Source organism: Phenylobacterium sp., assembly GCF_036963605.1.
GTDB lineage: Bacteria > Pseudomonadota > Alphaproteobacteria > Caulobacterales > Caulobacteraceae > Phenylobacterium.
The window spans coordinates 1-49,794 of sequence record NZ_JBALUY010000012.1 but is presented as its reverse complement, the minus strand read 5'-3'; the positions used below and the strand labels follow the sequence as shown (position 1 = coordinate 49,794).

The following is a 49,794-nucleotide window of genomic DNA, read 5'->3' as shown; positions in this document are numbered from 1 at the left end:
CTAAGCCTTAGGCGTCGGCGGCGACCTTCATCGACACGATCTTGCCCGGGCTGCGCGGCGGCTCGCCCTTCGGCAGGGCGTCGATGTGCTCCATGCCCTCGGTCACTTCACCCCAGACCGTGTACTGGCCGTCCAGGAAACGGGCGTCGTCGAAGCAGATGAAGAACTGGCTGTTGGCCGAATCCGGCACGGCCGTGCGCGCCATGGAGCAGACGCCGCGGACGTGGGGTTCGGGATTGAACTCGGCCTTCAGGTTCGGCTTGTCGGAGCCCCCCGAGCCGGTGCCGGTCGGATCGCCGCCCTGTGCCATGAAGCCCGGAATGACTCGGTGGAAGACGACGCCGTCATAGAAGCCCTCGCGGGCCAGTTCCTTGATACGGGCCACATGGCCGGGCGCCAGGTCGGGGCGCAGGCGGATAGTCACCGGGCCGGCGTCCAGCGTCATGATCAGGGTGTTTTCGGAATCCATCACTTTACCTCAGAAGGAATTTTGAGATTGCAGGCCGAGAAATCGGCCCCGTCTTCGGCGCGCATCTGCGCCACCTGGGCGGCGAACCAGGGACCTGCGGTGTCTACAACGCGCAGAGCCGGCCGTTCGGCCTCAGGAATATCAGCGAGCATGCGGGCGCGGACCATCATGTCCTGCGGCGGGGTGACCGGCTCGCCGACCTTCAAGGCGCGCACGGCCTCCAGGCCGGCGATGACGCGGCCAAAGGCGGTGTAGCGCCGCTCCAGCGAGGGATAGGCCTGGCGCATCAGGAAGAACTGGCTGTTGGCGGAGTTTTCTTCCGAGCCCCGGGCCATGCCGGCCACGCCCGGGCAGAACAGCGGCCAGGCGGTGATCTTGTTGTCGGCGGTCATGGCCATCAGCATCGGGCTCTGGGTCATGACCGGCACGACGCCGACAAAGCCAGTCTGGCTGCTACCGGAGTCCGACACGGCCACGAACGGATCGGCCGCCCCGCGGCGGAAGGTGAATTCCGCCGTCATGTCGGGCAGGTCGGAGCCGCCGGCGCCGCTGTCCAGGGGATCACCGGTCTGGGCCATGAACACGTCGATGACCCGGAAGAAGCTGCGGCCGTCATAGAAACCCTGGCGGGTCAGGGTCTTGATCCGCTCCACATGGGTGGGCGCAATCGTCGGCGACAGCTCGACAAAGACCACGCCCTTGTTGGTGTCGATCACCATGACGTCGTCGGGGTTGGGCGTGCGCCAGTCCTGGGCGGCGGGCGCGCCGAGGGGCGGGCTCTCGGCAAGCGGAGCGGCGCGCTGCGCCAAGGCCGGCGTGGCCGCCGTCGCAAATGCGAGGGCGGCGATCAGGGAGATGCGGATCATGGGATCACTCGTAATAGGCCGAAGCCTCGACCGCCAGCCCATCAGGGCCGAAGCGGACCACCTCGACCACCTCGGCGTCGGTGCGAGAGCTGTGGTAGCGGATCGCCACGGACTCCACGCCAGGGAGCACGCTGCGCAGGGTGAATCGGAGATCGGGGATCCGGCCCAGGGCCTCGCCCCAGTAGGCCGCCAGGGCCGCCTTTCCCACCACGCGGCCGGAGGCGTCGCCGGTGATCTTCGCCGCCGCCGGGCTGGTGAAGACGATATCGTCGGCATAGTGCGACAGGATCGCCTCGAGGTCGTGCCGGTTCCAGGCCTCGATCCAGGCCCGGGCGAACGCCTCGACCGTCGGCATCAGCCGCGGACCTTGGCCAGCAGGGCCTCCTTGACCCGCGGACTGACGAACTTGCCCACCTCGCCGCCGAGGGTGGCGATCTCCTTGACCAGGCGCGAGGCGATGGCCTGGTGACGGGGATCGGCCATCAGGAATACGGTCTCGATCTCGCGATCGAGCTGCTGGTTCATGGCCGTCATCTGGAATTCGTATTCGAAGTCGGCCACGGCGCGCAGACCGCGGATGATCATGGTCGCGCCGATCTGCCGGGCGAACTGCAGCGTCAGGCCCTCATAGGGCTGGACATCGATCTCGATGGAGGTGGCCAGGGGCGCGGTCTCGGCCTTGATGATCTCCACCCGCTCTTCGAGGGAGAACATCGGCCCCTTGCCGGCGTTGATGGCCACGCCGATCACCAGCTTGTCCACCAGCTTCACCGCCCGACCCATGATGTCGGAGTGGCCATTGGTGATCGGATCGAACGTGCCCGGATAGAGCCCGATGCGGGTCATACGACGCTTCCCCGTGTTCTAGTTCGTTCGGCTTTCGCCGCCCGGCCCGCCGATTGCAAGACCTAATCGGCGGTGTCTGCGCCCGGATCGTCCCCTGCGTCCTCATCGCCCTCAGCCACGGCGCCCTCGGAGCCCTCAGCGAGGCGCTCCACGGAGACGACGTGCTCGTCGGCGGCGGTGCGGAAGATGGTGACCCCTTGGGTGTTCCGGCCGGCGATGCGGACCTGGCTCACCGGGGTGCGGATCAGCTGCCCCTGGTCGGTGACCAGCAGAAGCTCGTCCCCGTCCTCGACCGGGAAGGAGGCGGTCAGGCGACCACCCCGCTTGGTGAGGTCCTGGGCGATCAGGCCCTGGCCGCCACGACCGGTGCGGCGGAAGTCATAGGCCGAGCTGCGCTTGCCGAAGCCCTCGGACGAGACGGTGAGGATGAACTCCTCGGCCGCGCCGAGCGCGGCGATGCGTTCGACCGGCAGGCTGACATCGGCGCCTTCAATATCCTCGTCCTCGACGACCTCGGGCGCGACGGGCTCGTCAGCCTCGCCGGAGGCGGCTGCACGGATGGCGTTGGCGTGGCGCAGATAGGCGCTGCGTTCGGCAGGCGTAGCGTCCACCGAGCGCAGGATGGCCATGGAGATGACGCTGTCGCCCTCGCCCAGGCGCACGCCGCGCACGCCGGTGGAGTCGCGGCTGGCGAAGACGCGGACCTCGCCCACCGAGAAACGAATGCAGCGACCCGCAGAAGTGGTCAGCAGGACATCCTGGTCAGCCTGGCAGACCGCCACGCCGATGATGGCGTCGCCCTCGTCCAGCTTCATGGCGATCTTGCCGTTGCGGTTGATCTGCACGAAGTCCGACAGCTTGTTGCGCCGGACATTGCCCGAGCGCGTGGCGAACATGACGTCGTACTGATCCCAGCTGCTCTCGTCCTCGGGCAGGGGCAGGATGGTGGTGATCGCCTCGCCCTGCTCGATGGGCAGCAGGTTGACGAACGCCTTGCCGCGGGAGTTCGGCGCGCCGACCGGCAGGCGCCACACCTTCAGTTTGTAAACCTTGCCGCCGGACGAGAAGAACAGCACCGGCGTATGGGTGTTGGCCGAGAACACGCGGGTGACCACGTCCTCGTCCTTCATGGACATGCCCGAACGCCCCTTCCCGCCCCGATGCTGGGTGCGGTAGGTGGCCAGAGGCGTGCGCTTCACATAGCCCGAATGGGTGACGGCGATGACCATGTCTTCGCGGGCGATGAGGTCCTCATCGTCCATGTCGCCGCCGCCCTCGAGGATCTCGGTGCGGCGGGGCACGGCGAAGGCGGTCTTCACCTCGATCAGTTCGTCACGGACGATGCCCATGACCTTTTCCCGCGAGGCGAGAATTTCGAGATAGCCCTGGATGGCGCCGGCCAACTGATTGGCCTCGCCGAAGATTTCGTCGCGGCCGAGCCCGGTGAGGCGCGACAGGGTGAGCGCCAGGATCGCCCGGGACTGCTCCTCGGTCAGGCGGATCTGATTGCCCTCGAGCAGCACGGTGCGCGGGTCGGCGATCAGGTCCACCAGCGGCATCATGTCCCCGGCCGGCCAGGCCCGCGCGGTCAGACGCTCACGCGCCTCGGCCGGGTCCTTGGACGAACGGATGATGTGGATGACCTCGTCGATATTGGCCACGGCGATGGCCAGGCCGACCAGGACGTGGCCGCGATCACGGGCCTTGGAGAGCTCGAACTTGGTCCGCCGGACCACGACCTCTTCGCGGAAATCGACAAAGGCCACGATCAGGTCGCGCAGGTTCATTTCCCGCGGACGGCCCCGATCGAGGGCCAGCATGTTGACAGGGAAGGACGATTGCAGCGGGGTGAAGCGATAGAGCTGGTTCAGGACAACCTCGCCCGAGGCGTCGCGCTTCAGCTCGACCACCACGCGCATGCCGTCGCGGTCGCTTTCGTCGCGCAGGTCGGCCACGCCCTCGATCCGCTTGTCGCGGACCAGTTCGGCGATCCGCTCCACCAGGGCGGCCTTGTTGACCTGATAGGGCAGCGCCGTGATCAGGACGGCTTCGCGATCCTTGCGGATCTCCTCGATCGAGGCCTTGCCGCGGGTGACCACCGAGGCGCGGCCGGTCAGCATGGCTTGGCGCGAAGCGGCGCGACCCATGATCTCGCCACCGGTGGGGAAGTCGGGGCCCGGCACGATATCGGCCAGTTCCTCGAGTCCGATGGTCGGATCGTCCACATAGGCCAGGCAGGCGTCGATCACCTCGCCCAGATTGTGCGGCGGAATATTGGTCGCCATGCCGACGGCGATGCCGCCGGCGCCGTTGACCAGCAGATTGGGGATGCGCGACGGCAGGACGGCCGGCTCATGCTCCGAGCCGTCATAGTTGGGCTTGAAGTCGACCGTGTCCTTGTCGAGGTCGGCCAGGACCGACATGGACGCCTTGGTCAGGCGGCATTCGGTGTAGCGCATGGCCGCCGGCGGATCATTGTCCACCGAGCCGAAATTGCCCTGACCATCGATCAGCAGCAGCCCCATGGAGAACGGCTGGGCCAGCCGCACCAGGGTCATGTAGATCGCCGAGTCCCCGTGCGGGTGATACTTACCCATGACGTCACCGACGACCCGGGCTGACTTCACATAGCTCCGGTCGGGGGTGTGGCCCTGCTCACTCATGGAGAACAGGATGCGGCGGTGAACGGGTTTGAGCCCGTCGCGGGCGTCCGGCAGCGCACGGCTGACAATGACGCTCATGGCATAGTCGAGATACGAGCGCTTCAGCTCGTCCTCGATGGCGATAGGGGCGATGCCCCCGCGCCGGCCATCATCCGGTGGGTTATGAAGATCGTCGGTCAAAGCGGGGAAAAACCGTCAGAATCGGACACAAAACGCGAAGTCAGGTGTTAGCATTCCCGAATGGCTGAGCCAACGGCGGCTCGGCTTCTGTCGTCTCTTGCGTCTGCGGAAGGTCTCCCGATGAAACGCCTCGCCTCCTCCATCGCCCTCCTGGCCCTCAGCGGCATGGCCGCGCACGCCGCCGACATCGGCCAATCGACCAAGGCCGACCTGAAGGGCAATGAAGGCCAGATGATTGGCTCAGCCACGCTGACCGAAGCGCCCAACGGCGTGCTGATGCGGCTGGAAGTCCAGGGCCTGACGCCAGGCTGGCACGGCCTGCACTTCCACGAAAAGGGCGACTGCTCCAAGTCCGACTTCACGTCGGCCGGCGGCCATGTCCATACTGAGGCCAGCATGGTCCACGGTCTGCTTAATCCCGACGCCAACGAGTCCGGCGACCTGCCCAACCTCTATGTCGGCGCCGACGGCAAGGGTGCGACCGAGGTCTTCACCACCTATGTGTCCCTCGACGGTCAGGGCGGTCGCGCCGCCCTGCAGGACGACGATGGTTCGGCCATCGTGATCCACGCGTCGCCGGACGACCACATGACCCAGCCGATCGGCGGGGCCGGCGCCCGGGTGGCCTGCGCCGTCATCGGAAGCTGAGATTCGGCGGCTAACGTGGCGGCCAGGACAGCTTCCGTTCAGGTTCAACCCTTTAGAAGGCGATCTGTACGTCTTTGAGGAAGACTGGAATGAAGCGTTTCGCATCCCCTGTCCTGGCCGCCATCGCCCTGACGACGGCCCTCGCCGGTCCGGCCTCGGCCGCCGAGGCGATCCTGCCGGGCTATTGGGAGAGCACCAATCGGCTGCTCTCCCCCATCCGCACTACGGACGTGGAAAAGCGCTGCATCACGCCGGCCGACGTGGAGAAGTTCATGATGGGGCCGAGCAATCGGCACTATAGCTGCACCTATCCGACGCGCTCGTTCGCTGGCGGCAAGATTCTCCTGAAGGGCACCTGTGTCAGCAAGAAGGGCCGGCAGGTGGCGGTGTCCGGCGAGGGCGCCTTCACCCCCACCAGCTTCAACCTGACCGCCAACATCGCCACCACCTTCGCCGGCATTCCCCTGTCGGGGAAGGCCAGCACCGAGGCGCGGCGGATCAGCGACGTGTGTCCGCCCAAGGACAGCAGCGCTTCGGAATAGTCAGCCCCGTTGTTCGGTGGCCGGGGGCCGGGCATAAGGCCCTGTGCGCTGGCCCCTCCCCCCCTCCCTTCGACGCCTTTCCGGCCGACGCCGGCTGATCGCAGCGCAGCTGCAGGCGCGGCACGCCTGGCGCATGGCGGTGATCGTCATCGTCTCGGTCCTGGCGGGCCTTGCGGCGGCCTATTTCGCGCGCCTTTGCGACTGGGCCATGGAGACGCAAGAAGGCCTCTACGCCGCGCGCCCAGCCTTCGCCGTCATGCTGCTTCCCATGGGGTTCGCCCTGGCGGTGTGGATCACCCGGCGCTTCGCCCCAGAGGCGGCCGGCAGCGGTATTCCCCAGGTGATCGCGGCGGCCGAACAGAGGTGGAGAGGCCGATGGGGCGGCCGTCGGGTCACTCTGCGCACCGCGGCCTGGAAGGTCGTCCTGGCCGTCTGGATGCTGATCTGTGGCGCGTCCATCGGTCGCGAGGGGCCGACGGTGCAGGTGGCGGCAGGCGTCACCCGCACCCTCACCCGCGGCCTGCGCGGTGGGCCAGGGCGTCGCGCCATGATCATCGCTGGCGGCGCAGCCGGGGTCGCAGCCGCCTTCAACACTCCCATTGCAGGGGTGGTGTTCGCCTTTGAAGAGCTGGGCCGCAGCTTCGAGCGGCGCACCCACACCACGGTGATCCTCGTCGTCGTCGTGGCCGGGTTCACTGCCTACGCCCTGCAAGGCGACTACGCCTATTTCGGCGCCCTGGGGCGAGACTCCGACCTGCGCGCCGCCTGGCTGGCCGCGCCGGTGCTCGGCGTGATCGGCGGTCTGACCGGCGGCCTGTTTTCCCGCGCCCTGGCCTGGGTGATCGGCCCCCGGGACAATCCCCTGACAAGGTGGCGGCGCGCCCGTCCGGTGCTGTTCGCCTTTCTCTGCGGGTTGGCGGCGGCCGGCGCGGCGCTGGCCTCGGGCGGCGTCACCTTTGGCGCCGGCTATCTGGAGGCCAGAGCCCTGCTCCACCATGATGGCGCGGGCGGGTTGAACCTCGCCGGCTGGAAGTTCGTAGCCACCCTGGCCGCAGCCATATCCGGCGCGCCGGGCGGCATCTTCGCCCCGTCCCTGGCCATCGGGGCGGGCATGGGCAGCGCGCTGTCTGAGACCTATCTGGCCTTTGCAGGACGCGAGGCGGTGGTTCTGGGCATGGCCGGCTACCTGTCGGGTGTGGTGCAGGCGCCGCTGACCAGCGCGGTGATCCTGATGGAGATGACCCGGGATCCCGGCCTCGTGGCGCCCCTGATGCTGACCTCGCTGCTGGCCCGCTGGGTCTCGGCCTTGATCATGCCGACGCCGATCTACCACGTCCTGGCCGAGGTCTGGCGCCTCACGCCCCGCCAACCCGGCTAACGAAAATGGCCAGCCCCGAGGGGACTGGCCATCACGTCGCGGTCAAGGCCAGGCTTCTGATCAGAAGGGAATCTCGTCGTCCAGATCGGCCGAGAAATCTTCGCGGGGGCCCGAGGGCTGGCTGCGCGGGCCGCTGGACGAGAATCCGCCGCCGGAGCCGCCGCCATCGTCACTGTCGCCGCCGCGACCGTCGAGCATGGTCAGTTCACCGCGGAACTTCTGCAGCACGATCTCGGTGGAATATTTCTCGACGCCGCTCTGGTCGGTCCACTTGCGGGTCTGGATGGCGCCCTCGATGTAAACCTTGGAGCCCTTGCGCAGATAGCTCTCGGCCACCTTCACCAGGTTCTCGTTGAAGATCACCACCCGGTGCCATTCGGTGCGCTCCTTGCGCTCGCCCGAAGACCGGTCGCGCCAGGTCTCCGAGGTGGCGATCCGCAGATTGGCCACCCGGTCGCCGGAGGAGAGCGCGCGCACTTCTGGGTCTGCGCCCAGATTGCCCACCAGAATGACCTTGTTGACGCTGCCCGCCATGTCGATGTCCTTGAAGTCAAAAAGAGATTGGGAAGTGCCGAAGGGAATGGAAGTCAATGCCGACGCCCAGGCTAATCCCCGGGCGCGGCGCGATCAATGAGATGTTCTGCCTGTGTTCTCAGGCATGGTTCTAGGGCGCCGGGGCTCGCGGCATGGCGCCCGGGATCGCCAGGCGGCCGTCGCCGGTGCGGACCAGGGCCAGATACCGATTCTGTTCCATGGAGGGAGAGGTGAAGATGCCCTCGCGCTGCAGGAAGATGAAGTTGCCCTGGTAGGCGCCGACCATGGTGCGGGTCGAACCGCCCATCTGCAGGAACCGCACGCGGATGGCCTCAAGCGCCGCCGCGCAGTTTTCCAGGTCCGGCTGGGTGCCGGGCAGCTTGTTGTATTTGAGCTCGCCGTCCTCGCGGACGACCTGGTAGCAGATCTCGCGATCGCCTGGCGGCAGGGTTCGCTTCTGGCAGGCGGCGAGCGCCAGGGCGCAGGCGCCCAGCAGGGTGACGGTTCTCAACATCGGCAAATCCTACACCGGGTTCGTGACCAGGGCGAGGCGTCAGCCGATCGGATTGATCACGCAGCCCGCGCCCTGATCGGCCAAGGTCCGGAAGCGCCGATTATCGGCTGAAACCTCGACCCGACCCGGCACCAGGCGAAGGGTCTGCTGCATCCAGCGGCCATAGGTGGCCGAGCCCGCCGGCTCGCAGCGGCCCGCGAACAGGGTCTGGACGCAGGATTCGAGGGTCAGGTCGCCCGGCAGCCGGCGCCATTCGGCGCCGGCATAGCGCCAGCACGCGCCGGCCGGGGCCGGCTGGGCCACCTGACTCGGCAGATTGGGCGTCGTGACGCCCTCGACAGGGCCAGGGGGCGGCGCCGCGGCCGTCTCCACCGGCGGCGGCAGCGGCGTAAGGACCGTCCCGGCCTCGTCGGCGGCGGCCAGAGCGCCGGTCTCGTCCACGCCCACGTCCAGCGCGCCCGTGGCCACGCCGTTGCGCTCGGCGCATTCGCTCAGGGTCACCTCACCGACGAACTGCCCGCTGACAAAGCACCGCAGGGGGCGAGTGGGGTCCATACGCCCCTCGTCGAGATCGGTCGTCTCCACCACCAGACCGCCCTGGGAGGCTGGCGGCGCATCCGGCGCCGCATCATCACCCCGCGCCAGCAGCCCGACTGCGATCCCCATTCCGGCCAGGAGGGCGAGCGCGCCGCCCGCCAGGGCCAGCACAATTCGACGGTCGTTCAGGAAATCCATGGGGCCTCGCACGCGGGGGTCCTGCCAGAGATCACATCGAAGCGCCTGGCGCCTCCACGAAATCCGATCAGCGATGCGCCGGCCTCGCCTGCGCAATCCTCAGGGCAAGGCCTCTAGACCGGGCCTGTGACCGTGGCAAGACGAGGCTCACCCGCCGCCGGTCAACCGGTCCAGGGCGGCCTGATAATTGGCGATCTGGGCGGTCATATAGGCGGGCGCCTGGCCAATGGCGGCGGCGGCCTTCTGCTGCGCCAGGACGCTCTGCGGCGTCGCGGCGTCGCGCAGGGCTGTATAGATCTTGCGGATCACACCCTGCGCCTGGGTCAGCTCGGAAATGGCGTGGCGCACCTGTTCGGGCGTGTCGAGATTGAGCTGCGAGTGCAGCCCCAGGCCATAGAAGTCGCCCTTGCCGTCGGCGGAGACGGTCTTGCCATCCTCCACCTTGGTGGCGCGGATCACGCCTTCGGCGAGCCCCAGAACGCCCAGGGCGTCCTGCCCTTCCTTGCCGGGCGTGAGTTCGATCACCGAGCGTTCGTTCAGCGGCTTGATCTGCAGGCGGCGCACGCCGTCGGTGATGGCCGTATCGACCTTGACCTGGAAACCCGTAGCCCGCCGAATCTTGAGCATCAGGCTCTCAAGGGTCTCGTCGACGGCGATGGTCACGGTCTTGGGGCGCCCGCCATTAGCGCTGATGTTGAACTCATCGCCGGCCCGCAGGCCGCTGACGGCCGTCAGATTGGATGAGTCCTTGAAGGTCAGTTGGCCAGACGGCAGGCCCAGGCGATCCAGGACGCTGGCGCCCTGGTCGGCGATGGTGATCGATCCGGGCGTGGCGAAGCCGTCCTTACCGGTAAAGCGCTGCGACCAGACCACGTCGCCGGCCGCCACATCCAGGCGAGCCAGGAATCCGTCGGCCTCACCCTTGGGAACCTGGCCGGGCAGGTCCTCGGCGCCCGCCTGCCCCGTCAGCCAGACCTGGCCGCCGGAAACGGCGAGGCCCGCGGCCTTGTCGTCGCCGGCCCCGCCATAGTAGGCGACGGCGTCGGCGGGATTGGCGGTCAGATCCGCCGAAATCTGCGCGGCGAAGGCGTCCATGCCGCCGGCATGGGCGCGGGTCACCGTTCCGGCGTTCAGGGCGGCGTTGCGGGTCGAGCCGGCGATGACGAGATTGCCGTTGTCGAGCGCCAGCCCGGTAATCGTGCCGCCTTGAAGCTCGCCCAGGTCACGCTGGGCCACCTGCACCGGGGCGCCGCTTGAGATATCAAATCGCCGCACGACGGCGCGGCCATTCTCCATGCTGGCGGTGACCAGGGCGTCGCCATCCACCACCAGGCCGGCGGGCTTGTCGTCAAAGGCCGTACCGAAGGACTGGGTGAACAGCGACACGGGCTCGCCCTTGGCGTTGAGCCCAAAGCCTTGAATGTAGGAATCCGTGCCGCCAAGAGCCGTGGCCCCCGGCATCGATGACTTCGAACGCCCTGAGACATAGACCTCGCCATTGGCGCCGAAGGCGACGTGGGTCGCCTCGTCCTCCTGCCGTGAGCCACGGCGGGCGCTCCAGACTTCCTCGCCCTTGTCGTTGAACACCGTGACGAAGCTGTCGCTCAGCTCGGCCAGGGCGGGCGAATCGCCGGAATTCAGCGGCCCATCCGCAGCGCCGTTCAACTGGCCGGTGACCGAGCCGGCGACAGCCACCTGGCCGTCCGCAGACACCGCCAGGGCCAGGCCCTTGGCGTCTTCCGACGCCCCCAGGACCCGGGTGTAGATCAGCTTGCCGGCCGAATCGTACTTGAGCAGCGCTACGTCGCGCTCGCCCTTGATCGATTGGCCGGAGATGTCGCCGGTCACGTCGGCCAGCACATACACAGAACCGTCAGTCCCGGCCTGGGTGGCGCGCACCGTCTCGATCTTGCCTTCTAGAGGATTGGCGAAGACCCGGCCCTCGACCCAGTGGGCCTCGCCGGACGGCTGCGGGGCCGCGCCCACGGCGCCCGTTTCGGCCTGGAACTTCAGAAGCTGGTTGGTCTGTACGCCATCATTGGTGTCGGCCTTGCCGTCGGGATCGGGATCGCCGACCTTCTGGGTCAGATAGATGGCGGGCGCGGTGGCCGCAGCGGTGAAGGTCACCTGCTCGGTGATGTCGGTCTTGATCTTCATCGCCCATTGATCGGGCGCCGGCTGCAGCTTGATGGTCCGGCCAGCCGAGGTGAAGGTCCGCTCCTCCCCGGGGATGCGCTGTTGAGCAAAGCGCGTAGTAACTCCAGCAGCTTCCAGCTTGGAATTGATGTGATTGATCACATTGGGCAGGGTGCGGGTCTGGGCGCCCATGTCGGACAGATCGATCGCGATATCGATGCTGGTGTTGATCTGTTTGATCGAAATGTTGAACTTCACGTCGCCTTCGAAAGCAGGCACAGCGCTGCTGGCCGTGCCTGACACCAGGGGCGCGGTGATATATTCGCTCTTGCCGCGGGAAATCCCGACCTTGGCCCGGGCGGTGTCGGCGACCTCCGCAAGGCCCAGGCGAACGTCGTCGAACTTCGCGTTGTCCACATAACCGCTGAGCTCGGCCATGCCCTTGGTGAAAGCCGTGACGATCCGGTTGGTGTCGAAGCTGGTGAGGTTCTTGGTGTTCATCTTCTCGGCCAGCGCGGTCAGCGTGCCGAGGCCCTGATAGAGGGCGAAGAGCTTCTTGTAGTCCGAACTGGCGCCCGACAGATCGAGGGTGGCGGCGGACTCATCGATGATCCGCCCGCCCTGCAGGGCGGTCTTGAGCAGGGCCGAGGAATCGATCGGCGTCGCCTGCGTGGACCAGGGTGCGGTGGGGGCGTATTTCTGGGTGAGCGAACTTCCCGACGAGGATGACGAGCTTCCACCGATCGAGCCCAGCTTGGCCTGATAATAGTTCATCAGCAGATTGGAATCGAACCCAATCACGGCGGCCCCTCAACGCAGATCCTATGCCTGCCCAGGCATCATCGGGTCTCAAGCCTTACGGTCAGTTAAGGTGCGTGAAATGAAGACCCGGACCACCTGTGCGCCCCGGGTCTTCACGACGCCCCGTCGAGACTTGAATGTTCAAACCTACTGGAAGAGCGACAGGATGACCTGCGGCGCCTCATTGGCGATCGACAGGGCCTGGGCGCCAAGCTGCTGCTGCACCTGCAGGGCCTGCAGCCGGGCGCTCTCCTTGGCGAGATCGGCGTCGACCAGATTGCCGACCCCGGCGGTGAGCACGTCGGTCAGTTTGTCGACGAACTTGTTGTGGGCTTCGATCTGCTTGGCCTGGGCGCCAAGGCTGCCCAGCGACTGGTTCACATTGGCGATCGAGGCGTCCAGCTGGGTCAGAATACCGCTGGCCAGGGTGCTGGTGGTGATCGAGGCGTTGCCGGCCATCGTGATGATGCCGCCGCCCAGGGACATGTTCTGGGTCGAGAGCGTGATGTAGGCGTTGGCGTCGGCGTTGGCCAGGAAGCGGATCGAGCCGGCCACCGAACCATCCAGGATGTTGGCGCCGTCGAATTCCGAGTTTTCAACCACCTGGGTGATCTGGCGAAGGATCGACTTGAAGTCGGAGTCGAGGGCCGTCCGCGAGGACGAGTCCAGCGACGTGTCCATCGCCGAGACCACCTTCTCCTTCAGCTGCACCAGCAGGTCGGAGACCGACTCGCCTGCGGCCATGGAGACTTCAGAGATGGATTGCGCCCGGTTAAGGCTCATCTTCACCGCGCCGAGGGCCCCGATGTCAGCCCTCTGCCCTTGGGCGATCGACCAGACCGAGGCGTTGTCCTTGGCGTTGCCGATCCGCAGGCCGGTGTTGATCCGGTTCTGAACATTCGACAACTCGTCGTTGGTCTTGTTCAGATTCTGCAGTGCGACCAACGCCGACTTGTTGGTGTGAACGCTGATCGCCATGCTCGGACCTCCTTCATCGTCCGCCACCCGCCTCGCCTCCTGGGCCGAGTCGCGGGTTGCTGTTCGAGATGGAAGCTATGGAATCATGGTGTCTAGATGGTTAACGCCCAAACGCCAGCGGCCGCCCCGGCGCGCCGAGACGGTTGAAAGGACTCATCTTCTCCAGGTCCGGCAGCGCCAGACCCAAGGGTTCAGGCTACGGTGCTCACCAAGTCTCCGACGTCGTAGTCGGGGCGCTCCTTCATCTTGAGCACCTCTTCGCGGGGGATCTGGGAGATCACCTCGCCCGTCCGGCGGTCCACCGTCTTGTAGACATAGGCGCCGGCCTCGTCGTTTTCCTCAATGATCAGACGCACATCCGCCAGATCGGATCTGGGGGCGGGCCTCGGAGCAGCTTCACGCTTTTCGGGCGGCGCCTTTGGCGCGGGCCGTTCGAAGCTGACGCTGTTCGTGGCCGCGACTGCCGCCACTCTGTTTTGCATGTCGCATGTGCCGGGACGTTGGTGTCACCGGCCTCCCTTTTGGAGGACACGGTCGGCGGGGAGGTCGCCCTCCCCGCCCGCCGCGCCTGACCCCGGCGACGCGCGCCGGGGTCAGAACTTCCGTTAGCGGAACAGGCCCAGCAGGGTGGAGCTGGAGCTGTTGGCGATGGACAGGGCCTGAATGCCCAGCTGCTGCTTGGTCTGCAGCGACTGGAGACGGGCGCTTTCCTTGGCCAGGTCGGCGTCGACGAGGTTACCCACACCGGCGTCGATCGTGTCCTGCAGCTTGCCGACGAAGTCGAAGTGCGAGGCCAGGGCCTTGGAGCCCGTACCCAGCTTCGACAGAGCCGAAGACACATTGGCGATCGAGGTGTTGATCGTGGCGATCATCGCTGCGGCGGTGGTCTGGGTGCCGATCGACGAATCGTCGGCCACCGTCACATTGCCGCCGCCGAGCGCCAGGTTCTGGGCGGCCACCGTGATCTTGTTCTGACCGTCCGCGCTGGCGAGCGCCGCCACCGTAGTGGGCGTGGTGCCCGTGATCATGTTGGCGCCGTTGAACTCGGCGTTGTCCACGACCTTGGTCAGCTGGTCGCGCAGGGCCTTGAAGTCATCATTCAGGGCCGTACGGCTGGCGGTGTCGAGGGTGGTGTCGGACGCGGCGAGCGCCTTTTCCTTCATTTGCAGAAGGGTGTCGGAGATGCTCTCGCCAGCCGAAAGGGCGACATCCACGGTCGAGATCGAACGCTGGAGGCTTTCCTTGACGGCGTTAAGGGCGCCCGACTCCGAACGCTGGTTCTGGGCGATGGCCCAGATAGCGCCGTTGTCCTTGGCGCTGGCGACCTTCAGGCCCGTGTTGATCCGGGATTGAACGGTGCTCAGGTCGCTCGAGGTCTTGTTGAGGTTCTGCAGGGCGACCATGGCCCCGACATTGGTGTTAACGCTATTCATGCGCCTTGGTCCTTGTTCTTAAGGAAACCGGCCGTCGTTTTGACCGCCGTGGGCGTTTTGCCCGAACCAAAGGGCAGCAACAGGCGCGCCAAGTCGCGCCGGCCGGAGCCAAGCTCGCAAGTTTCTGGATTCGTTGGGTTATAGGTGCGTTAGGCACGTTTTGGGCCGGCAAAATATGCCGACCGACGAAATGCCCGGAAATATCTGCCTAGCCTCACCCGGCAGAAATCGCCGGGCGAAGCCTGCCCGGTGAAAAGTCTGCCGGGCGGCGACCAAGCGCCGCCCGGCTTCAAGACGTTAACGGAAGAGCGACAGCACCGTGCCCGACGACTGATTGGCGATGGAGAGGGCCTGGATGCCCAGCTGCTGCTTGGTCTGCAGCGACTGGAGCTTGGCGCTTTCCTTGGCCAGGTCCGCATCGACCAGGTTGCCCACACCGGCGTCGATCGAGTCCTGCAGCTTGCCGACGAACTCCAGGTGCGACGAAAGCGCCTTGGAGCCGGTGCCGAGCTTGGACAGGGCGGCCGAGACATTGGCGATCGACGTATTGATCGTCGCGATCATCGCCGAGGCCGTGGTCGTCGTCCCGATCGTGCTGTCCGCAGCGACCGTCACATTGCCGCCGGCAAGCGCCAGGTTCTGAGCGGCCACCGTGATCTTGTTCTGACCGTCAGCGCTGGCGAGAGCCGCCACCGTCGTCGGGGTCGTGGCCTTGATCATGTTGGCGCCGTTGAATTCGGCGTTGTCGACCACTTTGGTGATCTGGTCCCGCAGGGCCTTGAAGTCATCGTTCAGGGCCACGCGGCTGGCGGTGTCGAGGGTCGTATCGGCGGCCGCCAGAGCCTTTTCCTTCATCTGCAGGAGCAGATCGGAGACGCTCTCACCCGCCGAAAGGGCCACATCCACGGTCGAGACCGAGCGGGACAGGGATTCCTTGACGGCGTTCAGGGCGCCGGAGTCGGAACGCTGGTTCTGGGCGATAGCCCAGATCGCGCCGTTGTCCTTCGCGCTGGCGACTTTCAGACCGGTGTTGATGCGGCTCTGGGTGGTGCTGAGATCCGTATTGGTCTTGTTGAGGTTTTGCAGCGCCACCATGGCGCCGACATTGGTGTTGACCGAATTCATCGGCATGGCCTTGTCCTTCCATTCTGGTCGGGTATCCGGCGATTTTTCGCCAGTGAGCCGTTCTTGGCTCGCAGGAACCATCGCAAGCGGCGCGCCAGAACGAGCCCGCCAACGCCGCTTCGGTAAACCCCTGATTCACTGCATTATTTCAGCAATCGAAAACCATGCGGCGGAGGGGCGCGGGGAGGTTTCGCCCCCCGGCGGCAGATTTAGCCGAGTCAAATCTGCCGGGCCGGCAAGTTGCGCTGGGGGCATAAGAAAAGGGCCCAGCGAACGCCGGGCCCTTCAAAAACTCGATTTGAACCTTAGTCGGCCCCGCCGCCTCAGGCGGCCTCGGCCGCCGAGGGCGAGAGCCCCTGCATGATGATCCGGTTGATATCGATCAGGGCCTCGAAGTCGTCTTCCCGGCGGATAACCAGGCTGGTGTGCTTCTGGACCCAGATGCTCAGGGAAATGATCTGGGCGCGCAGGGCCTCAGGCAGCTTGTTGTCGGCATGGGCGCAGTCTTCGCCCAACGCCATCCATAGGCGACGGTTCCAGTCCAGCGCATCGGCGCGGACGCCGAAGGCGTACGGATCGGCCTTGGACGCCTCGATCAAAGCCCGGGTCACCTGCGCAAAGAGACGGTACTCCGCCTCGCGCGGCGACTCAGCTCTCTGCGCCGCCTGTTGGTAGGCTCGAAGGGACATTACCCAGCACCTCGTCTTCGTAATCGATAAGCTTCCGGCACAGCATGAGCGCCTTGTAGTACTCGCGCGTCATGGTGTGCTTGGAGATGGATATGCACTCGGCCAGAATTCCGGGATTGCGCACGGCGCCCATGAATTCCGACAGCCGTCGCACGAATTCATCGTAGTAGCGGTCGGCCCCTGCCTCATCGAGGTACATCATCATGACTGGGAAGTAGACGCGCCGCGCCGGCGTCGTCACCTCGTCCTGCTGCATGATGTCCTTTTCACGCAGCACGGAGGCCTTGTTCTGGAGCACCAGGGTTCCCCGACGATCGCCGTTTTGAACGACAGCGCCGTTCAGAACGAACTTCTCGCCTGGTTTCAGCGACAGCTTGAGCGGCAAATGCTCGACCCCCGAAAGATGCGCCCAACGCGTTAGACCCAGGGCCAGCCCCGAATCCGGAGCTGTCTGGATAGGCCCAAGCTATGCGGCGACCGTTAATGACCTCTTGCCAGCCCTGCGGCGCAAGGCCGCGTTTAAGCAAGGCGTAACCATACTGGCCTGAAGCATGACCCCAATCACGCAAGAAATGGAGGCGGTGATGAGTCGTCCGGGCCGCACCAGCGACACTTCGTCTATTGCTCTGTCGGCCGCACAGCACGGTCCGGTCAACGCAGCCATGGCCGCAGACTCCATGGGGGCCTCTGGGTCCAAGGACGCCCTGCGCCGGCTCAATGCAGCGATCACCGAGCTCAAGGCCCTTTCCATCGAACCAATCCTGCGCCGGGCGGTCGCAGCCCTGGAGGCCGAAGATCACGACGCCGGCGGCAAGCTCGCCATCCAGGCCCTGGAACATGACGAGCGCAACGGCTTCGCCTGGTACCTGCTGGCCATCGCCCGGGAGCGCGCCGGCGACTTCGTCAACTCGATCACCTGCTACCAGTCAGCCCTGGCCCTGCTGCCCAATCAGGCCGAGGTCGCCAACGATCTGGGCCGCCTGGCTTTCCGGATGGGAATGAAGGCCGAGGCCGAGAAGCTGTTTCGTCACTTTCTCGCCGCCAAGCCCAACCATCCTGAGGGCGCCAACAACCTCGCCTGCGCCATCCGCGACCAGGATCGCGCCGAGGAGGCCATCGAGGTGCTGCGGCCGGCCATCGAGGCGCATCCGGACATGGCCATGCCCTGGAACACCATGGGCACCATCGTGACCGAACAGGGCGAACTGGCCACGGCGCAGCTGTTTTTCGACGAAGCCCTGCGACTGCAGCCCAGCTTCCCCAAGGCGCAGTACAATCGCGGCAATATTCGCCTGTCCCTCGGCGACCCCGCCGGTGCTTTAGTCGACTGCGACATCGCCCTGTCGGGCGTCACCGCGGAGGATGAGCGCCAGATGATGCGCCTGTCCCGTTCCACCGCCCTGCTGGAGCTTGGTCGCACGGTGGAAGGCTGGGAGGAGTACGAGGCCCGTCGACATCCGTTGTTCGCTGACTGCACGCAGTACCAGGCGCCGGGCGGGCCCTGGACCCTGGAGACCGATCTGGTCGGGCGCAGCCTGCTGGTGTTCGGCGAGCAGGGCCTGGGGGACGAGGTGATGTTCGCCAATCTGATCCCTGACCTGATCACGGCTCTAGGTCCCCAGGGCCGGCTGGTCCTCGCGGTCGAGAAGAGGCTCGTGCCCCTGTTCCAGCGCAGCTTCCCGCAAGTTGAGGTCGGCGCCCACGCGACCTACAGCGTGGCCGGACGCTCCGTGCGTGTGGCGCCCTTCCTGGAGGAGGCCGCGGCGCCCGAGCTCTGGGCGCCCATAGCGTCGCTGCTCCGCAGGTTCCGGCCCTCGGTCGACTCGTTCCCAGCCCAGCCCGGCTATCTGAAGCCTGCATCCGACCGCGTCGCTCACTGGCGCAAGGTGCTCGAGGCGGCCCCAGCGGGTCTCAAGGTGGGCCTCCTGTGGAAGAGCGCCTTGATGAACAGCGCGCGCCGGCGCTTTTTCTCGGGCTTTGATGCCTGGCGGGAGGTGCTCGCCACCCCCGGCGTGACCTTCATCAATCTGCAGTACGGCGATTGCGCCGCCGAGCTGGAACAGGCCCGGCAGGAGATGGGCGTCGACATCTGGACTCCCCCGGGGATCGACCTGAAGCAGGATCTGGATGACATCGCCGCCCTCACCTGCGCGCTCGACCTGGTGATCGGTTTTCCCAACGCCACGGTGAACCTGGCCGGGGCCTGCGGGGCCAGCGCCTGGGTCACATCCGCGCCCGGCGCCTGGCCGCGCCTGGGGAGCGACCACTATCCCTGGTACCCGCAGATGCGGGTCTTCACCGCGTCGGCCCTCGGCGACTGGTCCCCGATGCTGAGCCAGATGGCGCAGGCCCTGGCCGAGCCGGGCGGGCCGCAGTTGCGGCGGGCGCCCAAGCCCTGACGCGGGCAGCAGGCCGCGTCAGCCCCGCAGAAGCCGCCGCAGGCGCTCAAGCCGCTTGAATGTCCCGCGCCGCCCTTTAGGTTGGCGTCAGTTGAAACATTTGTTCGAATGCGGGCGTCATTGAACCCGCACATATTGGGAGCTCATATGGCCGAGCGTTTCGAAGGCACAGACGATTACGTCGCCACCGAGGATCTGAAGGTCGCCGTCAACGCGGCCGTCGCGCTGGAACGTCCCCTGCTGATCAAGGGCGAACCCGGCACCGGCAAGACCGTGCTGGCCTACGAGATCGCCAAGGCGCTCGACGCCGAACTGATCACCTGGCACGTCAAGTCGACGACCAAGGCTCACCAGGGCCTCTACGAATATGACGCCGTGACCCGTCTGCGCGACAGCCAGTTGGGCGATGAGCGGGTCAAGGACGTCAAGAACTACATCAAGAAGGGCAAGCTCTGGGAGGCCTTCGACGCCCCCAAGCGCCCCGTCTTGCTGATCGACGAAATCGACAAGGCCGACATCGAATTCCCCAACGACCTCCTGCAGGAGCTCGATCGGATGGAATTCTACGTCTACGAAACCAACGAGACGATCAAGGCGGCCATCCGGCCGATCGTCATCATCACCTCGAACAACGAGAAGGAACTGCCGGACGCCTTCCTGCGCCGCTGCTTCTTCCACTACATCCGCTTCCCCGACGCCGAGACGATGAACCAGATCGTCGAGGTCCACTATCCCGGGATCAAGCAGAAGCTGGTCGCCGAGGCCCTGCGCATCTTCTACGACATGCGCAAGGTTCCGGGCCTGAAGAAGAAGCCCTCGACCTCCGAACTTCTCGACTGGCTCAAGCTGCTGATGGTGGAAGACATCGACGCGGAGTCGCTGAAGGAACGCGATCCCACCAAGCTGATCCCGCCGCTGCACGGCGCCCTGCTGAAGAACGAGCAGGACGTCCACCTGTTTGAACGCCTGGCCTTCCTGGCCCGGCGCGAAGGCGCCGGCGGCTCGCGCCCCGGCCAGTAGGTCGCCTCGGCCCCGAAGCGTCGCGCTTCGGGGCTTACGGCGAATTCACTCGACGGTGCAGACGCGCCCGTACACCGTCACGGCGAAGGTGCACGGGAGCCTCTGAACATGAATTCCACCCTGACCGTCGCGGCGATAGGCCTGATCCTGGCCCTGCCGGCCTGCGCCCAGCGCCCGATGTCGGCGGCCACGACCGGGCGCCTGGACTGCCCGGAACAATCAGGCTCCCTCGACCGCATCGAAGCCGCACAGGACGGACGGTCCTGCCGCTATCGCATGGCCGACGGGGCCGAGGTCGAGCTTCGCCTCGTGGACGTGGTCGGCGACGCCCGCGCGACCCTGGCCATGCTGGAGACCGAGCTCGCCGACGCCCTGCCCCCGGCCCTGGCCCTGGCCGAGATCACCCCGAGCACCACGGGCGCCGAGGCCGAAGAAAGCGCGGCCTTGGCGGCGCAGGCCATCGCCCAGGCGCGCACCGACGCCGGGGGCGATGCTTCGAACCCGGCGGACGCTCGCCCGGGCCCGGTGGAGGTGGATGTCGGCGGCCACCGCATCCAGGCGCAGGACGACTCCGTCAGCATTGACCTGCCCGGCCTGAAGATCGACGCCCAGGACGAGATGGCCAATGTCAAGATCGGACCCGTCTCGATCAACGCGTCGGACGACGGGGCGACCATCAAGATCTATCGGGAGGTTCGGCTGAAGGGTGAAGCCCTGTCCCGCGAAAAACGCGGTGTCCGGGCGACCTATATCCTGGCGGGTCGACCACACGCCGAGGGGGCCGCCTATGTCGGCCTTGAGGCCGCCGGGCCGAAAACCGGTCCCTTGACCGTCGCCATTGTGACGTCGGCCACCGCCGACGCCGATGACGAAAGCCTCGACGATGTCCGGAAACTGGTACGCGAGAACGGCGGGGTCTAGGCCCGAGGGCCCGCCCCGCCGCCTCGGATCAGGCCGGTTGGACCTCCATGACCTTGTAGGTCAGCGGGCGACCGTCTTCGTCGGTGACCGTCACGTATTCGCCCACCGCAAAGCGATGCTCGCCCAGGCGGTGGACCGGCTCGTCATCCTCGGTGTCGTCGCTGTCATAGTCGAAGAACCAGTGGTCCCGGCGCTTGGCCAGACGACCGTCCACGGCGTCTTCGTCGGGCGCGAAGCGGCGGACAACGCACTCCGCCTTCGACTTGGCGTAGGCCTCGTCGTCGATGTAGCCGTCGGCGGTGAGTGGGGCGGTCAGGGCATAGCCCCGATGGTCGTCCCCGCCGGCGAACTCCGTGCCGGGGTTACGGGCGAGCCGCATGACGATACGCGATAGGGTCATGGAAGACCTCGAACTAGTGGGACAGGAACAGGGACGGCGAATCTGCCGCCAGTAACGAACGGGTGGTGCCGCCGAAGATGAACTCCTGCAGGCGCGGATGACCGAAGGCGCCGGCCACGAGGATTTCGGCGCCGGCCTTCTGCGCCGCATAAAGCAGCATGGGCGCGGCCTCCCCGGAATCCGGCAGCACCTCGCACTCGGCCTTGACGCCGCGCGCGGCCAGATAGGCCTGAAGACGACCTGGATCCAGCGCCCGGGTGGTGGCCCGTGGGGCGGTGAGGATGACGACCTTGGAGGCCTTCTGCAGCAGAGGCGTCGCCTGACGGGCGGCGCGGGAGGCTTCCTTGCCCCCGTCCCAGGCCACGGCGACCGTGCCGCCGACCTTGAGACCCGGGCGGGCGATCAGCACCGGCCGCTGCTCGTCGGCGAGCACCTCCTGGAAGGCCTCCGCCAGAGGGCCGCGGCCACGGCCAGGCTCATCGGAAAAGACCACTACATCCGAAAGGCGGCTTTCCGCCGACAGATTCGCCCAGACGGGCGTCTCCAGCGCCATGAAGCTCTTGGAGCCGTAGGAGACCGCGGCCATGGCTTCGCGGGCCTTCTTCTCGCCGACGGCGGCGGCCTCCTTCAAGGATTCAAGCGCGGTGGCCTGAACCCCGCCCATGAAGCCTTCGCCCATCCAGGGCATGACGTCAGCTACGTCGGCTGGGGTGTAGACCCCGGCCAGTTCCGCGTCGAACGCTCCAGCGACAAGCGCGCCCGCCTCCAGAACAACCCGATCGCCTTCGCCGCCGGACAGCGGCGCCATGATTCTCGCCCACGTCATTTGCTTCCCTTTCCTGTGGCCAGGATGATGCGCCCCATGATCGATGCGTGCATTGATCTTTGCCAATCCTGCGCCGGTGGAGCGCGACCATAGGACTCTGAAAGGAACGCCGCGATGAAGAAAGGGCTGCGTCGCAATGTGCGCGAACCTCGCGCCTGGCAACGCATGCTGTCAGGCCGGCGACTGGACCTGCTCGATCCCTCCCCCATGGACATCGAGATCGAGGACATCGCCCATGGTCTGGCCCGCGTGGCGCGCTGGAATGGTCAGACGGTGGGCGATCACGCCTTCTCTGTGGCCCAGCACTCCATCGTGGTGGAGGAGATCGTGGCGCACATCCAGCCGGATATCGAACCGCGCTGGCGCCTGGCCGCCCTGCTGCATGACGCCGCCGAATATGTGATCGGCGACATGATCTCGCCGTTCAAGCAGGCCCTGGGCCTGGACTACAAGGTCTTCGAGGAGCGGCTGGAGACCGCCATCCATGTGCGGTTCGGCCTGCCGGCAAAGTCGCCGGCCGCCGTGAAGACCCTGATCAAACGGGCTGATCACGCCTGCGCCTACTACGAAGCGACGCAGCTGGCGGGCTTTGCGGCGCATGAGGCCTTGGAGTTTTTCGGGGCCCCGCCCGAGGGCTACGACCTTGTTATCGACCCTTTGTCGGCATCGCTGGCCCAGGCGCGCTACATTCAGCGCTATCATGTGCTGTCGGAGGCTGCGGGATTCGCCCCGGCCGACGCCGCTTTCGATACGGAGTAGCCAGACATGACGATCATCGTCTGCGGCCTGGCCGACCTGCCCTCGGTGATCGCCGCGCGCAGGCCCTCCCACATGGTGACCCTGCTCGACCCCACCACCATGATCGAGACGCCTGACGGGATAGCGCCAGATCGCCACCTGAAGCTGGGGGTCAACGACATCGCCCAGCCGGCAGAAGGCCTGACGGCGCCGGATGAAACCCTGGTGGGCCGCCTGCTGACCTTCGCAGAGGCCTGGGACGAACGCGACCCGATGGTCATCCACTGCTGGGCCGGCATCAGCCGCTCGACCGCCAGCGCCTTCACCCTGGCCTGCGCCCGCAGCCCGGAGGTCGACGAAGCCGCCATCGCCTGGACCCTGCGCAGCCTCGCCCCCCACGCCTATCCCAATCGGCGGATCGTCGCCCTGGCCGATGACATGCTGGGCCGCCAGGGCCGCATGGTGGACGCCATCGAGGCCATCGGCGGCAACGGGTTTGTGAACCTCGGCTCGCCCTTCGACTTCGCCGCCCGGCACTGATGGCGCAGGGCCAGGCCCATCCTCCGGTCGTCATCGGCCTGTCGGCCGTGGTCGTCGCGGTGCGCGACGGCGAGGCCCTGGTGCTGACCGTAAAGCCTCGAGGAGAAGATAACGGGGTCACATCCGAGCTCGCCGGCCTGCCCTTCGGCCCATTCGATCCGGACGCCCACCGCACGTTCGAACTGGCGCTGCGGGCCTTCGTGACGGCCCAGACGCGGTTTGATCTCGGCTATGTGGAGCAGCTCTACACCTTCGGCGACCGCGGCCGCGACGCGCCGCTGGCCGACATGGGCGGCGGGGACGCCTCGAATGGGGCGGCGGTGAGCCGGGTCATATCGGTCGGCTATTTGGCCCTGACTCCGGCCGCTGTGGACACCGAGGCTCCCGACACCGCATGGGCGCCCTGGTCGCGATTCTTTCCCTGGGAGGACTGGCGCCAGGGCCGACCGGCCGCCCTGGAGCCGATCGAGGATGCTCTGCGGCGTTGGGCCGACCGCGCCCCCGCTGCGCTTTGCGCCACCCGCCTCGCCAGGGCGCGCCTGGCCTTCGCCCTGGACGGCGCCCCTTGGAACGAGGAACGGGTGCTGGAGCGCTACGAACTGCTCTATGGCGCGGGCCTGGCGCCTGAGGCCGCCCGGGACCGTGGCGAGGCCGGCGGCGAGCGGTCAGAGGCCCTGGCCGCGGCCTTGGGGGCGCCGATGATCTCCGACCACCGGCGAATCCTGGCCACGGCGCTCAGCCGTCTGCGGGGCAAGATCAAGTACCGCCCCGTGGTGTTCGAGCTGATGCCCGAGGCCTTCACCCTTTCGGCCTTGCAGCGGGCTGTAGAGGCCATCGCCGGCGCGCCGCTGCACAAGCAGAACTTCCGCCGCGTGCTCGAGCGCAGCGGGCTGGTCGAGGGGCTGGGGCGAATCGACGCCGACACCGGCGGCCGGCCGGCTGAACTCTTTCGATTCAGACGAGAGATTCTGAGCGCGCGGCCCGTGTCGGGCCTGTCGCTTCCGCTGCTTCGCGACTGAGCATTTCAGGCTGGGTCGCCGCCCAGCGCGCCCGGATCTGATGAGAGGTCTCGCGGCTGCCGTCGAGGCTCCAGCCGGGCGGCCCGAACAGGTAGCCGGCCGCCTCGCGCAAGGACCGCGCCGTCAGCAGGTCCTGTCCGATGGCCATCCATTCGTGAAAGGCGACCCGCAACAGATTGAAAGTGCCGAGGTTCTTCACCACCCCATAGCGACAGGGTTCTTCGGCCAACTCCGGCTGGAAGGTGCCGAACAGGCGATCCCAAATGATCAGCACGCCAGCATAGTTGCGGTCGAGATACCGGGGATTGCGGGCGTGATGGACCCGGTGATGGGACGGCGTGTTGAACACCGCCTCGAACCAGCGGGGCATCCTCCCGATGGCCTCGGTGTGGATCCAGAACTGATAGACGAGGCTGATCCCCTTCTGGATCGCCACCATGGCCGGCGGAAAACCGATCAGGGACAGGGGCAGCCACAAGAGCCAGGTCCCGGCCACCCCGCCGGTCCAGGTCTGCCTCAGGGCCGTCGACAGGTTGTAGTGCTGAGATGTGTGGTGATTGACGTGGCTCGCCCACCAGAACCGCCGCTCATGCGCCAGGCGGTGGAACCAGTAATAGGTCATGTCCTCCAGCAGGAAGAGCGCGACCCAGGCCCAGATCGCCGTCATCGGGATCTCGAACAGGCGATGCTCGTAAACCCACAGGCTGGCCGCAAAGACCGCGCCGCCGGTCAGCAGGCCCGCCGTGGTGCTGCCCAGGCCCATGGCCAGGGAGGTGAAGGTGTCCCGCGGTTCGTAGTTGGCCTTGGCCCGGCCCAGGCGGCCCAGAATGATCTCCAGGACGATGGCCAGGACGAAGAACGGCACCGCCAGGGCGACCGGGTCGAAGTCCGGACTCATGCGGCGAGGTCGGCCGGCGGCCAGTTGTCGAAGGCCAGCAGGGCCCGGGGCGCAGCCACGTCGCCCAGATGGATCGAGAGCACGCCGCCCTTGAACATGGCCGAACTGGCCTGACACCAAGACAGCCTGCGCACCGCAAACCCGTCCCCGAGCGCCATCAGCACCAGGGCGCATTCGCCCGACCGCGCCAGGGCGCCCTTGCTGTCCCGGGTGATCCAGAGACGGTCAATCCGGCGGTCCGGGAAATCTTCGAAAAACAGCTCCCGGGCGCGCGCCTCATCCAGGGTTCGAGCGGGGCGACCGATGCGGGCCCAGGCCGACAAGCTCACCAGCACGCCCACGGCGGCCAACGAGCTGCTGAACTGTATCAGGAACGCCTTGTCCACTGCGCTGGTCCTCCCCGGAAGCGCCACGGTCGGCTCCGAATTCGGTGCGGTCAAGCAAAACGGCGCGCCCCGGGGTGGGACGCGCCGTCGCTTCAGACCCAGATCCTGGATCGGAAAGGCTTAGAACTTCCGAACGTAGCCCACGGCCCAGACGTCGGCCGAACCGCCGTCATCCTGGAATTCCTGGCGGGTATAGTCGGCGCGGAAGCCGTTCTGGCCGTCCAGGAAGTAGCGGCCGCCGACGCCGAAGTTCCAGCTTTCGCCATCAGCCTTGCTGCTGATGCCGGCGGCCGAGGCTTCGATCTCGGTGGTGCCATAGCCCACGCGGGCGAACAGGTCGGCCTGCGGGTTGATCGGCAGGAAACCCACGCCATAGATGGCGGCGCTGTGGTTCAGCTCCACGTCGATGGGCGAACCGCCGATGCTCACCGGCGGGCGATAGGTGTCGTCCTTCACGCCGAAGGCCAGCTCGCCCTCGACGCCAAGATAAGGGGTCAGCTTGGCGCCCAGGCGGCCCTGGATGGCGCCCAGGTCGAAATCGTCGGCGTCGGCATGGGCGTAGCCCACCGAGCCGTAGATTTCCGGGGCCGACATCGACTGGGCCTGCACGGCGACAGGGGCGGCGGCCAGCACGGCGACAGTGGCGGCGGCGGTAATGAGAGACTTCATACGAGATACTCCGAACTTGGGGACACGCTCCCCCGAGCGGCGTCTTCATCGTCGCCAATCGGGGCGGATTCCTGTCCGTCTGCGGACCTTTGCAGGGCAGCCACAGGGTGTGACGAAAGAGCCACATCGCCCCCTGCCCGCTTTTCGCCCAGGCCGTGGTATCTAACCGGCCAAGCCCGGAAGAGGCTGTCTTCGGAGAAGCGATCTTGCGTAACGCCGTCATCGCCGCCACGGGGCTCTACACCCCGTCCAACACGCTCACCAACGCTGAGCTGGTGGAGACCTTCAACGCCTATGTGGAGCGCTTCAACGCCCGCAACGCCGAGGCCATAGCCGCCGGTGAGATCGCGGCGCTGACGCCCTCGTCAGAGGCCTTCATCGAGAAGGCTTCGGGCATCAAGTCCCGCTACGTGATGGACAAGTCGGGCCTGATCGATCCCGACGTCATGCGCCCGGTCATCGCCGAGCGGCCTAACGAAGAGATTTCCATCCTGGCCGAGATCGCCGTGGCTGCGGCCCGTCAGGCCCTGGAGACCTGGGGCAAGCCGGTCAGCGAAATCGGCGCGGTGATCTGCGCGGCCTCCAACATGCAGCGGGCCTATCCGGCCATGGCCATCGAGGTGCAGCAGGCGCTCGGCATAGACGGCTTCGCCTTCGACATGAACGTCGCCTGCTCCTCAGCCACCTTCGGCATCAAGACCGCCGCCGACTACATCGCCACGGGCTCGGCCAAGGCTGTGCTGATGGTCAATCCCGAGATCACCTCGGGCCACCTGAACTTCTGTGACCGCGACAGCCATTTCATCTTCGGCGACGTGGCCACCGCGGTGATCGTGGAAGCCGAGGAGGACGCTAAGCCCGGCCAGGGCTGGGACATCGTCGGCACGCGGCTGAAAACGGTCTTTTCCAACAATATCCGCAACAACTTCGGCTTCCTGAACCGCGCTGCGCCCGAGGGCGCGCAGGACCGAGACAAGCTGTTCGTCCAGGAGGGCCGCAAGGTGTTCCGCGAGGTGGTGCCGATGGTCTCGGAAATGATCGTCGACCACGCCCGGGACCTTGACCTCGATCCCACGGCGCTCAAGCGCCTGTGGCTGCACCAGGCCAATATCAACATGAATGACATGATCGGCCGCAAGGTGCTGGGCCGCGATCCGACACCGCAGGAGAACGTCATCATCCTGGACGAGTACGCCAACACCTCGTCGGCCGGCTCGATCATCGCCTTCCACAAGGCCAATGACGGGTTCGACACCGGCGAGATGGGCCTGATCTGCTCGTTCGGCGCCGGCTATTCGGCCGGGACGGTCTTCGTCCGCAAGCGCTGAGGCCAACCGCCGACTATGAAGAGAAAAGGCCCCGCCGGCTGATCCGGCGGGGCCTTTGTCGTTCTAGCGGTCCTTCTCGCGTTCGCCGATGGCCGACTGGGCCGCAGCGAGCCGGGCGATTGGCACCCGGTAGGGCGAGCAGCTCACATAGTCGAGGCCGACCCGTTCGCAGAAGTCGATGGAGGCCGGATCGCCGCCGTGTTCGCCGCAGATGCCGAGCTTGATCTCCGGCCGCTGGGCGCGGCCCCGCTCGGTGGCGATGCGGATCAGGTCGCCGACGCCTTCCTGGTCGAGGCTGACGAAGGGGTCCTTTTCGAAGATGCCCTTGTCCATATAGGCGGCCAGGAAGCGGCCCGAGTCGTCCCGGCTGATGCCGAAGGTCGTCTGGGTCAGGTCGTTGGTGCCGAAGGAGAAGAACTCGGCGTTCTCCGCCAGGTCGGCGGCCCGGATCGCCGCCCGAGGCAGCTCGACCATGGTGCCCACCAGATAGGGGAAGTCGAGCTTGCGCTCGGCCAGCACCTGCTTGGCCACCCGGTCAGTGAGCAGGCGCAGGAACTTCATCTCCTCGCCCTTGGCCACCAGGGGATGCATGATCTCCGGGCACGGCGGGGTCTTGCCGCTCTCGGCGATCTCGCAGGCGGCCTCGAAGATGGCGCGGACCTGCATCTCGTAGATTTCCGGATAGGAGACGCCCAGGCGGCAACCGCGATGGCCGAGCATCGGGTTGGTCTCGTGCAGCTCCTTGACCCGGCGTTCCAGGACCGACAGCTCGAGGCCCGATGACTGGGCCAGGGCCTTCAGGTCCTCCTCGGTATGGGGCAGGAACTCGTGCAGCGGCGGGTCGAGCAGCCGGATGGTGACCGGCAGGCCCTCCATGATGGTGAAGAGCTCGACAAAGTCGGCGCGCTGCATGGGCAGGATCTTGGCCAGGGCCGTACGGCGGCCCTTTTCGTCGTCGGCCAGGATCATCTCGCGCACGGCGGCGATGCGATCTTCCTCGAAGAACATGTGCTCCGTGCGGCAGAGACCGATGCCCTCGGCGCCGAACTGGCGGGCGGTGCGCGCGTCCAGCGGCGTCTCGGCGTTGGCGCGCACCTTCAGGCGACGCAGACCGTCGGCCCAGACCATCAGGGTGGCGAAGTCGCCGGTCAGTTCGGGCTCGATCATCTTGACCGCGCCGGCCAGGACCTCGCCGGTGGAGCCGTCGACCGTGATGATGTCGCCGGCCTTGAAGATGCGGCCGCGGACGCGGAACTCACCGGCCTTGGGATGGATCTGCACCTCGCCAGCGCCGGAGACGCAAGGCCGGCCCATGCCGCGGGCGACCACGGCGGCGTGGCTGGTCATGCCGCCGCGGGCGGTCAGGATCGCCTTGGCCGCATGCATGCCGTGGATGTCTTCGGGGCTGGTCTCGTCGCGGACCAGGATCACCGACTCATGGATCGCGGCCAGGCGCTCGGCCTCGTCGGCGTCGAAGACGATCTTGCCGGTGGCGGCGCCGGGCGAGGCCGGCAGGCCCTGGGCGATCACGTCGCGCTCGCTGGACGGGTCGATGGTCGGATGCAGCAGCTGGTCCAGCGAGGCGGGCTCAACCCGCATGATCGCTTCTTCATGGGTCAGCACGCCCTGGGCGGCCAGATCCACGGCGATCTTCAGGGCCGCCTTGGCGGTCCGCTTGCCGTTGCGGGTCTGCAGCATGTAGAGCCGGCCCTGCTCGACCGTAAACTCGATGTCCTGCATGTCGCGGTAGTGGGTTTCCAGGCGGCCGACCACGTCCTTGAACTGAGCGAAGACCTCCGGAAGGGCCTCCTCCATGGAGGGCGACTTGTCGCCCATCTCCTCGCGGGCGATCTTGGTCAGGGCCTGGGGCGTGCGGATGCCAGCCACCACGTCCTCGCCCTGGGCGTTGATCAGGAACTCGCCATAGAGGCGCGCCTCGCCGGTGGACGGGTTGCGGGTGAAGGCGACGCCGGTGGCCGAGGTCTCGCCCATATTGCCGAACACCATCGACTGGACGTTCACCGCCGTGCCCCAGCTCTCGGGGATGTCGTGCATGCGGCGATAGAACTTGGCCCGGTCGTTCATCCAGCTGGCGAACACCGCGCCCACCGCGCCCCAGAGCTGGGCCTGCGGGTCCTGCGGGAAGTCCGAACCCAGCTCGGCGGCGACCGCCTTCTTGTAGTCGGCGACGACCTTTTCCCAGTCCTCGGCGGTCAGGGCGGTGTCGACGGTGACGTCGAGGCGCTCCTTATGCTCGTCGAGGATTTCCTCAAACATGTGGTGATCCAGGTCGAGGACCACGTTGGAGTACATCTGGATAAAGCGGCGGTAGGAATCGAAGGCGAACCGGCGGTCTCCCGACAGCTTGGCCAGGCCCTCCACCGTCTGGTCGTTGAGGCCGAGGTTCAGGACCGTGTCCATCATGCCGGGCATAGAAGCCCGCGCGCCCGAGCGCACCGAGACGAGCAGCGGGTTTACCGCGTCGCCGAAGCGCTTGCCGGTCAGTTCCTCGACCCGGGCCAGCCCCTGCTCCACCTGGGCCTTCATGTCATCGGGATAGCGCTGCTCGTTGGCGTAGTAGTGGGTGCAGCACTCGGTGGTGATGGTGAAGCCCGGGGGCACCGGCAGACCCAGGGACGACATCTCGGCCAGATTGGCGCCCTTGCCCCCCAGCAGGTTCTTCATCGAGGCGTCGCCATCGGCGGCCCCGCCGCCAAAGGCGTAGACCCAGCGCGTCTTGGTCAGGCTCGTCATCGTCCCACTCATCCCGTCACTTGGCTGAAATCCGCCACGCGCCCCATGGCGTCGCGAACCTGGCTCAGAAGCCGCAGACGGTTGTCCCGTTCCGCGGGGTCTTCAGCATTCACCAGAACCTGCTCGAAAAAGGCGTCCACAGGCCCGCGCAGACCGGCGAGCGCCTGCATGGCGGCCACGAAGTCCTCGGCGCTCAGGGCCTGCGCGACAGAAGGCTCGACGCCGGCCAGGGCCTGCACCAGGGCGAGTTCGGCCGCTGGCGCGCCGTCCATGGCGACCGCCGGGCCGTCTGGCAGCGCGCCCTTCTTCTCCTCGGCCCGGAGGATGTTGGTCGCGCGCTTATAGCCGGCCAGCAGGTTGGCGCCGTCCTCGGTGGTCAGGAAGCCGTCCAGCGCATCCACCCGGGCCACGATACGCACCAGATCGTCGTCGCCCAGGGCGAACACCGCATCCACCAGATCGTGGCGACGCCCCTGCTCTCTCAGGAGCACCTTCAGCCGGTCTGCGAAAAAGATGACCAGGTCATCGCCCGCAATGTCGCGGATCGGCAGGCGTAAGCCCCCTTCCAGCACGATACGGATGATGCCCAGCGCCGCGCGGCGCAGAGCGTAGGGATCCTTGGAGCCGGTGGGCTTTTCGTCGATGCTGAAGAAGCCGATCAGGCTGTCGAGCTTGTCGGCCAGGGCCAGCACCTGGCCAAGCGGGCTGGCCGGGACTGCGTCGCCCGGCCCCTGCGGCCGGTAGTGATCGCGGATGGCGTCGGCGATCCCGGGATCGAGGCCTTCGGCGCGGGCATAGTAGCCGCCCATCAGGCCCTGAAGCTCCGGGAACTCGCCGACCATGCCGGTCACCAGGTCGGCCTTGGCCAGCCGGGCGGCCTTGGCGGCGGCTTCGGCGTCGGCGCCGACCAGGGGCGCGAGACGGCGCGCCAGTTGCGTGATCCGCTCCACCCGCTCGAACATCGTGCCGAGCCTGGCATGGAAGGTGACCCCTTTCAGCTTCTCCAGCCGGTCTTCCAGGGTGAGCTTGCGGTCCTCGTCCCAGAAGAAGCGAGCATCGGCCAGACGGGCCGACAGCACCTTGGCGTTGCCGGCCGCAATGGCTGCGCCGCCGTCGGCGGCCTGGATGTTGGCCACGGTGATGAAGTGGGGCGCCAGGCCCCCGGTCGCCGGATCGCGCACGGCGAAGTACTTCTGGTGCGTCCGCATGGAGGTGCGGATCACTTCGGGCGGCAGGTCAAGGAAGTCGGGGTCCATGTCTCCCAGGACAGGCGTCGGCCATTCGGCCAGGCCGGCGACCTCGGCCAGCAACCCCTCGTCCTCCACCAGCTCCAGATTGCGGGCGAAGCAGAGGGTGCGGGCGCCATCAAGGATCGCGGCCTTGCGCTCCTCGGGATCCAGCACGACGAAATGGGCCGAGAGTCCGGCCTGATACTCGTCGAAATTGCGGGCGCGGAACGGCTTGGCGTCGCCCATGAAGCGGTGGCCCTCGCTGGTCTCGCCGCTGGCGATCCCGTCGATGACGAAAGGCACGACCACGCCGTCGAACACGCAGACGATACGCTTCAGCGGCCGGACCCAGCGCAGGGTCCCCCGCCCCCAGGTCATGGACTTGGGCCAGGGGAAACTGCGCACGATGGCCTCGACCATCTCGGCGATGATCTCGGGCGTCGGACGGCCCTTGCGTTCGATCTTCGCGAACCAGACGCCGTTCTGCTCGACCAGTTGGTCCATGGTCAGGCCGGTAGAGCGGAGGAAGCCTTCCATCGCCTTTTCCGGCGACCCGACGCGCGGGCCTTTGCGCTCTTCGGTGCGGTCGGCCTGGGCCTCGGGCAGACCCTCGATCACCAGAGTCAGGCGGCGCGGACCGGCGAAGGCGGTCATGGCTTCAGGCAGGAAGCCCTGCTCGGCCAGACGCTCACGGGCCATGCGCTCCAGATCGCGGGCGGCGTGGGCCTGCATGCGGGCCGGAATCTCTTCGGAGAAGAGCTCGAGAAGCAACTGAGGCATTACTGAACTCCGGCCTCAAGCGGCTCGGGCGAAAGACGCTCTCGACCTTCGGCGCGCTGAACCTCGTTCCACTGGTCCATCAGCGCTCGCGTGGTGAAATGGCCGTAGAGCTTGCCACCCTTTTCATACTGCCAATCGCTGACTTGTTCGTCTTTAAAGGTGACCAGCGAGCCGTGCTGGAGATCTCCGAGATCATCGGGTGGGTTAGCAAGCCTTCCGCGGCCGCCGTCCGGCTCACGCACCACGTCGAAAATCCAGATATGCTCCTCACCGTCCCGCGACACCGTAGGAAGACCGACTTTCACGGCGAACTCGCTGTAGCCGGGGGGAGGAGCCTCATGGAGGCGCCAGAAGATCGGCAGCGTTTCCCGCGCCTGCGTCATCGCAGCTACGACCGCCGGATCATCTTCGGTGACGAAGACCATTTCTTCGTTCTCCGGCCGCGCCTCGGCGCAGCCGGCGAGCGCCATCATGAACCCGACGCAGACGGCCAACAGGGCGGGCCTCATGCGTTGCCCCCTTCATTGGCCACCCAGGCCTCGGCGCACATCTTGGTCAGGTCGCGGATGCGGCCGATATAGCTCTGGCGCTCGGCCACCGCGATGGCGCCTCGGGCGTCCATCAGGTTGAACAGGTGGCTGGCCTTGAGCACGTGGTCATAGGCCGGCAGGACGATGGCCTGGCCCTGGGGCCCCTTCATCGCCAGCAGGCGCGGGACCTGGGTCTCCATGTCCTCGAACTGCCGCTTCAGGGTGGCCACGTCGTAACCATCGAAATTGGCCGTCGACTGCTGGCGCTCGTTCTCCAGGAACACCTCGCCATAGGTCATGGGCGCGGGCCCGTCCGGATCGTTGAAGGCCAGGTCGGTGAAATGGTCGACGCCCTGCAGGTACATGGCCAGCCGCTCCAGCCCGTAGGTGAGCTCGCCGGCCACCGGCCAGACGTCCACGCCCCCCACCTGCTGGAAGTAGGTGTACTGGGTGACCTCCATACCATCGCACCAGACTTCCCAGCCCAGGCCCCAGGCGCCCACAGTGGGGTTCTCCCAGTCGTCCTCGACGAACCGGATGTCGTGCAGGCGGGTGTCGAGGCCGATGGCCTCCAGGCTGCCCAGATAGAGATCCTGCAGGTCGTCCGGGTTCGGCTTCAGGATCACCTGATACTGATAATAGTGCTGCAGGCGGTTGGGGTTCTCCCCGTAGCGGCCGTCCGCCGGGCGGCGAGAGGGCTGCACATAGGCCGCCCGCCAAGGCTTTGGACCGAGCGCGCGCAGCACCGTAGCCGGGTGAAGCGTGCCCGCCCCCACCTCCACGTCGTGCGGCTGCAGGATCACGCAACCCTGGCGGCTCCAATAGTCATGGAGTTTCAGGATCAGGCCCTGAAACGAGAGCGGTTTTTCTGAGGACATCTGGGCTGATTTGCAGGCGCAAAAAAAGTCGGCGGACCATAGGGCCCGCCGACCTGTGCATCAAGCGCGCGGCGAAGATCAGTTGCCGGTGGGCTCCGTCATCTTGCCGGCCCGGGACTGCGGCCCGCCGTACTTGGCGCGGTTCTCTTCGGTGTCAGGGACCGGCCCATTGGTCACCATGGTCACATTGGCCGAGGCGCCGGTCCTGGCCGAGGCCATCGTCCCGGCCTCCGTGGCCGCCGAGGCGTCCCCGCGGGCCATGGCGCCGGGCTGGTTCACAGCCCCCGACATGCTGGAGTTCATCTCGGCCCCGGCCGACATGTCGCCCGACATCGTCTTGCCGGCCTCAGCCCCGGTGGGGCGGGTGGAGTCCACAGAGGGCAGACCCGTGCTGGAATCCTTGTGGTCGGACGGACCCGCCTGGGTGTTCATCTCGCCCTGAGCGGTTCCGTAGGCCGTCTGGGCCTGAGCGGCCCCGGCGGTGAGAAGCGCCGCGGCCGAGGCGGCGGAGAGGATCATCTTGAGGTTCATTGTTGCATTCCTTTGCGTTTCAACGAAGCCCGCAGGTCCCCCCCGCCGCCCTGTAGGGCCTTAGGCCTAGTTGCCTCGCGGCGCCGAGTTCTGGCCGGCGTTCGAGAGGGGTTCGCCGTATTCGGCGCGATTTTCCGGTGTGTCCGGAATGGGTTGCATGGCGCTCGCCTGGGCAGGCGCCGTGGCGGAGGTGTCAGACTCCATACCCGTCGGCGCGGCCTCGGTAGCGGGCGGCGCGGGCTCGTAGGTGGAGGCAGCGTCAGCGCCCGCGGCGGCGTCAGCGGCCGGCGGGGCGGCGGCGGCCGGGACCGCGCCAGGCATCAGGACCTTGTCGACCACATGGACCACGCCGTTATCGGCCATGACATCGCCCTGGGTGACGCGGGCCTGGCCGACCATCCAGGGGTCGCTGCTGCCGTCGACTTCGATGTTTTCACCGGCCACGGTCGGCACCGGCCCCTTGGCCCCGTCGATCTTGGAGCCGTCGAGCACGGCGTTGACCACGTGATATGTCAGCAGCTTCTGCAACTCGGCGCGGTTCTCTTCGGCCATCAGCCGATCGAGTTCGCCAGCCGGCAGGGCGGCGAAGGCCGCATCCGTGGGGGCGAAGACGGTAAGATTGCTGTTGTCCTTCAGGAGCCCGACCAGGTTGGTGGCCTCCAGCGCCTTGACCAGGGTGGTGAACTGCCCCGAGGCCTGAACCGTCTCGACGATGTCGCCGGCTGGAGCGACCTGCGTGCTTGCACGGGCGGAGGCGCCGGCCTGGGCGGCGGGAACGCCCTCCGATGGCGTCGACGGCGCAGGCGTCATGGCGTCCTGGGCCTGCGCCGCGCCCGTGATCAAGGCGGCGGCGGCTGTTGCGGTCATCAGGCGGGTCAGATGCATAGTCATCCTCTCGTCAGTTGGGAGCACGACCCAGAAGCTCGGGCCGCGGGTCGAGAGGTTTACGCGGCCGCGGTCGATCAGTTGCCCATGATCACGCCCTCGTGATCATGGTGGCGCTTAGGCGCGGCCAAGGCGCCTAAGGCGGCGGCGGTTCGCCAGCGTATGATCACTAATTGTGCATTCCCACCCCGTGAACGCTCAGAAAACGCACACCGGTTGGCTTTCCTTAACCTGGGGATGTGCGACGCCCCCCCGTTTGGCCGACCGTCGATAGCGTAACAGTCGCCGTCAACCGACACCGTCGGAATGGGGCCATGGGGCTTGGTGACGGCTCGAACCAAAAAGGGGACGCGCGGCGTAAAGCCGTCGCGATAGCGAGCGGATGAAACTGATCATGGCGATCGTCAAACCCTTCAAGCTGGACGACGTGCGCGAAGCGCTCGTCAGCGCCGGCGTTGAAGGCCTGACGGTCTCGGAAGTCAAAGGCTATGGCCGCCAAAAGGGCCAGACCGAGATCTATCGCGGCGCGGAGTACCAGGTGAACTTCGTGCCGAAGGTCAAGCTGGAGGCCGTCGTCGATGATGCGGCCGCAGCCAAGGCCGTCGAGGCCATCAAGGCCGCCGCCGCCACTGGCAAGATCGGCGACGGCAAGATCTTCGTCATCAATGTCGAGGATGCGGTGCGTATCCGCACCGGCGAGACCGGGGCCGCCGCCCTTTGAGGGCGCAAAGAAACGGGACAAGGGGATAGTCACATGTTGTCATTGAAATTCAATCGGTTGGCGGGGCTTATGCTTGCCGCCGCCATCGTCGGAGCGCCTGCCGCTTCGGCCTGGGCTCAGGAAGCGCCGCCGCCGGCCGAGGCCGCGATCAAGGCGCCGGCCGAAGAGGCCGCGCCCATGCCCGAAACGGCGTCTGTCGAGGAGGCCCCTGTCGAAGAGGCGGCGCCGACCGATCTGTTCGCCCATCAGGTTCCGCTGGAACTGAATGAGGCCTCCACCGGCTGGATTCTCGTCTCCACCTGCCTGGTCCTGCTGATGACCATTCCCGGCCTGGCGCTCTTCTACGGCGGCATGGTGCGCCAGAAGAACGTCATCAACACGGTGGCGACCAGCTTCGCGATCACCGCCCTGGTGACCGTGCTCTGGATGGCGGTCGGCTACAGCATCGCCTTCGGCACCAACGCCAGCGAAGGCCTGAACGCCTATATGGGCAGCTTCGACGCCCTGTTCCTCGGCGGCGTCACGGTCGAGACGGCGCACTCGTTGACCTCGGGCCTGCCGGAGTTCCTCTGGATCATGTTCCAGCTGACCTTCGCCATCATCACCCCGGCCCTGATCGCCGGCGCCTTCGCCGAGCGGATGAAGTTCTCGGCCATGCTGCTCTTCATGGGTCTGTGGTCGGTGTTCGTCTATGCGCCCATCTGCCATTGGGTGTGGGGCGGCGGCTTCCTCGGCGGGGCGGGCGTGCTCGACTTCGCCGGCGGCACCGTGGTGCACATCAACGCCGGCGTCGCCGGTCTGGTCTGCGCCATCGTCCTGGGCAAGCGCAAAGGCTACGGCGTCGACAACATGGCGCCCAACAACCTCGTCTACACCATGATCGGCGCCAGCCTGCTGTGGGTCGGCTGGTTCGGCTTCAACGCCGGCTCGGAATGGGCGGCTGACGGCCTCGCTTCCGCCGCCATGATGAACACCCAGGTCGCCGCCGCGGGCGCGGCCCTCACCTGGATGGTCATTGAGTGGGTCGAGCGCAAGAAGCCCGGCATGCTGGGCCTGGCTTCGGGCGCCATCGCCGGCCTCGTGGCCGTGACGCCGGCCGCCGGCTTCGTCAATCCGCAGGGCGCGCTGATCATCGGTCTCGTCGGCGGCGCGGCGGCCTATGTCGGCGCGGTGTGGCTGAAGAAGATGCTCAAGTATGACGACAGCCTGGACGCCTTCGGCGTGCACGGGGTGGCCGGCATCGCCGGCGCCCTGCTCACCGGCGCCCTGGCCGATCCGGCCATCAACGGCGCCGGCGAAGGCGCCAGCGTGATCACCCAGGGCTACGGCATCCTGGCCACGATCGCCTGGTCGGCCGTCGTCACCTTCATCATCCTGATGATCTGCAAGTTCACCGTCGGACTGCGGGTCTCCGAGGAAGAGGAAGTCGAAGGTCTGGACCTTTCCCAGCATGGGGAAGCCATCCACAGCTGATCCGGCTCTCAGGGCTGATCGCGGAACGGGGGTCCTTCGGGGCCCCCGTTTTTGTTTGGGTGTGCTTCGTCTCTCAGTCGGCGTCGGCGCATCTGGCGCCAAAGCCGCCTCAGATCGTCTCAGGCCGGCTCGGGCCAGGGACCACCCAGACGGCACCGGCGCACCCACCAGTCGGGGCGCAGGCTCTCCAGCCGCTCGGCCAGCTGCTCGGCTTCGATGTCGCTGGGACAGAGGGCGAAGCAGGTGGCCCCCGATCCCGACATCCGGGCCAGCAACACTTCCGGCTCAGCGGCCAGATCAGCCAGGACATCGCCGATCTCGGGGGCGATGCCGATAGCGGCCGCCTCCAGGTCATTGCGCTGCAGGCTGAGCCAGCCGGCCAGTTCCTCGACGCTCTCGAAAGCCTCGGGCATGGGCGGCGGAGCGACGTCACCGAAGACGCCCAGAGCGTCTAGCCGCCCATAGACCCCTGCGGTCGAGGCTGGAACGCCGGGATTGATCAGCACCGCCGGGCAGACCGGCAGGCCTGGGGCCGGCGTCAGGACCTCTCCCCGCCCCTCGGCCAGCACTGGCGCCCCCCAGAGGCACGCGGCCCCATCGGCGCCCAGGTCCGCCGCAATCGCCTGCAGCGCGTCATCCGACAGCTCGGGGGCCCAGGCCCTCCGCAGCAGCCGCAGGGCCGCCCCAGCGTCGCTGGAGCCGCCGCCCAGGCCCGCCGCCACCGGCAGAGCCTTGTCCAGCATCAGCCCGACGGGCGCCCGCGGGCCCCGAAGACCCCCCAGCAAAGCCTGAGCCGCCCGAACAACGAGATTGTCCCCCTCCCCGGACAAGGATTCGGCGAAGGGACCGCTCAGACGAAACTCCAGGGCGTCAGCCGGCGCCAGCGAGAGGCGATCCCCCACATCGGCAAAGACCAGCAGTGAACTCAACGGGTGATAGCCATCATCGCCAGGGGCGCCGACATGCAGGAAGAGATTGACCTTGGCCGGCGCAAAAGCCTGTCCGAACATCTCCTGCGCCACTAGCGGGCCACGGATGGCGGCGTGGGCGCCGCGGCGGCCTCCGTCGCCGCAGCCACTTTCGGCTGCGGCCCCAGCCCGGATTCCAGCTTGGCTTCGGCGTTCCGGCGCATCCGGTCGTCCGGCTCAAGGGTCAGGACCCGGCGCCACTGGAACACAGCCTCGTCCTCGCGGCCGACCTGCCAGTAGGCGTCGCCCAGGTGGTTGTTGACCTCCGGATCGCCGGCCTCGAGTTCGACGGCCTCTTCGAGGAGTTCGACCGCCCGGTCATACTGACCCAGCCGGTAGTAACCCCAGCCCAGGCTGTCGACCATGGCGCCCGAGCGCGGATTGGCGTCCACCGCCATCTGGACCATGGCCAGGGCCTCTTCCAGGCGTTCGCCGCGATCGATCCAGCCATAGGCCAGATAGTTCAGGATGTCGGGCTCGTTGGGGTTGAGCTCCAAAGCCGCCGACAGATCCGCCTCGGCCTTGGGCCAATCGCCCATGCGCTCATAGGCCGCCCCGCGGGCGAACAGCAGCCTCCAGTCCGGCGCCGGACTGGAGGCGATCAGCTGGTCCAGGGGCGCGATGGCCTCGGCGTACTTCTCATTGGTCCGCAGCAGGTCGGCCAGGGTCAGCAGGGCCACGGGGTCGCCGTTGCTGGCGTTGGCCCGGGCGATCTCCAGGGCGCGCTCGGTTTCATCGGCGCCCTGATAGCTCCAGGCCAGCTTGCTCTGAGCGGTGGCGTATTCGGGCTGGCTGGGCTTCACCCGCTCATAGGCCGCCCGCGCCGCCTCCAGATCGCCAGCCGCGCCCATCAGGTCGCCGACCATCATCCAGGCGTCCACCCGGTCTGGGTCCAGGCGCAGGGCCAGCCGCACATAGGCCAGGGCGAACTGGCTCTGTCGGGCAGCCAGCATGGCGGCGGCGGGGGTGAGGAGGGCCTCGGCGGCGCCTTCTCGCACGGTGGGCGGCGGCGGTGGGCTGCGTCGCGCCGTCGCTCGCGCCCTGGCCTCGGTCAGGGCTGTATCCCGAGGGAAGTTCGCCAGGGCCTGGTCATAGAGCGCCACGGCGTCATCGCGGCGTCCGCGGCGCTCCAGGAATTCTCCATAGGCGACGACCAGCATCGGGGCGGCCTCGGCCCCCTCGGTCAGGGCCTTGAAGTCCGTCTCGGCCTCGTCATAGCGCCGCGCGCGCTCGAACTGATAGGCCTGCCCCAACATACCGAAATACTGGACCAGCCGGTCGCCGGGCACGTCAGGCCGGCGGATGGCCGCCTGCTGGTCGCCGGCCGAAGCCGCAGCCCAGGGGGTCAGCAGAGCCGCCGCCGTGCGGTGGGGAAAGCCGATCTCCTGTTCGGTCAGAAGGGCGTAGGCCGCCGCGCCCTTGCCATCGGCCAGGGCTTCGACGGCGCGCACCAATCGCCCGAGGCGCTTTGCGCCTTCCGACGCGTTCTCATCGACAGGGGCGATCTCGGCGGCGCGCTCGATCTCGCCACTCAGGACGGCGGCGGTGAAGGCCCGCTCGGCCAGCAGGCCAGGCTGGGCGCTCACATCCGTCGCGCGGTCGAAATAGTCCGCAGCCTGTCGGCTCTCGCCGTCATTCAGCGCCGCCTGTCCGGCCAGGAACAGGCCGTATGAAGAGCGAGCTGGCAGGTTGGCGCCGGGCGGAGCTGCGCTCGCGCAGGCGGCGAGGAGAAACAGGGGGACCATCACGGTCAGGGATCGAAGACGCATCCCCCTAGGGTTTCCTTTTCCACGCGCCGCCGCAAGCGCGCGTGCGTCACATATTCGGATAGTTGGGCCCATCGCCCCCTTGGGGGGTCGTCCAGACGATATTCTGCGACGGATCCTTGATGTCGCAGGTCTTGCAGTGAACGCAGTTCTGGAAGTTGATCTGGAACTTCGGGTTCTGGCCGGCCTCGTCGTAGAGCACCTCATAGACGCCCGCGGGGCAATAGAGGCGCGCCGGCTCGCCGAAGCGGGGCAGGTTCACCTCGATCGGCACCGACGGATCCTTGAGCCGCAGGTGGGCCGGCTGGTTCTCGTCGTGGTTGGTCGCCGACAGGAAGACGGACGACAGCTTGTCGAAGCTGATCTCATTATCCGGCTTGGGATAGACGATGGGCTCGTAGTCCTTGGCCAGGCCGGTGGACTCCGCGTCGGTCTTGCCGTGCTTCATGGTGCCGAAGATCGAGAAGCCGCCGGTCAGGTTGCTGATCGTCATGTCGACGCCGCTGATCAGGGTGCCCAGGGCCGTGCCGAACTTGGCGATGATCGGCTTGGTGTTGCGGACGATCTTCAGTTCCTTGTGGACCCAGGAGGCCTTGAAGGCGGTCTCGTACTCGGCCAGTTCGTCGCCCTGGCGGCCGCTCTGGATGGCGGCGAAGGCGGCCTCGGCGGCCAGCATGCCGGTCTTCATCGCATTGTGGCTGCCCTTGATGCGGGGCACGTTCACGAAGCCCGCCGAACAGCCGATCAGCGCGCCGCCTGGGAAGAACAGCTTGGGGATCGACTGCAGGCCCCCCTCGGTGATGGCCCGCGCCCCATAGGCGATGCGCTTGCCGCCTTCGAGATGGGGGCGCACGGCCGAGTGCTGCTTGAAGCGCTGGAATTCGTCGAAGGGCGACAACCAGGGGTTCTTGTAGTTCAGGTGCACCACGAAGCCGATGGCCACGTAGTTGTCCCCGAAGTGGTACATGAAGCTGCCGCCGCCGGTCTTGTCGTCCAGCGGCCAGCCCAGGGTGTGCTGCACCAGGCCCGGCTGGAACTTCTCGTCGGGAACCTGCCACAGCTCCTTCAGGCCAATGCCGAACTTCTGGGGCTGCTTGCCCTCGGAGAGGCCGAACTTGGCGATCAACTGCTTGGCGAGCGAACCTCGGACGCCCTCGCCGATGAAGGTGTACTTGGCCAGCAACTCGACGCCGGGCTGGTAGTCGGCGCCCTTGTTCCCGTCCTTGTCGATGCCGAACACGCCGGCCACCACGCCGCGCACGGCGCCGTTCTCGTCGAACAGCACCTCGGAGGCGGCCATGCCCGGATAGACCTCGACGCCCAGGGCTTCGGCCTGCTGGCCGAGCCAGCGGCAGACGTTGGCCAGGGAGGCGATGTAATTGCCGTGGTTCATCATGAACTTCGGCATCGGCAGCCAGGTGATGTCGAGTTCGCCCTGGGGACCGAGATAGATGAACTTGTCCTTCTTGACCGGCGTCTCCAGGGGCGCGCCCTGGTCCTTCCAGTCGGGAATCAGTTCGTTCATGGCGATCGGGTCGATCACCGCGCCCGACAGGATGTGGGCGCCAATCTCGGACCCCTTCTCCAGCACGGCCACATTGAGCTCGGCGCCGGCCTCAGCGGCCAGCTGCTTGAGGCGGATCGCGGCCGACAGACCCGCAGGCCCGCCGCCGACGATGACGACGTCGTACTCCATGGACTCGCGTTCGACGTCTTCGCTCATTATCCCCTCACACTCCTATGGCCGATGGTCGGGGCCCCTACCCTCGCCAACGGCGTTGATCCTTTGCGCGTCTTATCGGAAGGTCGCCCCTGCGCGGTCAAGGACAAACCCCGCGAATCTTTGGGATTTCGACGCTTAAGTATGGACCAGACCGCCACACCGGCCCCGCAAATCCTGGTCGAAAGCCTGCTCGCCTTCTGGGCCGACGCCGGCGTCGACTGCCTGTACCAGGATGAGGCGAGCGACCGGATCGCCGCAGGGTTGACCCTGCCCCCCCGCCGCGCCGAACCTTCGGCGGAGCCTGCGGCGCCGACGCCCGTCACCCAGGCCGGCGGCGGCTCCCACGTGCAGGCAGGCGACGCCATAGCCCTCGCCCGCAACCTGGCGGCCGAGGCCAGGGACCTAACCGATCTGGCCGCCGCCATCTCGGCCTTCGAGGGTTGCGCCCTGCGCTATGCCGGCGCCGCTCGCCAGGCCGTCTTCAGTCGTGGTCGGGCCGATGCGCCGGTCATGATCATCGGCGAAGGCCCGGGCGCCGAGGAAGACGCCCGCGGGGAGCCCTTTATCGGTCGCGCCGGCCAGCTCCTGGACAGGATGCTCGCGGCCGCCGGCCTGACCGATCGGGTGTTCATCACCAACACCGTGTTCTGGCGTCCGCCGGGCAACCGCACGCCGTCCCTCGAGGAGCAGCAGGTCTGCGCGCCCTTTGTCGAGCGCGCGATCGAACTCGTATCGCCCAAGATCCTGCTGCTGCTAGGGGGCGCCTCGGCCAAGGCGATGCTCAAGCGCGAAGAGGGGATCCTCGCCATGCGCGGCCGTTGGTTCGAGTGGCGCTCCACGGACGAACGTCTCGAACTGCCTGCCATGCCGACGCTTCACCCGGCCTTTCTGCTTCGTCAGCCGGCAGCCAAGAAGAAAGCGTGGAGCGACCTCGTGTCTCTGGTGCAGAGGCTTGATCGGCCGGAGCGGCCCCACTAGACCTTGGCCTGAGCTTCGAGAAAAGGGCCACGGAACCGCTGCGACATGTCGGCGGACGTGGAAGGTCGCATGACGACATCGACGCGAAGGCAGGTCTTCCGCCTGGGCTTTGGCGCTATGAGCGCCGCAGCGCTCAGCGGCGTGGCCAGTCATGCCTGGGCTGCGCCCCAGGTGCTGTCACCCTGGGATGTGGTTCGCTATCGCGCCGCCTTCGCCGCGGTCGACCGCGGCGACTTCATCGAAGCCCAGATGCAAATGGTCGAGGTCAAGGATCGTTCCCTGGCCGGCCACCTCGCCTTTCGCCAACTCATGCATCCCACGGCTCACACCTCGTCCTATGAAGAGCTGAGCAAGTGGTTGAACGCCCATGCCGACCAGCCCGGCGCCGAGCGGGTCTATAGCCTGGCGGTGAAACGGCGCCCGGCCGGCGCGTCGGCGCCGCGCACGCCGGTGGTCACCGGCCTCGACTGGGGCCGGGTCGAGACGGCCGCCCAGAAGGTCGGCGGACGACTGAATTCGGACAAGGGCCGCGCGGCGCGCGAGGCCTTCTACAGCGGCGATCTCGCCCGGGGTTACGATCTGGCCGTGGCGTCCGGCGAGCGCTGGATCGCCGGCATGTCGGCCTATCGCCTCGGGCGCTATGAAGAGGCCGAGGGCTTCTTCAGCGCCGTGGCCCGGGACGAGACCGAGGGCGAGTGGCTGAAGTCGGCCGGCGGCTTCTGGGCCTCCCGCGCGGCGTCCAAGGGCGAAGAGATCGATCGGGCCAACGCCCACCTGCGGGTCGCCGCCAGCCACCCCGCCACCTTCTACGGCATGATCGCCGACCGCCGCCTGGCCCTGGTGGGCGAAGAGACTGCGCCGGTGCGGCTGTCGCGCCAGGGCGCCTATATGTTCCGGGCCTCGGGCGCCGGAGCCGACAGTGTGGACATCCTGCGCTTCGCCAAGACCGATCCCCGCGCCCATCGGGCTGTCGCGCTCAGCCAGGTGGGCCTGGCGTTGGAGGCGGGACTGGAGCTTCGCGCCGGCCTGACCCTGGCCCGCTCGGCGCCCGAGCGCAGCCGCTGGACCACGCTCGCCCTCGGCCTCAACGCCCCCCTCACCTCCCAGGCCGACCAGGCCGGCCGATTGCGGGCCGCCTTCGCCTATCCGACGCCGGCGCTGGAGCCCAAATGGGGCTTCACCATCGACAAGGCCCTGGTCTACGCCATCGTCAACCAGGAGAGCCGGTTCAATCCGGCCGCGGTCTCGCCGGCCGGCGCCGTGGGCCTGATGCAACTCATGCCCGACGCTGCGGCGCGCGCGGCCGGCGACGACAAGCTCAAGCAGGACATGAGCCCGCTGTTCGATCCAGGTTTCAACCTCCGCGTCGGCCAGGACTATCTGACCTGGCTGATGGAGCGCGGGGTGGGCTACGACCTGCTTCAGGTGGTGGCGGCCTATAATGGCGGCCCCGGCACGCTGCAGAAGACCGTGGCCATGGTCGGCGAACAGGCCGACAGCCTCATGGTGATCGAGTGCCTGCCCTCGGTCGAGACCCGCAACTATGTGGAAAAGGTCGTGGCCGCCTACTGGGCCTATCGCGACCATTTCGGCGAGACCTGCAGCACCCTCGACGCCGCCGCCCGCGGCGCCCGGATCATCGACGCCCGCCTCGACTTCGACGGCAGGATGACGTTCTAGGGCGTCCTAGCCCAGGCGCACCGCGCCGCGGCCGAACTGCCCCCGTAGCACCTTCAGATCGCCCTGCGTTCCCCCGAAATCCCGGGTGCGAACCAGCAGGCCTGCGCTTCCCGTCTGGCGTCGGCCGGCAAACCACCCGCTTTTCAGGGGCGGCAGCACCAGGGCCGGCCGGGTGGCGCGGGAACTGTGATCGGCGACGATCTCGATCCAGCGGCTGGGGAAGCGCATGTCCGGCGTGACGATCAGCAGCCAGTTGCCCTTGGCGATGGCGGCGGCCGCGGCGATGGAGCCCCGCAGCAGGGTCGCGCCGGCGTCTTCGCACAGTGCGGCCGTGGCCGCGTCGGAGTCCCCGTCGGCGACGATCACCTCGCGCACCAACCCATCCACCGCCGCCGGCACCAGTGCTGCGAGGAGGCCCGCAAGGGCTTCGGCGGAATCGTGGGCAGGGACAATGACAGTGATCATGGCGCCAAAGGCGGCGCTTCGGACGTCGGGTCAAGAGTGTTCTTGTTATGTTCCACATGCTCCGCTACTCTGTTGCAGCATGGTCACCTTCACCCAGCAGATCCGCGGCCGCGGCGCGCGCACCAATGCGAGCGGACGCTTCGAGAGCCAGCAGCGCGAAGCCTTTGACGACGGCTGGACGGTGGATGACGAAACGCCGACGCAGCTGCGCACCCACGTCCTGCCGGACAAGGCCAGGACGATCATCGCGCGCAACACCAGCCCCGATGTCGGCTTCGACCGCTCGATCAATCCCTATCGGGGGTGCGAGCATGGCTGCATCTACTGCTATGCGCGGCCGGCCCACGCCTTTCTCGGCCTCTCGCCCGGGCTGGATTTCGAGAGCCGCCTATTCTTCAAGCCCGACGCCGCCGCCCTGCTGGAAAAGGAGCTATCGGCGCCGCACTATGAGCCCCGCGTCATCCATATCGGCGGTGACACCGACCCCTACCAGCCCATCGAACGCCAGCAGCGGGTGACCCGGCAGGTGCTGGAGGTGCTGCAGCGGTTCAGCCATCCCTTCACCATCATCACCAAGTCGGCCCTCATCCTGCGGGACGCCGATATCCTCGGCGAGATGGCGTCCCGCGGTCTGACCCGCGTCGCCATCTCCATCACCAGCCTCGACCGCAAGCTGGCCCGCAGCATGGAGCCCCGCGCCGCCACGCCGGAGCGACGCCTTTCGGCGGTGGAGGGCCTGGCCAGAGCCGGCGTGCCGGTGGTGGTGATGTTCGCCCCGGCCATTCCCAGCCTGAACGACCACGAGATGGAAGCGGTGCTGGAGCGCAGCGCCCAGGCCGGCGCCGTGGGCTCTGGCTATGTGGCCCTGCGCCTGCCCCTGGAGATCAAGGACCTGTTCGAGGAATGGCTGGCGAGCGACCATCCCGACCGCGCGGCCCGGGTCATGTCGCTGGTCCGCCAGATGCGCGGCGGCAAGGCCTATGACGCCACCTTCGGGTCCCGGATGAAGGGTCAGGGGCCGGTGGCCCAGATGATGGGCCAGAGGTTTCGGGCGGCCCGCCGGCGCTATGGCCTCGACCGGCCCCTGCCCGATCTGGACCTGTCAGCCTTCAAGGTCCCGCCGCGCGTCGGCGATCAGGTTGACCTGTTCGGCTAGCTAGCGGGAGAAGACGCCGATCAACTCCACATGCGGCGACCAGAGGAACTGGTCCACGGGGAAGACCTGCTCCAGGGTGAAACCGGCGTCGATCAGGGTGCGGGCGTCCCGGGCGAAGGTTGCCGGGTTGCAGGAGACGCCGATGACCCGGCTGACCTTCGAACCGGCGATCTCGCCGGCCTGCTCGGCCGCGCCGGCCCGGGGCGGGTCGAACACCGCCAGGTCGATCTTCTTCATCTCCTGGATCAGCAGCGGCCGGCGGACCAGATCGCGGGCCTCGGCCGTGACGCCCTTCAGGCCCGGCGCGGTGGCCACGGCGGCGTTGAGGGCGGCGATGGCGGCCGCCGATCCGTCAGCAGCGTAGACCGGGGCGATCTGCGCCAGGGCGAAGGTGAAGGTGCCAACGCCGCAATAGAGATCGGCGATCCGCTCGGCGCCGGCCGCGGCCTGGGCGACGAAATCGACCATGGCCCGCTCCGCGGCCGGGACGGCCTGCAGGAAGGCGCCCGGCGGCAAGACCACGCGGACCTCGCCCAGCCGCACGCTGGGGGCTGCCTGGTCCATATAGGCGATCTCGCCATCCATGGAGACGCGGGCGAAGCCGCCGGCTGCGGCCTGTTCGGCCAGGCGCATGCGGGCGTCCGCCGACAGACCGCCGCTCTTGCGCTCCACGCCGGTGATGTCGATGTCGATCCCGTCGTCGGTGGCGGTGACGTGCAGGGTCGGGGCCGACTTGGGATGCTCGAACAGGGGCGCGGCCAGCCGACGCATGGCCGGCAGGGCCGCGGTGATCTTCGGATCGGCGATGGGACAGACCTGGATATCCACAAGATCCCAGGAATTGCGGATCTTGTAGCCCAGGCGCGCCTCGCCCTTCGCGCCCTGACGGGCGTGCAGCGCCACGCGGCGGCGGCTGAACGGCGGCGAGGCGAAGATCGGCAGGACCTCAGTCTCGATATGCTGCCGCGCCAGAGTGCCGATCAGGCGATCGCGCTTCCAGGCGAGATAGGCGTCGGTTCGCCAGTGCTGCAGGGCGCAGCCGCCGCAGATGCCGAAGTGCGGACACGGCGGTTCGACCCGCTCCGGGCTCGGCTCCAGGATCGCCAGGGTCTTGCGCCGTTCGCCGGTCCCGGCCACACGCACGCGCTCACCAGGCAGGGTGAAGGGGGCGAAGATCGGCCCAGGGGCGAGCCCATCGCCCTCCCCGCCCATTTCGGCGATCGTCACCTCGGCTTCGGGAGCCGGCCCCGACGGCAGGCGAGGAGCGGAACGGCGGACGGGCTTGGAACTTCGCATCCCCACGCCCATTTCACATTTCGACGCCTGACGCCACGACCGGCTCGTCGCAGGCCAGATGAACGAACATGAACGACCCGCTCAACGGCCGTTCAGGAAAGCGCCGCCATATTGGAGATCGACAAGGGGCGAGCCTCACCCGCCGCCCACGATTTCCGCTCAAGGGAGAGCTACGATGTCCACCCGTTCCACCATCGCCAAGGGCGCCGTCGCCGCGGTTGCGGGCGTCGCCACTCTCGCCGGCGCCGCCCTGGCCCCGACCATGGCTTCAGCCCAGTCCTACGGCTATTACGGCCAGACCCAGGGCAACACCTATTACGACCCCTGCCGCCGTGATCAGACCAATCGCAGCACCGCCGGCGCCCTCATCGGCGGCGCGCTGGGCGCGGTGATCGGCTCGAACGCCGCGGCCGGCGGCGTGCGCACCGAAGGCGCTCTGCTGGGCGGGGCGCTCGGCGCTGCGGCGGGCGCTGCGGTCGGCAACCGGGCTGCGGCCTGTGCGCCGGGCTATGACAACCGCACGACCCTGAACAGCTACTACAACGACGGCCGCTACTACGATCAGAACCGCTACGGTCAGGGCTACGGCCAGTCCTATGGCTACAGCCAGCCCCAATATCAGGGCGGCTATTATCAGAGCGGCGCGGCGCCCGGCTATTACGGCTCGACCTATGACAGCAACCGCTACGGCTACTCCTCGTCCAGCTCCTACGGCCAGGCCTATGACCGCTACGGCCGCACCTATTCGGTGGCCCAGCAGCCCGGCGCCGATGGCTGCAGCATCGCCGAGAGCCCGATCTACATGCCGGACGGCTCGACCCAGAAGCGCTTCGTGCGGGTCTGCCGCGACAATTCGGGTCGCTATCAGGTCGTCGACTAAGACCTGAACAGGCTTGAGATCATAGGCCGTCCACCTTCGAGGTGGGCGGCCTTTTTCGTAGGTCAGGCCGCCTTGGTCGCCCAAACCAGGAACTCCACATTCCCATCGCCCCCGGTGATCGGGCTGGGGGCAGAGCCGTTCACGGTCCAGCCGGCGGCCGCCAGAAAGGCCTGGGCCTCCGCCAGGACGCGGCCGCGAGCGGCCTCGTTCTTGACCACGCCGCCCTTGCCGACCCCGGCTGGCCCCACCTCGAACTGAGGCTTCACCAGCACCACCAGATCAGCGCCCGGCGCCGCCAGGGCCAGCGCCCTGGGCAGGGCCTTGGTCAGGCTGATGAAGCTGACATCGCAGACGACGAGATCCGGTGCAAAGCCGATGCGGTCCTGATCCAGGCCCCGGGCGTCGGTGGCTTCCAGGCTCAGGACCCGCGGATCGTTGACGATCCTGGGATGCAGTTGGCCACGCCCCACATCCACCGCACAGACCCGGGCGGCCCGCCGGGTCAGGCAGACCTCGGTGAAGCCGCCGGTGGAGGCGCCGACATCCAGGACGTGGCGTCCCTCGACCTGGATCGGCCAGATTTCCAGCGCGTGGGCCAGCTTCAGCGCCGCGCGGCCGACCCAGGGGTGGGCGGCCTCGGCGGCGATCTCGATGTCTTCGTCCAGCAGGTCGGCGGGACGGCGCACTGGCTCGCCGCCGGCCATGACCCGGCCCGCCTCGATGGCGGCCCGGGCCTTGGCGCGGCTGTCGAACAGGCCACGCTCGACCAGCAGCAGGTCGGCGCGCTGACGGCCCATGGCTCAGGCGTCAGCCGGTTCCTCGAACAGCTTCTTGAGCTCGTTCTTGAGGATCTTGCCGTTGGCGTTGCGCGGCAGGGTCTCATGCCAGAACTTCACCGCGATCGGCACCTTGAAGGCCGCCAGATGCTCGGCCACATGAGCCCGCAGCTCCTGCTCGGTGACTTCCGCGCCGGGCTTCAGGGTGACCACGGCGGCCGGCTCTTCGCCCAGGGTGCGGTGAGGCACGCCGACGATGGCGGCGTCCATGATCGCCGGGTGGTCATAGAGGACGTTCTCGACCTCGACGCAGTAGATGTTCTCGCCGCCGCGGATCAGCATGTCCTTGGCTCGGTCGATGATGAAGCAGAAGCCTTCCTCATCCAGCCGCGCCAGGTCGCCGGTGCGCACCCAGCCGTCGACGAAGGTCTGGGCGGTGGCCTCGGGCTTGTTCCAATAGCCCTTCACGACCATCGGCCCCTTGGCCCACAACTCGCCCACGGCGCCGACCGGCAGTTCGGTGACCCCGTCGGCGGGATCGACGATCTTCAGCTCGGCCACCGGAGCGGCGGGGCCGCAGCTGTCGGGGCGGTTCACATAGTCCTCGGCGCCGTTGCTGGTCACGGTGGCGCAGGTCTCGGTCA

General features: G+C 67.3%; 49 protein-coding genes. 16 read left to right on the top strand and 33 right to left on the bottom strand.

What is annotated here, in order from left to right; all coding sequences use genetic code 11:
* Positions 1 to 7 precede the first annotated feature (7 nt).
* The 5 genes from V7702_RS04125 to gyrA form a co-directional block, all read right to left on the bottom strand.
* On the bottom strand, positions 8 to 469 hold the full coding sequence (locus V7702_RS04125) for a peptidylprolyl isomerase (RefSeq protein WP_304714747.1): 462 nt from the start codon (positions 467 to 469) through the stop codon (positions 8 to 10).
* Positions 469 to 1,335: a peptidylprolyl isomerase gene (locus V7702_RS04120; RefSeq protein WP_335648875.1), complete on the bottom strand. Its 867-nt coding sequence runs from the start codon at positions 1,333 to 1,335 to the stop codon at positions 469 to 471. Before V7702_RS04120 ends, V7702_RS04125 begins: the two co-directional genes overlap by 1 nt.
* 4 nt (positions 1,336 to 1,339) lie before the next feature.
* Positions 1,340 to 1,690 (bottom strand): nuclear transport factor 2 family protein, encoded by a 351-nt coding sequence (locus V7702_RS04115; RefSeq protein ID WP_335648874.1) that lies wholly within the window; start codon positions 1,688 to 1,690, stop codon positions 1,340 to 1,342.
* The gene (gene coaD / locus V7702_RS04110; RefSeq protein ID WP_300576631.1) at positions 1,690 to 2,181 is read right to left on the bottom strand and encodes a pantetheine-phosphate adenylyltransferase; all 492 of its coding nucleotides are present in this window, start codon (positions 2,179 to 2,181) and stop codon (positions 1,690 to 1,692) included. The genes V7702_RS04115 and coaD overlap by 1 nt, the downstream gene beginning before the upstream one ends.
* A 62-nt stretch (positions 2,182 to 2,243) precedes the next feature.
* On the bottom strand, positions 2,244 to 5,024 hold the full coding sequence (gene gyrA, locus V7702_RS04105; RefSeq protein ID WP_335648873.1) for a DNA gyrase subunit A: 2,781 nt from the start codon (positions 5,022 to 5,024) through the stop codon (positions 2,244 to 2,246).
* Between the two features lie 120 nt (positions 5,025 to 5,144).
* On the opposite strand from gyrA, the gene sodC reads away from it, so the two are divergent.
* The 3 genes from sodC (at position 5,145) to V7702_RS04090 (ending at position 7,592) form a co-directional block, all read left to right on the top strand.
* A complete protein-coding gene (sodC, locus tag V7702_RS04100) occupies positions 5,145 to 5,672 on the top strand; it encodes a superoxide dismutase[Cu-Zn] (protein ID WP_335648872.1) in 528 nt (175 codons plus the stop codon).
* An 89-nt stretch (positions 5,673 to 5,761) separates the two neighbouring features.
* Positions 5,762 to 6,214: a DUF3617 domain-containing protein gene (locus tag V7702_RS04095; protein WP_335648871.1), complete on the top strand. Its 453-nt coding sequence runs from the start codon at positions 5,762 to 5,764 to the stop codon at positions 6,212 to 6,214.
* A 43-nt stretch (positions 6,215 to 6,257) separates the two neighbouring features.
* The gene (locus V7702_RS04090) at positions 6,258 to 7,592 is read left to right on the top strand and encodes a chloride channel protein (protein WP_335648870.1); all 1,335 of its coding nucleotides are present in this window, start codon (positions 6,258 to 6,260) and stop codon (positions 7,590 to 7,592) included.
* A gap of 60 nt (positions 7,593 to 7,652) precedes the next feature.
* On the opposite strand, the gene ssb is transcribed toward V7702_RS04090, so the two are convergent.
* The 10 genes from ssb to flbT form a co-directional block, all read right to left on the bottom strand.
* On the bottom strand, positions 7,653 to 8,126 hold the full coding sequence (gene ssb / locus V7702_RS04085) for a single-stranded DNA-binding protein (RefSeq protein ID WP_335648869.1): 474 nt from the start codon (positions 8,124 to 8,126) through the stop codon (positions 7,653 to 7,655).
* A 130-nt stretch (positions 8,127 to 8,256) separates the two neighbouring features.
* The gene (locus V7702_RS04080) at positions 8,257 to 8,640 is read right to left on the bottom strand and encodes a hypothetical protein (protein WP_335648868.1); all 384 of its coding nucleotides are present in this window, start codon (positions 8,638 to 8,640) and stop codon (positions 8,257 to 8,259) included.
* A 39-nt stretch (positions 8,641 to 8,679) separates the two neighbouring features.
* The gene (locus V7702_RS04075; protein ID WP_335648867.1) at positions 8,680 to 9,375 is read right to left on the bottom strand and encodes a hypothetical protein; all 696 of its coding nucleotides are present in this window, start codon (positions 9,373 to 9,375) and stop codon (positions 8,680 to 8,682) included.
* 147 nt (positions 9,376 to 9,522) lie between these two features.
* Positions 9,523 to 12,312 carry a hypothetical protein gene (locus V7702_RS04070; RefSeq protein ID WP_335648866.1) on the bottom strand — a complete coding sequence of 930 codons (2,790 nt, stop codon included), beginning with the start codon at positions 12,310 to 12,312 and terminating at the stop codon, positions 9,523 to 9,525.
* A 147-nt stretch (positions 12,313 to 12,459) separates the two neighbouring features.
* Positions 12,460 to 13,290: a flagellin gene (locus V7702_RS04065; protein WP_335648865.1), complete on the bottom strand. Its 831-nt coding sequence runs from the start codon at positions 13,288 to 13,290 to the stop codon at positions 12,460 to 12,462.
* Positions 13,291 to 13,481: 191 nt separating this feature from the next.
* The gene (locus tag V7702_RS04060; RefSeq protein WP_305289075.1) at positions 13,482 to 13,646 is read right to left on the bottom strand and encodes a flagellar protein FlaG; all 165 of its coding nucleotides are present in this window, start codon (positions 13,644 to 13,646) and stop codon (positions 13,482 to 13,484) included.
* A 249-nt stretch (positions 13,647 to 13,895) separates the two neighbouring features.
* Complete coding sequence (locus tag V7702_RS04055; RefSeq protein ID WP_335648864.1) at positions 13,896 to 14,723, bottom strand: flagellin; 828 nt, start codon at positions 14,721 to 14,723, stop codon at positions 13,896 to 13,898.
* 297 nt (positions 14,724 to 15,020) lie between these two features.
* On the bottom strand, positions 15,021 to 15,854 hold the full coding sequence (locus V7702_RS04050) for a flagellin (protein ID WP_335648863.1): 834 nt from the start codon (positions 15,852 to 15,854) through the stop codon (positions 15,021 to 15,023).
* 317 nt (positions 15,855 to 16,171) lie between these two features.
* Positions 16,172 to 16,537 (bottom strand): flagellar biosynthesis regulator FlaF, encoded by a 366-nt coding sequence (gene flaF, locus V7702_RS04045; RefSeq protein WP_300576671.1) that lies wholly within the window; start codon positions 16,535 to 16,537, stop codon positions 16,172 to 16,174.
* Positions 16,497 to 16,922: a flagellar biosynthesis repressor FlbT gene (gene flbT, locus V7702_RS04040; protein WP_335648862.1), complete on the bottom strand. Its 426-nt coding sequence runs from the start codon at positions 16,920 to 16,922 to the stop codon at positions 16,497 to 16,499. Before flbT ends, flaF begins: the two co-directional genes overlap by 41 nt.
* Positions 16,923 to 17,121: 199 nt before the next feature.
* Between flbT and V7702_RS04035 the strand changes: the two genes are divergently transcribed.
* From V7702_RS04035 to V7702_RS04025, 3 genes are all read left to right on the top strand, one after another.
* On the top strand, positions 17,122 to 18,936 hold the full coding sequence (locus V7702_RS04035; protein ID WP_335648861.1) for a tetratricopeptide repeat protein: 1,815 nt from the start codon (positions 17,122 to 17,124) through the stop codon (positions 18,934 to 18,936).
* Positions 18,937 to 19,083: 147 nt separating this feature from the next.
* Positions 19,084 to 19,956 (top strand): AAA family ATPase, encoded by an 873-nt coding sequence (locus tag V7702_RS04030; RefSeq protein ID WP_335648860.1) that lies wholly within the window; start codon positions 19,084 to 19,086, stop codon positions 19,954 to 19,956.
* Between the two features lie 108 nt (positions 19,957 to 20,064).
* Positions 20,065 to 20,877, top strand: coding sequence for a hypothetical protein (locus V7702_RS04025; protein ID WP_335648859.1), 813 nt, complete (start codon positions 20,065 to 20,067; stop codon positions 20,875 to 20,877).
* A 28-nt stretch (positions 20,878 to 20,905) separates the two neighbouring features.
* Here the strand turns inward: V7702_RS04025 and V7702_RS04020 are convergent, their stop codons facing one another.
* Positions 20,906 to 21,277 carry a hypothetical protein gene (locus V7702_RS04020; protein ID WP_335648858.1) on the bottom strand — a complete coding sequence of 124 codons (372 nt, stop codon included), beginning with the start codon at positions 21,275 to 21,277 and terminating at the stop codon, positions 20,906 to 20,908.
* A 13-nt stretch (positions 21,278 to 21,290) separates the two neighbouring features.
* Positions 21,291 to 22,103 carry a universal stress protein gene (locus tag V7702_RS04015; RefSeq protein ID WP_335648857.1) on the bottom strand — a complete coding sequence of 271 codons (813 nt, stop codon included), beginning with the start codon at positions 22,101 to 22,103 and terminating at the stop codon, positions 21,291 to 21,293.
* 114 nt (positions 22,104 to 22,217) lie between these two features.
* Here V7702_RS04015 and V7702_RS04010 point away from each other — a divergent pair, with 114 nt between their 5' ends.
* The 3 genes from V7702_RS04010 to V7702_RS04000 are packed head-to-tail and all read left to right on the top strand — an operon-like array spanning position 22,218 to position 24,400.
* Entirely contained in the window at positions 22,218 to 22,862 is a 645-nt protein-coding gene (locus tag V7702_RS04010) for an HD family hydrolase (RefSeq protein ID WP_335648856.1), read from the top strand.
* A 6-nt stretch (positions 22,863 to 22,868) separates the two neighbouring features.
* Positions 22,869 to 23,381 (top strand): tyrosine phosphatase family protein, encoded by a 513-nt coding sequence (locus V7702_RS04005; RefSeq protein WP_335648855.1) that lies wholly within the window; start codon positions 22,869 to 22,871, stop codon positions 23,379 to 23,381.
* On the top strand, positions 23,381 to 24,400 hold the full coding sequence (locus V7702_RS04000; RefSeq protein ID WP_335648854.1) for an NUDIX hydrolase: 1,020 nt from the start codon (positions 23,381 to 23,383) through the stop codon (positions 24,398 to 24,400). The genes V7702_RS04005 and V7702_RS04000 overlap by 1 nt, the downstream gene beginning before the upstream one ends.
* Here the strand turns inward: V7702_RS04000 and V7702_RS03995 are convergent.
* The 3 genes from V7702_RS03995 to V7702_RS03985 form a co-directional block, all read right to left on the bottom strand.
* The gene (locus tag V7702_RS03995) at positions 24,336 to 25,298 is read right to left on the bottom strand and encodes a sterol desaturase family protein (RefSeq protein ID WP_335648853.1); all 963 of its coding nucleotides are present in this window, start codon (positions 25,296 to 25,298) and stop codon (positions 24,336 to 24,338) included. The two genes, V7702_RS04000 and V7702_RS03995, sit on opposite strands and share 65 nt — an antisense overlap.
* Positions 25,295 to 25,684 carry a hypothetical protein gene (locus V7702_RS03990; protein WP_335648852.1) on the bottom strand — a complete coding sequence of 130 codons (390 nt, stop codon included), beginning with the start codon at positions 25,682 to 25,684 and terminating at the stop codon, positions 25,295 to 25,297. The genes V7702_RS03995 and V7702_RS03990 overlap by 4 nt, the downstream gene beginning before the upstream one ends.
* A 120-nt stretch (positions 25,685 to 25,804) precedes the next feature.
* Positions 25,805 to 26,353, bottom strand: coding sequence for a porin family protein (locus V7702_RS03985; protein ID WP_335648851.1), 549 nt, complete (start codon positions 26,351 to 26,353; stop codon positions 25,805 to 25,807).
* 206 nt (positions 26,354 to 26,559) lie between these two features.
* Between V7702_RS03985 and V7702_RS03980 the strand changes: the two genes are divergently transcribed.
* Entirely contained in the window at positions 26,560 to 27,681 is a 1,122-nt protein-coding gene (locus V7702_RS03980) for a beta-ketoacyl-ACP synthase III (RefSeq protein ID WP_335648850.1), read from the top strand.
* Positions 27,682 to 27,744: 63 nt separating this feature from the next.
* Here the strand turns inward: V7702_RS03980 and ppdK are convergent, their stop codons facing one another.
* The 6 genes from ppdK to V7702_RS03950 form a co-directional block, all read right to left on the bottom strand.
* Positions 27,745 to 30,435 (bottom strand): pyruvate, phosphate dikinase, encoded by a 2,691-nt coding sequence (gene ppdK / locus V7702_RS03975; RefSeq protein ID WP_335648849.1) that lies wholly within the window; start codon positions 30,433 to 30,435, stop codon positions 27,745 to 27,747.
* Positions 30,436 to 30,443: 8 nt separating this feature from the next.
* A complete protein-coding gene (gene glyS, locus V7702_RS03970) occupies positions 30,444 to 32,444 on the bottom strand; it encodes a glycine--tRNA ligase subunit beta (RefSeq protein WP_335648848.1) in 2,001 nt (666 codons plus the stop codon).
* Complete coding sequence (locus V7702_RS03965) at positions 32,444 to 32,953, bottom strand: YegJ family protein (protein ID WP_335648847.1); 510 nt, start codon at positions 32,951 to 32,953, stop codon at positions 32,444 to 32,446. Before V7702_RS03965 ends, glyS begins: the two co-directional genes overlap by 1 nt.
* The gene (locus V7702_RS03960; protein WP_300576041.1) at positions 32,950 to 33,852 is read right to left on the bottom strand and encodes a glycine--tRNA ligase subunit alpha; all 903 of its coding nucleotides are present in this window, start codon (positions 33,850 to 33,852) and stop codon (positions 32,950 to 32,952) included. The genes V7702_RS03965 and V7702_RS03960 overlap by 4 nt, the downstream gene beginning before the upstream one ends.
* A 78-nt stretch (positions 33,853 to 33,930) precedes the next feature.
* Entirely contained in the window at positions 33,931 to 34,383 is a 453-nt protein-coding gene (locus V7702_RS03955; protein WP_335648846.1) for a hypothetical protein, read from the bottom strand.
* A gap of 66 nt (positions 34,384 to 34,449) precedes the next feature.
* Entirely contained in the window at positions 34,450 to 35,268 is an 819-nt protein-coding gene (locus V7702_RS03950; RefSeq protein WP_335648844.1) for a fasciclin domain-containing protein, read from the bottom strand.
* Positions 35,269 to 35,650: 382 nt separating this feature from the next.
* Between V7702_RS03950 and V7702_RS03945 the strand changes: the two genes are divergently transcribed.
* Together V7702_RS03945 and V7702_RS03940 are read left to right on the top strand one after the other, a co-directional pair.
* Positions 35,651 to 35,989, top strand: a complete 339-nt coding sequence (locus V7702_RS03945) for a P-II family nitrogen regulator (RefSeq protein WP_335648843.1) — start codon at positions 35,651 to 35,653, stop codon at positions 35,987 to 35,989.
* 69 nt (positions 35,990 to 36,058) lie between these two features.
* Positions 36,059 to 37,462: an ammonium transporter gene (locus V7702_RS03940; protein WP_335648842.1), complete on the top strand. Its 1,404-nt coding sequence runs from the start codon at positions 36,059 to 36,061 to the stop codon at positions 37,460 to 37,462.
* Positions 37,463 to 37,581: 119 nt separating this feature from the next.
* On the opposite strand, the gene V7702_RS03935 is transcribed toward V7702_RS03940, so the two are convergent.
* Genes V7702_RS03935 through V7702_RS03925 form a run of 3 tightly spaced genes read right to left on the bottom strand, consistent with a single transcriptional unit; the run spans position 37,582 to position 41,919 of the window.
* Complete coding sequence (locus V7702_RS03935; RefSeq protein ID WP_335648841.1) at positions 37,582 to 38,472, bottom strand: 4-(cytidine 5'-diphospho)-2-C-methyl-D-erythritol kinase; 891 nt, start codon at positions 38,470 to 38,472, stop codon at positions 37,582 to 37,584.
* Between the two features lie 11 nt (positions 38,473 to 38,483).
* A complete protein-coding gene (locus tag V7702_RS03930) occupies positions 38,484 to 40,199 on the bottom strand; it encodes a tetratricopeptide repeat protein (RefSeq protein ID WP_335648840.1) in 1,716 nt (571 codons plus the stop codon).
* Positions 40,200 to 40,245: 46 nt separating this feature from the next.
* A complete protein-coding gene (locus tag V7702_RS03925; protein WP_335648839.1) occupies positions 40,246 to 41,919 on the bottom strand; it encodes an electron transfer flavoprotein-ubiquinone oxidoreductase in 1,674 nt (557 codons plus the stop codon).
* Between the two features lie 141 nt (positions 41,920 to 42,060).
* On the opposite strand from V7702_RS03925, the gene V7702_RS03920 reads away from it, so the two are divergent.
* Complete coding sequence (locus V7702_RS03920) at positions 42,061 to 42,897, top strand: uracil-DNA glycosylase (RefSeq protein ID WP_335648838.1); 837 nt, start codon at positions 42,061 to 42,063, stop codon at positions 42,895 to 42,897.
* A gap of 69 nt (positions 42,898 to 42,966) precedes the next feature.
* Positions 42,967 to 44,577: a lytic transglycosylase domain-containing protein gene (locus tag V7702_RS03915; protein ID WP_335648837.1), complete on the top strand. Its 1,611-nt coding sequence runs from the start codon at positions 42,967 to 42,969 to the stop codon at positions 44,575 to 44,577.
* A gap of 6 nt (positions 44,578 to 44,583) precedes the next feature.
* Here the strand turns inward: V7702_RS03915 and V7702_RS03910 are convergent, their stop codons facing one another.
* Positions 44,584 to 45,042 carry a glycosyltransferase gene (locus V7702_RS03910; protein WP_335648836.1) on the bottom strand — a complete coding sequence of 153 codons (459 nt, stop codon included), beginning with the start codon at positions 45,040 to 45,042 and terminating at the stop codon, positions 44,584 to 44,586.
* Positions 45,043 to 45,121: 79 nt separating this feature from the next.
* Between V7702_RS03910 and V7702_RS03905 the strand changes: the two genes are divergently transcribed.
* Complete coding sequence (locus tag V7702_RS03905) at positions 45,122 to 46,198, top strand: PA0069 family radical SAM protein (RefSeq protein ID WP_335648835.1); 1,077 nt, start codon at positions 45,122 to 45,124, stop codon at positions 46,196 to 46,198.
* Here the strand turns inward: V7702_RS03905 and V7702_RS03900 are convergent, their stop codons facing one another.
* On the bottom strand, positions 46,199 to 47,410 hold the full coding sequence (locus V7702_RS03900; protein WP_335648876.1) for a class I SAM-dependent RNA methyltransferase: 1,212 nt from the start codon (positions 47,408 to 47,410) through the stop codon (positions 46,199 to 46,201). It abuts the gene before it with no gap.
* A 259-nt stretch (positions 47,411 to 47,669) separates the two neighbouring features.
* Between V7702_RS03900 and V7702_RS03895 the strand changes: the two genes are divergently transcribed.
* Positions 47,670 to 48,374 carry a hypothetical protein gene (locus tag V7702_RS03895; RefSeq protein ID WP_335648834.1) on the top strand — a complete coding sequence of 235 codons (705 nt, stop codon included), beginning with the start codon at positions 47,670 to 47,672 and terminating at the stop codon, positions 48,372 to 48,374.
* A 62-nt stretch (positions 48,375 to 48,436) separates the two neighbouring features.
* Here V7702_RS03895 and V7702_RS03890 read toward each other — a convergent pair whose 3' ends face one another.
* Both V7702_RS03890 and V7702_RS03885 read right to left on the bottom strand, forming a co-directional pair.
* Positions 48,437 to 49,171 (bottom strand): TlyA family RNA methyltransferase, encoded by a 735-nt coding sequence (locus V7702_RS03890; protein ID WP_335648833.1) that lies wholly within the window; start codon positions 49,169 to 49,171, stop codon positions 48,437 to 48,439.
* Positions 49,172 to 49,174: 3 nt separating this feature from the next.
* The coding region (locus V7702_RS03885) for a class I adenylate-forming enzyme family protein (protein WP_335648832.1) at positions 49,175 to 49,794 on the bottom strand (620 nt) is incomplete at its 5' end.

Bases quoted from the DNA above. Each gene is read 5' to 3' on its own strand.
- V7702_RS03915 (WP_335648837.1), top strand. From the start codon at position 42,967: ATGACGACATCGACGCGAAGGCAGGTCTTCCGCCTGGGCTTTGGCGCT.
- V7702_RS04075 (WP_335648867.1), bottom strand. From the start codon at position 9,375: ATGGATTTCCTGAACGACCGTCGAATTGTGCTGGCCCTGGCGGGCGGC.
- V7702_RS03935 (WP_335648841.1), bottom strand. From the start codon at position 38,472: ATGTTCGGACAGGCTTTTGCGCCGGCCAAGGTCAATCTCTTCCTGCAT.
- V7702_RS03995 (WP_335648853.1), bottom strand. From the start codon at position 25,298: ATGAGTCCGGACTTCGACCCGGTCGCCCTGGCGGTGCCGTTCTTCGTC.
- flaF (WP_300576671.1), bottom strand. From the start codon at position 16,537: ATGTCCCTTCGAGCCTACCAACAGGCGGCGCAGAGAGCTGAGTCGCCG.
- V7702_RS04055 (WP_335648864.1), bottom strand. From the start codon at position 14,723: ATGAATAGCGTTAACACCAATGTCGGGGCCATGGTCGCCCTGCAGAAC.
- V7702_RS04025 (WP_335648859.1), top strand. From the start codon at position 20,065: ATGAATTCCACCCTGACCGTCGCGGCGATAGGCCTGATCCTGGCCCTG.
- V7702_RS03965 (WP_335648847.1), bottom strand. From the start codon at position 32,953: ATGAGGCCCGCCCTGTTGGCCGTCTGCGTCGGGTTCATGATGGCGCTC.
- V7702_RS03910 (WP_335648836.1), bottom strand. From the start codon at position 45,042: ATGATCACTGTCATTGTCCCTGCCCACGATTCCGCCGAAGCCCTTGCG.
- V7702_RS03960 (WP_300576041.1), bottom strand. From the start codon at position 33,852: ATGTCCTCAGAAAAACCGCTCTCGTTTCAGGGCCTGATCCTGAAACTC.
- V7702_RS03890 (WP_335648833.1), bottom strand. From the start codon at position 49,171: ATGGGCCGTCAGCGCGCCGACCTGCTGCTGGTCGAGCGTGGCCTGTTC.
- ssb (WP_335648869.1), bottom strand. From the start codon at position 8,126: ATGGCGGGCAGCGTCAACAAGGTCATTCTGGTGGGCAATCTGGGCGCA.
- V7702_RS04035 (WP_335648861.1), top strand. From the start codon at position 17,122: ATGAGTCGTCCGGGCCGCACCAGCGACACTTCGTCTATTGCTCTGTCG.
- V7702_RS04000 (WP_335648854.1), top strand. From the start codon at position 23,381: ATGGCGCAGGGCCAGGCCCATCCTCCGGTCGTCATCGGCCTGTCGGCC.
- V7702_RS03920 (WP_335648838.1), top strand. From the start codon at position 42,061: ATGGACCAGACCGCCACACCGGCCCCGCAAATCCTGGTCGAAAGCCTG.
- V7702_RS03930 (WP_335648840.1), bottom strand. From the start codon at position 40,199: ATGCGTCTTCGATCCCTGACCGTGATGGTCCCCCTGTTTCTCCTCGCC.
- V7702_RS04065 (WP_335648865.1), bottom strand. From the start codon at position 13,290: ATGGCGATCAGCGTTCACACCAACAAGTCGGCGTTGGTCGCACTGCAG.
- V7702_RS03895 (WP_335648834.1), top strand. From the start codon at position 47,670: ATGTCCACCCGTTCCACCATCGCCAAGGGCGCCGTCGCCGCGGTTGCG.
- ppdK (WP_335648849.1), bottom strand. From the start codon at position 30,435: ATGACGAGCCTGACCAAGACGCGCTGGGTCTACGCCTTTGGCGGCGGG.
- sodC (WP_335648872.1), top strand. From the start codon at position 5,145: ATGAAACGCCTCGCCTCCTCCATCGCCCTCCTGGCCCTCAGCGGCATG.
- V7702_RS04030 (WP_335648860.1), top strand. From the start codon at position 19,084: ATGGCCGAGCGTTTCGAAGGCACAGACGATTACGTCGCCACCGAGGAT.
- V7702_RS03925 (WP_335648839.1), bottom strand. From the start codon at position 41,919: ATGAGCGAAGACGTCGAACGCGAGTCCATGGAGTACGACGTCGTCATC.
- V7702_RS03985 (WP_335648851.1), bottom strand. From the start codon at position 26,353: ATGAAGTCTCTCATTACCGCCGCCGCCACTGTCGCCGTGCTGGCCGCC.
- V7702_RS04115 (WP_335648874.1), bottom strand. From the start codon at position 1,690: ATGCCGACGGTCGAGGCGTTCGCCCGGGCCTGGATCGAGGCCTGGAAC.
- V7702_RS04120 (WP_335648875.1), bottom strand. From the start codon at position 1,335: ATGATCCGCATCTCCCTGATCGCCGCCCTCGCATTTGCGACGGCGGCC.
- V7702_RS04010 (WP_335648856.1), top strand. From the start codon at position 22,218: ATGAAGAAAGGGCTGCGTCGCAATGTGCGCGAACCTCGCGCCTGGCAA.
- V7702_RS04095 (WP_335648871.1), top strand. From the start codon at position 5,762: ATGAAGCGTTTCGCATCCCCTGTCCTGGCCGCCATCGCCCTGACGACG.
- glyS (WP_335648848.1), bottom strand. From the start codon at position 32,444: ATGCCTCAGTTGCTTCTCGAGCTCTTCTCCGAAGAGATTCCGGCCCGC.
- V7702_RS04005 (WP_335648855.1), top strand. From the start codon at position 22,869: ATGACGATCATCGTCTGCGGCCTGGCCGACCTGCCCTCGGTGATCGCC.
- V7702_RS03950 (WP_335648844.1), bottom strand. From the start codon at position 35,268: ATGCATCTGACCCGCCTGATGACCGCAACAGCCGCCGCCGCCTTGATC.
- V7702_RS03905 (WP_335648835.1), top strand. From the start codon at position 45,122: ATGGTCACCTTCACCCAGCAGATCCGCGGCCGCGGCGCGCGCACCAAT.
- V7702_RS04080 (WP_335648868.1), bottom strand. From the start codon at position 8,640: ATGTTGAGAACCGTCACCCTGCTGGGCGCCTGCGCCCTGGCGCTCGCC.
- V7702_RS03955 (WP_335648846.1), bottom strand. From the start codon at position 34,383: ATGAACCTCAAGATGATCCTCTCCGCCGCCTCGGCCGCGGCGCTTCTC.
- coaD (WP_300576631.1), bottom strand. From the start codon at position 2,181: ATGACCCGCATCGGGCTCTATCCGGGCACGTTCGATCCGATCACCAAT.
- V7702_RS04050 (WP_335648863.1), bottom strand. From the start codon at position 15,854: ATGCCGATGAATTCGGTCAACACCAATGTCGGCGCCATGGTGGCGCTG.
- V7702_RS03900 (WP_335648876.1), bottom strand. From the start codon at position 47,410: ATGGGCGGGGAGGGCGATGGGCTCGCCCCTGGGCCGATCTTCGCCCCC.
- V7702_RS03940 (WP_335648842.1), top strand. From the start codon at position 36,059: ATGCTTGCCGCCGCCATCGTCGGAGCGCCTGCCGCTTCGGCCTGGGCT.
- V7702_RS04020 (WP_335648858.1), bottom strand. From the start codon at position 21,277: ATGACCCTATCGCGTATCGTCATGCGGCTCGCCCGTAACCCCGGCACG.
- V7702_RS04015 (WP_335648857.1), bottom strand. From the start codon at position 22,103: ATGACGTGGGCGAGAATCATGGCGCCGCTGTCCGGCGGCGAAGGCGAT.
- V7702_RS03945 (WP_335648843.1), top strand. From the start codon at position 35,651: ATGAAACTGATCATGGCGATCGTCAAACCCTTCAAGCTGGACGACGTG.
- V7702_RS04125 (WP_304714747.1), bottom strand. From the start codon at position 469: ATGGATTCCGAAAACACCCTGATCATGACGCTGGACGCCGGCCCGGTG.